Source organism: Nocardia sp. CA-119907, assembly GCF_050955995.1.
Classification (GTDB): domain Bacteria; phylum Actinomycetota; class Actinomycetes; order Mycobacteriales; family Mycobacteriaceae; genus Nocardia.
Genome location: NZ_CP192091.1, coordinates 9,526,937 through 9,583,095, shown reverse-complemented (window position 1 = coordinate 9,583,095; position 56,159 = coordinate 9,526,937). Strand labels below are relative to the sequence as shown.

General features: G+C 66.1%; 52 protein-coding genes (1 of these 52 cut by a window edge). 20 read left to right on the top strand and 32 right to left on the bottom strand.

All coding sequences use genetic code 11. From position 1 onward, the window contains the following. The first annotated feature begins 145 nt into the window (after window positions 1–145). On the top strand, window positions 146–268 hold the full coding sequence (locus ACQP2D_RS43060; protein ID WP_433681620.1) for a hypothetical protein: 123 nt from the start codon (window positions 146–148) through the stop codon (window positions 266–268). A 54-nt stretch (window positions 269–322) separates the two neighbouring features. Here the strand turns inward: ACQP2D_RS43060 and ACQP2D_RS43055 are convergent, their stop codons facing one another. From ACQP2D_RS43055 to ACQP2D_RS43045, 3 genes are read right to left on the bottom strand one after another with little or no spacing between them, the layout of a single operon-like run. After that, window positions 323–1,069, bottom strand: a complete 747-nt coding sequence (locus ACQP2D_RS43055) for a succinate dehydrogenase/fumarate reductase iron-sulfur subunit (protein ID WP_433681619.1) — start codon at window positions 1,067–1,069, stop codon at window positions 323–325. Between the two features lie 5 nt (window positions 1,070–1,074). Next, window positions 1,075–3,015, bottom strand: a complete 1,941-nt coding sequence (locus tag ACQP2D_RS43050) for a fumarate reductase/succinate dehydrogenase flavoprotein subunit (RefSeq protein ID WP_433681618.1) — start codon at window positions 3,013–3,015, stop codon at window positions 1,075–1,077. 30 nt (window positions 3,016–3,045) lie between these two features. After that, window positions 3,046–3,876 (bottom strand): hypothetical protein, encoded by an 831-nt coding sequence (locus ACQP2D_RS43045; RefSeq protein ID WP_433681617.1) that lies wholly within the window; start codon window positions 3,874–3,876, stop codon window positions 3,046–3,048. A 395-nt stretch (window positions 3,877–4,271) separates the two neighbouring features. Between ACQP2D_RS43045 and ACQP2D_RS43040 the strand changes: the two genes are divergently transcribed. Beyond that, the gene (locus ACQP2D_RS43040) at window positions 4,272–5,501 is read left to right on the top strand and encodes an acetyl-CoA C-acyltransferase (RefSeq protein ID WP_433681616.1); all 1,230 of its coding nucleotides are present in this window, start codon (window positions 4,272–4,274) and stop codon (window positions 5,499–5,501) included. Window positions 5,502–5,627: 126 nt separating this feature from the next. On the opposite strand, the gene ACQP2D_RS43035 is transcribed toward ACQP2D_RS43040, so the two are convergent. The 8 genes from ACQP2D_RS43035 to ACQP2D_RS43000 all read right to left on the bottom strand — a co-directional run bounded on the left by ACQP2D_RS43035 (window position 5,628) and on the right by ACQP2D_RS43000 (window position 12,491). Continuing rightward, window positions 5,628–5,915: a hypothetical protein gene (locus tag ACQP2D_RS43035; protein ID WP_433681615.1), complete on the bottom strand. Its 288-nt coding sequence runs from the start codon at window positions 5,913–5,915 to the stop codon at window positions 5,628–5,630. Between the two features lie 230 nt (window positions 5,916–6,145). Beyond that, the gene (locus ACQP2D_RS43030; RefSeq protein WP_433681614.1) at window positions 6,146–7,228 is read right to left on the bottom strand and encodes an alpha/beta fold hydrolase; all 1,083 of its coding nucleotides are present in this window, start codon (window positions 7,226–7,228) and stop codon (window positions 6,146–6,148) included. A gap of 926 nt (window positions 7,229–8,154) precedes the next feature. After that, window positions 8,155–8,958 (bottom strand): ESX secretion-associated protein EspG, encoded by an 804-nt coding sequence (locus tag ACQP2D_RS43025; protein WP_433681613.1) that lies wholly within the window; start codon window positions 8,956–8,958, stop codon window positions 8,155–8,157. Window positions 8,959–8,962: 4 nt separating this feature from the next. Then, on the bottom strand, window positions 8,963–10,261 hold the full coding sequence (locus ACQP2D_RS43020) for a hypothetical protein (RefSeq protein ID WP_433681612.1): 1,299 nt from the start codon (window positions 10,259–10,261) through the stop codon (window positions 8,963–8,965). Continuing rightward, the gene (locus ACQP2D_RS43015) at window positions 10,258–10,635 is read right to left on the bottom strand and encodes a hypothetical protein (protein WP_433681611.1); all 378 of its coding nucleotides are present in this window, start codon (window positions 10,633–10,635) and stop codon (window positions 10,258–10,260) included. Before ACQP2D_RS43015 ends, ACQP2D_RS43020 begins: the two co-directional genes overlap by 4 nt. A 10-nt stretch (window positions 10,636–10,645) precedes the next feature. Then, the gene (locus ACQP2D_RS43010) at window positions 10,646–11,236 is read right to left on the bottom strand and encodes a DUF3558 domain-containing protein (RefSeq protein WP_433681610.1); all 591 of its coding nucleotides are present in this window, start codon (window positions 11,234–11,236) and stop codon (window positions 10,646–10,648) included. Window positions 11,237–11,394: 158 nt separating this feature from the next. Continuing rightward, window positions 11,395–11,613, bottom strand: a complete 219-nt coding sequence (locus ACQP2D_RS43005; RefSeq protein WP_433681609.1) for a DUF397 domain-containing protein — start codon at window positions 11,611–11,613, stop codon at window positions 11,395–11,397. Further along, window positions 11,610–12,491 carry a helix-turn-helix domain-containing protein gene (locus ACQP2D_RS43000; RefSeq protein WP_433681608.1) on the bottom strand — a complete coding sequence of 294 codons (882 nt, stop codon included), beginning with the start codon at window positions 12,489–12,491 and terminating at the stop codon, window positions 11,610–11,612. Before ACQP2D_RS43000 ends, ACQP2D_RS43005 begins: the two co-directional genes overlap by 4 nt. 323 nt (window positions 12,492–12,814) lie before the next feature. Between ACQP2D_RS43000 and ACQP2D_RS42995 the strand changes: the two genes are divergently transcribed. Then, a complete protein-coding gene (locus ACQP2D_RS42995; protein ID WP_433681607.1) occupies window positions 12,815–13,291 on the top strand; it encodes a DUF4254 domain-containing protein in 477 nt (158 codons plus the stop codon). Between the two features lie 137 nt (window positions 13,292–13,428). On the opposite strand, the gene ACQP2D_RS42990 is transcribed toward ACQP2D_RS42995, so the two are convergent. After that, on the bottom strand, window positions 13,429–14,157 hold the full coding sequence (locus ACQP2D_RS42990; protein WP_433681606.1) for a HEAT repeat domain-containing protein: 729 nt from the start codon (window positions 14,155–14,157) through the stop codon (window positions 13,429–13,431). A gap of 32 nt (window positions 14,158–14,189) precedes the next feature. Next, a complete protein-coding gene (locus ACQP2D_RS42985) occupies window positions 14,190–14,438 on the bottom strand; it encodes a WXG100 family type VII secretion target (RefSeq protein ID WP_433681605.1) in 249 nt (82 codons plus the stop codon). A gap of 951 nt (window positions 14,439–15,389) precedes the next feature. On the opposite strand from ACQP2D_RS42985, the gene ACQP2D_RS42980 reads away from it, so the two are divergent. Beyond that, window positions 15,390–15,824: an ester cyclase gene (locus ACQP2D_RS42980; RefSeq protein ID WP_433681604.1), complete on the top strand. Its 435-nt coding sequence runs from the start codon at window positions 15,390–15,392 to the stop codon at window positions 15,822–15,824. Between the two features lie 167 nt (window positions 15,825–15,991). On the opposite strand, the gene ACQP2D_RS42975 is transcribed toward ACQP2D_RS42980, so the two are convergent. Beyond that, the gene (locus ACQP2D_RS42975) at window positions 15,992–17,947 is read right to left on the bottom strand and encodes an acyl-CoA dehydrogenase family protein (RefSeq protein WP_433681603.1); all 1,956 of its coding nucleotides are present in this window, start codon (window positions 17,945–17,947) and stop codon (window positions 15,992–15,994) included. A 292-nt stretch (window positions 17,948–18,239) separates the two neighbouring features. On the opposite strand from ACQP2D_RS42975, the gene ACQP2D_RS42970 reads away from it, so the two are divergent. From ACQP2D_RS42970 to ACQP2D_RS42955, 4 genes are all read left to right on the top strand, one after another. Then, window positions 18,240–19,568 carry a protein kinase domain-containing protein gene (locus ACQP2D_RS42970; protein ID WP_433681602.1) on the top strand — a complete coding sequence of 443 codons (1,329 nt, stop codon included), beginning with the start codon at window positions 18,240–18,242 and terminating at the stop codon, window positions 19,566–19,568. Further along, on the top strand, window positions 19,565–20,701 hold the full coding sequence (locus ACQP2D_RS42965; protein WP_433681601.1) for a BTAD domain-containing putative transcriptional regulator: 1,137 nt from the start codon (window positions 19,565–19,567) through the stop codon (window positions 20,699–20,701). Before ACQP2D_RS42970 ends, ACQP2D_RS42965 begins: the two co-directional genes overlap by 4 nt. 91 nt (window positions 20,702–20,792) lie before the next feature. Beyond that, entirely contained in the window at window positions 20,793–21,218 is a 426-nt protein-coding gene (locus tag ACQP2D_RS42960) for a peptidoglycan-binding domain-containing protein (RefSeq protein ID WP_433681600.1), read from the top strand. A gap of 244 nt (window positions 21,219–21,462) precedes the next feature. Further along, complete coding sequence (locus tag ACQP2D_RS42955) at window positions 21,463–21,900, top strand: peptidoglycan-binding domain-containing protein (RefSeq protein WP_433681599.1); 438 nt, start codon at window positions 21,463–21,465, stop codon at window positions 21,898–21,900. Between the two features lie 9 nt (window positions 21,901–21,909). Here the strand turns inward: ACQP2D_RS42955 and ACQP2D_RS42950 are convergent, their stop codons facing one another. Then, window positions 21,910–23,091 carry an AAA family ATPase gene (locus ACQP2D_RS42950; RefSeq protein WP_433681598.1) on the bottom strand — a complete coding sequence of 394 codons (1,182 nt, stop codon included), beginning with the start codon at window positions 23,089–23,091 and terminating at the stop codon, window positions 21,910–21,912. Window positions 23,092–23,295: 204 nt separating this feature from the next. Here ACQP2D_RS42950 and ACQP2D_RS42945 point away from each other — a divergent pair, with 204 nt between their 5' ends. The 3 genes from ACQP2D_RS42945 (at window position 23,296) to ACQP2D_RS42935 (ending at window position 25,038) form a co-directional block, all read left to right on the top strand. Further along, complete coding sequence (locus ACQP2D_RS42945) at window positions 23,296–23,565, top strand: hypothetical protein (RefSeq protein WP_433681597.1); 270 nt, start codon at window positions 23,296–23,298, stop codon at window positions 23,563–23,565. 457 nt (window positions 23,566–24,022) lie between these two features. Further along, the gene (locus ACQP2D_RS42940) at window positions 24,023–24,628 is read left to right on the top strand and encodes a C40 family peptidase (RefSeq protein WP_433681596.1); all 606 of its coding nucleotides are present in this window, start codon (window positions 24,023–24,025) and stop codon (window positions 24,626–24,628) included. Between the two features lie 2 nt (window positions 24,629–24,630). Then, window positions 24,631–25,038: an RNA-binding S4 domain-containing protein gene (locus ACQP2D_RS42935; protein ID WP_433681595.1), complete on the top strand. Its 408-nt coding sequence runs from the start codon at window positions 24,631–24,633 to the stop codon at window positions 25,036–25,038. Window positions 25,039–25,128: 90 nt separating this feature from the next. On the opposite strand, the gene ACQP2D_RS42930 is transcribed toward ACQP2D_RS42935, so the two are convergent. The 5 genes from ACQP2D_RS42930 to ACQP2D_RS42910 form a co-directional block, all read right to left on the bottom strand. Next, entirely contained in the window at window positions 25,129–26,265 is a 1,137-nt protein-coding gene (locus tag ACQP2D_RS42930; RefSeq protein ID WP_433681594.1) for a cation:proton antiporter, read from the bottom strand. Further along, window positions 26,262–26,654: a hypothetical protein gene (locus ACQP2D_RS42925; RefSeq protein ID WP_433681593.1), complete on the bottom strand. Its 393-nt coding sequence runs from the start codon at window positions 26,652–26,654 to the stop codon at window positions 26,262–26,264. Before ACQP2D_RS42925 ends, ACQP2D_RS42930 begins: the two co-directional genes overlap by 4 nt. A gap of 30 nt (window positions 26,655–26,684) precedes the next feature. Beyond that, entirely contained in the window at window positions 26,685–28,409 is a 1,725-nt protein-coding gene (locus ACQP2D_RS42920) for a fatty acyl-AMP ligase (RefSeq protein WP_433681592.1), read from the bottom strand. A 136-nt stretch (window positions 28,410–28,545) separates the two neighbouring features. After that, the gene (locus ACQP2D_RS42915) at window positions 28,546–34,605 is read right to left on the bottom strand and encodes an SDR family NAD(P)-dependent oxidoreductase (protein ID WP_433681591.1); all 6,060 of its coding nucleotides are present in this window, start codon (window positions 34,603–34,605) and stop codon (window positions 28,546–28,548) included. Then, complete coding sequence (locus ACQP2D_RS42910; protein WP_433681590.1) at window positions 34,602–34,871, bottom strand: acyl carrier protein; 270 nt, start codon at window positions 34,869–34,871, stop codon at window positions 34,602–34,604. Before ACQP2D_RS42910 ends, ACQP2D_RS42915 begins: the two co-directional genes overlap by 4 nt. Window positions 34,872–35,061: 190 nt before the next feature. Here ACQP2D_RS42910 and ACQP2D_RS42905 point away from each other — a divergent pair, with 190 nt between their 5' ends. Then, window positions 35,062–36,015: an MBL fold metallo-hydrolase gene (locus ACQP2D_RS42905; RefSeq protein WP_433681589.1), complete on the top strand. Its 954-nt coding sequence runs from the start codon at window positions 35,062–35,064 to the stop codon at window positions 36,013–36,015. A 48-nt stretch (window positions 36,016–36,063) separates the two neighbouring features. On the opposite strand, the gene ACQP2D_RS42900 is transcribed toward ACQP2D_RS42905, so the two are convergent. After that, a complete protein-coding gene (locus ACQP2D_RS42900) occupies window positions 36,064–37,038 on the bottom strand; it encodes an NAD(P)H-dependent flavin oxidoreductase (RefSeq protein WP_433681588.1) in 975 nt (324 codons plus the stop codon). A 338-nt stretch (window positions 37,039–37,376) separates the two neighbouring features. Here ACQP2D_RS42900 and fadD5 point away from each other — a divergent pair, with 338 nt between their 5' ends. Next, complete coding sequence (gene fadD5 / locus ACQP2D_RS42895; protein ID WP_433681587.1) at window positions 37,377–38,948, top strand: fatty-acid--CoA ligase FadD5; 1,572 nt, start codon at window positions 37,377–37,379, stop codon at window positions 38,946–38,948. A gap of 47 nt (window positions 38,949–38,995) precedes the next feature. Continuing rightward, complete coding sequence (locus ACQP2D_RS42890) at window positions 38,996–39,601, top strand: cysteine hydrolase (protein WP_433681586.1); 606 nt, start codon at window positions 38,996–38,998, stop codon at window positions 39,599–39,601. Between the two features lie 75 nt (window positions 39,602–39,676). Here the strand turns inward: ACQP2D_RS42890 and ACQP2D_RS42885 are convergent, their stop codons facing one another. Next, entirely contained in the window at window positions 39,677–40,321 is a 645-nt protein-coding gene (locus ACQP2D_RS42885; protein WP_433681585.1) for a TetR/AcrR family transcriptional regulator, read from the bottom strand. 104 nt (window positions 40,322–40,425) lie between these two features. On the opposite strand from ACQP2D_RS42885, the gene ACQP2D_RS42880 reads away from it, so the two are divergent. Continuing rightward, window positions 40,426–41,136 carry a methyltransferase domain-containing protein gene (locus ACQP2D_RS42880; protein ID WP_433681584.1) on the top strand — a complete coding sequence of 237 codons (711 nt, stop codon included), beginning with the start codon at window positions 40,426–40,428 and terminating at the stop codon, window positions 41,134–41,136. Here the strand turns inward: ACQP2D_RS42880 and ACQP2D_RS42875 are convergent. Next, the gene (locus ACQP2D_RS42875; RefSeq protein WP_433681583.1) at window positions 41,133–43,505 is read right to left on the bottom strand and encodes a flippase-like domain-containing protein; all 2,373 of its coding nucleotides are present in this window, start codon (window positions 43,503–43,505) and stop codon (window positions 41,133–41,135) included. The two genes, ACQP2D_RS42880 and ACQP2D_RS42875, sit on opposite strands and share 4 nt — an antisense overlap. Window positions 43,506–43,706: 201 nt before the next feature. On the opposite strand from ACQP2D_RS42875, the gene ACQP2D_RS42870 reads away from it, so the two are divergent. Next, window positions 43,707–44,555, top strand: coding sequence for an SDR family NAD(P)-dependent oxidoreductase (locus tag ACQP2D_RS42870; protein ID WP_433681582.1), 849 nt, complete (start codon window positions 43,707–43,709; stop codon window positions 44,553–44,555). An 11-nt stretch (window positions 44,556–44,566) separates the two neighbouring features. On the opposite strand, the gene ACQP2D_RS42865 is transcribed toward ACQP2D_RS42870, so the two are convergent. Together ACQP2D_RS42865 and ACQP2D_RS42860 are read right to left on the bottom strand one after the other, a co-directional pair. Further along, window positions 44,567–45,343 carry an SDR family NAD(P)-dependent oxidoreductase gene (locus ACQP2D_RS42865; protein ID WP_433681581.1) on the bottom strand — a complete coding sequence of 259 codons (777 nt, stop codon included), beginning with the start codon at window positions 45,341–45,343 and terminating at the stop codon, window positions 44,567–44,569. Then, window positions 45,327–46,106: a 2OG-Fe(II) oxygenase family protein gene (locus tag ACQP2D_RS42860; protein ID WP_433681580.1), complete on the bottom strand. Its 780-nt coding sequence runs from the start codon at window positions 46,104–46,106 to the stop codon at window positions 45,327–45,329. Before ACQP2D_RS42860 ends, ACQP2D_RS42865 begins: the two co-directional genes overlap by 17 nt. Window positions 46,107–46,225: 119 nt before the next feature. Here ACQP2D_RS42860 and ACQP2D_RS42855 point away from each other — a divergent pair, with 119 nt between their 5' ends. Beyond that, window positions 46,226–46,825, top strand: coding sequence for a GDSL-type esterase/lipase family protein (locus tag ACQP2D_RS42855; RefSeq protein ID WP_433681579.1), 600 nt, complete (start codon window positions 46,226–46,228; stop codon window positions 46,823–46,825). A 129-nt stretch (window positions 46,826–46,954) separates the two neighbouring features. Here ACQP2D_RS42855 and ACQP2D_RS42850 read toward each other — a convergent pair whose 3' ends face one another. Continuing rightward, window positions 46,955–48,439, bottom strand: coding sequence for an ABC1 kinase family protein (locus ACQP2D_RS42850; protein ID WP_433681578.1), 1,485 nt, complete (start codon window positions 48,437–48,439; stop codon window positions 46,955–46,957). A gap of 109 nt (window positions 48,440–48,548) precedes the next feature. Between ACQP2D_RS42850 and ACQP2D_RS42845 the strand changes: the two genes are divergently transcribed. Further along, window positions 48,549–49,328: a GntR family transcriptional regulator gene (locus ACQP2D_RS42845; RefSeq protein WP_433681577.1), complete on the top strand. Its 780-nt coding sequence runs from the start codon at window positions 48,549–48,551 to the stop codon at window positions 49,326–49,328. Between the two features lie 393 nt (window positions 49,329–49,721). After that, entirely contained in the window at window positions 49,722–50,672 is a 951-nt protein-coding gene (locus ACQP2D_RS42840) for an oxidoreductase (RefSeq protein WP_433681576.1), read from the top strand. A 230-nt stretch (window positions 50,673–50,902) separates the two neighbouring features. On the opposite strand, the gene ACQP2D_RS42835 is transcribed toward ACQP2D_RS42840, so the two are convergent. The 4 genes from ACQP2D_RS42835 to ACQP2D_RS42820 all read right to left on the bottom strand — a co-directional run bounded on the left by ACQP2D_RS42835 (window position 50,903) and on the right by ACQP2D_RS42820 (window position 54,975). Next, window positions 50,903–52,027 carry an NAD(P)H-dependent flavin oxidoreductase gene (locus ACQP2D_RS42835; RefSeq protein ID WP_433681575.1) on the bottom strand — a complete coding sequence of 375 codons (1,125 nt, stop codon included), beginning with the start codon at window positions 52,025–52,027 and terminating at the stop codon, window positions 50,903–50,905. Between the two features lie 204 nt (window positions 52,028–52,231). Continuing rightward, on the bottom strand, window positions 52,232–53,587 hold the full coding sequence (locus tag ACQP2D_RS42830) for a WS/DGAT/MGAT family O-acyltransferase (RefSeq protein WP_433681574.1): 1,356 nt from the start codon (window positions 53,585–53,587) through the stop codon (window positions 52,232–52,234). Window positions 53,588–53,729: 142 nt separating this feature from the next. Then, window positions 53,730–54,374: a class I SAM-dependent DNA methyltransferase gene (locus ACQP2D_RS42825; protein ID WP_433681573.1), complete on the bottom strand. Its 645-nt coding sequence runs from the start codon at window positions 54,372–54,374 to the stop codon at window positions 53,730–53,732. 7 nt (window positions 54,375–54,381) lie between these two features. Continuing rightward, on the bottom strand, window positions 54,382–54,975 hold the full coding sequence (locus tag ACQP2D_RS42820) for a hypothetical protein (RefSeq protein WP_433681572.1): 594 nt from the start codon (window positions 54,973–54,975) through the stop codon (window positions 54,382–54,384). 54 nt (window positions 54,976–55,029) lie between these two features. Here ACQP2D_RS42820 and ACQP2D_RS42815 point away from each other — a divergent pair, with 54 nt between their 5' ends. Next, a complete protein-coding gene (locus ACQP2D_RS42815; protein WP_433681571.1) occupies window positions 55,030–55,524 on the top strand; it encodes a MarR family winged helix-turn-helix transcriptional regulator in 495 nt (164 codons plus the stop codon). 9 nt (window positions 55,525–55,533) lie between these two features. Here the strand turns inward: ACQP2D_RS42815 and ACQP2D_RS42810 are convergent, their stop codons facing one another. Together ACQP2D_RS42810 and ACQP2D_RS42805 are read right to left on the bottom strand one after the other, a co-directional pair. Next, entirely contained in the window at window positions 55,534–55,920 is a 387-nt protein-coding gene (locus ACQP2D_RS42810) for an EamA family transporter (protein ID WP_433685946.1), read from the bottom strand. Between the two features lie 81 nt (window positions 55,921–56,001). Next, window positions 56,002–56,159, bottom strand: partial view of a DMT family transporter gene (locus ACQP2D_RS42805; RefSeq protein WP_433681570.1) — the final stretch only. It continues 274 nt past the right edge of the window; only the last 158 of its 432 coding nucleotides appear in the window; its start codon lies off the right edge, out of view — the gene reads right to left on this strand; it ends in the stop codon at window positions 56,002–56,004.

The window sequence follows — 56,159 nt, the reverse complement described above, 5'->3', positions numbered from 1 at the left end:
ATCACGAAACAGTGCAGATTCGACAACGAAAGTGCGTTTGCCGACGGTAATTACGGGTAGACAACAACTTGTGGACCGTGGGCTCAAGAGTTCCCATCCCCGGTACAGGAAGTTGCGACCGGGCGATTGGGTGGAATGGCTGATCGTGGCACTGCTTTTCGCGGTGTCGGCGGTGGGTGTCTTCGTCCTCACCGGCTCATTCCTGTCATCGCTGTTCGTCGGCGTGCTGGTGTGGGTGGTCGCCGTCGGAGTCGTCGCGTTGCTATAAAGGGTGCGCCGACCGGCCGGGCATCAGATCCCGGCCGGTGGCCGAAAGGGCGGGTCAGCGCCGGAAGAGCTTGTTGCCCAACCAGACCAGCGGATCGTACTTGCTGTCCGCCACCCGTTCCTTCATCGGAATCAGGGCGTTATCGGTGATCTTGATGTGTTCCGGGCAGACCTCGGTGCAGCATTTGGTGATATTGCAGAGTCCGAGTCCCTGCTCGTCCTGCGCCAGATTGCGGCGGTCGGCCACATCGAGCGGATGCATCTCCAACTCGGCGATCCGCATCAGGAAGCGCGGACCGGCGAAGGCCTCCTTGTTCTCCTCGTGGTCGCGGACCACGTGACAGGTGTTCTGGCACAGGAAGCATTCGATGCACTTGCGGAACTCCTGGGAGCGCTCCACATCGACCTGCTGCATCCGGTAATCGCCGGGTTTGAGATCGTCCGGCGGCGTGAAAGAGGGGATCTCCCTTGCCTTCTGGTAGTTGAACGACACGTCGGTCACCAGATCCCGGATCACCGGGAAGGTGCGCATCGGCGTGACGGTGATCAGCTCATCCGGCTGGAACGTCGACATCCGGGTCATGCACAGCAGCCGCGGCCGACCGTTCACCTCGGCCGAACACGAACCGCATTTGCCCGCTTTGCAATTCCACCGCACCGCGAGATCGGGCGCCTGGGTGGCCTGCAGCCGGTGGATGATGTCGAGCACCACCTCACCCTCGTTCACCTCGACGGTGAAGTCGTGCAGTTCACCGCCGTCGATATCGCCGCGCCACACGCGGAATTCGGCGTCATAACCCATTTTCCCTACGCCTCGCCTTCCGTGGCTGAAATCGAACTTGCCGGATGGAAGGCGAGTTCGGCTGGGTTGTAATACTTTTCGAGCTCACCGAGATCGAAGAGCGAGAGCAGATCGGCCCGCATCGGGATCTGGTCCTCGGTAACGACCCGAACGCCCGGTACCGGTCCGTCCGCGTCGGCGGGATCGACCGAGCACACCAGCAGCTTGTTGCGCCAGGCCGCATCCATGGCCGGGAAGTCGTCGCGGGTGTGTCCGCCCCGGCTCTCGGTCCGCAAAAGCGCTGCCTGTGCGACACATTCACTGATCAGCAGCATATTGCGCAGGTCGAGGGCGAGATGCCAGCCCGGGTTGAACTGCCGATGCCCCTCCACCGTCACACTGTCGAAGCGTTTGCGCAGGTCGGCGAGGCGCGTGATGGCCTCCTGCAATTCGTGTTCCTTGCGGATGATGCCGACCAGATCGTTCATGGCCTGCTGCAGATCGGTGTGCAGGGTGTACGGGTTCTCCCCCGTCCCTTCGGCAGGCGGATCGAACGGCGCCACCGCACCTTTCGCGGCCGCGGCGATATCGGTGTCGGATACCGTTGGCCGCTCGGACAGCTCCTCGACGTAGGTCGCCGCGCCGAGCCCGGCCCGCCGACCGAAGACCAGCAGGTCCGACAGTGAATTGCCGCCGAGCCGGTTCGAGCCGTGCATGCCACCGGAACACTCACCCGCGGCGAACAATCCGGGCACCGTGGCCGCGCCGGTATCCGGATCGACTTCGATACCGCCCATTACGTAGTGGCACGTCGGGCCGACTTCCATCGGCTCCTTCGTAATATCCACATCCGCGAGCTCTTTGAACTGATGGTGCATCGAGGGCAGTCGCCGCCGGATCTCCTCGGCGGGCAGCCGCGAGGCGATATCCAGATACACCCCACCGTGTTCGGTGCCGCGTCCCGCCTTCACCTCGGAGTTGATGGCGCGGGCGACTTCATCGCGGGGCAGCAGATCCGGGGTGCGGCGCGCGGAGTCGTTATCGCGCAACCACTGATCGGCCTCTTCCTCGGTTTCGGCATACTGCCCCTTGAAGACCGGCGGAATGTACTCGAACATGAAGCGCTTGCCCTCGGTGTTCTTCAGCACCCCACCGTCACCGCGTACACCCTCGGTGACGAGGATGCCTTTTACACTGGGCGGCCAGACCATGCCGGTCGGATGGAACTGCAGGAATTCCATATTGATCAGCGTCGCACCGGCCCGCAGCGCCAGCGCGTGTCCGTCGCCGGTGTACTCCCACGAGTTGGAAGTGACCTTGTAGGACTTGCCGATACCACCGGTCGCCAGTACCACCGCGGGCGTTTCGAACAGGACGAACCGCCCGGACTCGCGCCAATAGCCGAACGCGCCCGAGATCCGGTCGCCGTCCTTGAGCAATTCGGTAATGGTGCACTCGGCGAAAACCTTGATGCGCGACTCGTAGTCGCCGGTCTCCGCGAAATCCTCCTGCTGCAGCGAGACGATCTTCTGCTGCATGGTCCGGATGATCTCGAGTCCGGTGCGGTCGCCGACGTGCGCCAGCCGCGGGTAGGTGTGGCCACCGAAGTTGCGCTGGCTGATCCGACCGTCGGCGGTCCGATCGAACAGCGCCCCATAGGTTTCCAGCTCCCACACCCGGTCGGGTGCCTCCTGAGCATGCAATTCGGCCATGCGCCAGTTGTTGAGGAACTTGCCACCGCGCATGGTGTCCTTGAAATGGGTTTGCCAGTTGTCCTTTTCATTGGCATTACCCATCGAGGCGGCGCAACCGCCCTCGGCCATCACGGTGTGCGCCTTGCCGAACAATGACTTGCACACCACCGCGACGGACAGACCGTGTTCGCGTGCTTCGATCACCGCGCGCAGTCCGGCGCCACCGGCACCGATGACGACGACGTCGTATTTGTGCCGTTCCACTTCTGGCATGGCCGCGAAACTCCTGGTTTGTGAGGGCGGTTAGTTGATGAACCGCAGATCCGAAATCGTGTCGCTGGCAACCAACATCACGTAGAAGTCGGTCAGCACCAGCGTGCCGAGGGTGGTCCAGGCCAGCGCCATATGGCGGGTGTTGAGCTTGGAGACCTGGGTCCAGAACCAGTACCGCACCGGATGCGCGGAGAAGTGCTTGAGCTTGCCGCCCATGATGTGCCTGCAGGAATGGCAGGACAGGGTGTAGGCCCAGAGCAGAATCACGTTGCCGAGCAGCACGACATTGCCGAGGCCGAAGCCGAACCCGCCGGTCTTGCCGTGGAACGCGTAGATCGCGTCCCAGGTGTTGACCAGTGAAACCAGTACGGCCACATAGAAGAAATAGCGGTGCGCGTTCTGGATGATCAGCGGCAGCTTGGTCTCGCCGGTGTACTTGGCGTGCGGTTCGGCGACCGCGCAGGCGGGCGGGGAGAACCACACCGCGCGGTAATAGGCCTTGCGGTAGTAGTAGCAGGTCAGCCGGAATCCGAGCAGGAACGGCAGCACCAGGAAGCCCAGTGGCAGGATTGCGGGGATATGGCCGAACCAGGCGCCGAAGTGGCGCGCGCCCTCGACGCAGTCGGTGCTCACGCACGGTGAGTAGAACGGCGTCAGGTAGTGGTAGTCGTCTACCCAATATGCCGTTCGCACATACGATCTGATCGTCGCGTAGAGGACGAAGGCGGCCAGTCCTACGGCCGTCGTTAGCGGTGGGATCCACCATCGGTCGGTGCGCAGTGTGCGCGCGGAGATGGCGGCCCTGGTCTTGCTGAAGACGCCGGTTCCCGTTTCCGGGGTGGCGGTCGGTGCGGCACTCACAGGTGGATGCCTCGCTGATCTGCTGTGCGGACGGTCCCCGTGACCTCCGCAATCGAATGTGATGCTGAGCACCATACGACACCCTCGCTATCGCGCAGCGGTGTCCCGCCAAACATGACCCGCCCTCAGGTCCGTGATTTCCGCCACATTCGATCCAGGTTTACCGACCGCGGGCGGCAGCGAACGGACCGCGAAGCCCCCGAACTCTCCTAAAACAGAACATGATTCGAGCGGGCCCGCCCGCAAGGAAACCGGCGGTCGATTTTTCGACCGTACGAACGTCACGCGGCGGCAACAAACGTGTGGTCATCTTTTCTGGAAATCACCCGCTGACGTGCGCTGATGCCATCCCGCCGCAGGCGGATACAGCTTTGCCGGGGGAAGGAGTAACCCAGATGAGGAGAGCCGCGATCGTGGCGCCGGTCCGGACCCCGAGCGGGATCGAGGGTGGCGCACTGTCCGGAATGCCGCCGGAATGGCTGGCCTCGACCGTCCTGTCGGCGGTGATCGCACGCGCGGGCATCGATCCGCTGCGCATCGAGGATGTCGCGATGGCCAGTGTCGACAACCGAGCCAGTGCCCCTGAGTTGAGCAGGCTGGCCGCGCGGGTTGCCGGACTGCCGTTCGCGGTGCCCGGATTCCTGACCGACCGTCGCTGTGGCAGTGGTCTGCAGGCGGTGATCACCGCGGCGATGATGGTGCAGACCGGTGCGGCCGATGTGGTGGTCGCCGGTGGGGTCGAATGTTCGGCCGCCAGCGATTGCTCGGCGACCCGCCATGGCGATCCCTACCAGACCGGCGATCTGGCGAATGCCGAAGAGTTGGCCCGCTATTACGGCATCAGCCGGGAAGCGGCCGACGAGTTCGCCGTCGCGAGCCATCGCAAAGCCGCCCGCGCCTGGCGGCAGGGCACCTTCTCCGCCGAGGTGATCCCGGTCGGTGTCGTCGACGAACCCGGGGAGTGGAACGAGTTCGATACCGCGGTGCGCCATCGGATCATGCGCGACGAAGGTGTGCGCGAGGACGTCTCCACCCGTACGTTGGCAACGCTGCGCCCGCTGATTGGCAGCGGTGTGGTCACCGCGGGCAATATGAGTTCACATCGGCACGGTGCGTCGGCCTGCCTGGTCGTGGCCGAGGACCGGCTCGACGAACTCGGCCTGACGCCGATGGCCTATTTGGTCGGCTGGGCCGCGGCCGGATGTGATTCGGACACTGCGACTCTCGGCGCCGCCCCGGCCGTCGCCAAACTGCTCGGCCGCACCGGATTCACCCTCGACGATCTCGATCTGATCGAGGTCAATGAGGGCTTCGCGGTGGAAGTGCTTGCGCTGGTACGGGAATGGGAGCTGGATCCGCGGGAGCGGCTCAACGTCAACGGTTCGACGATCGCGCTCGGCCATCCGGTCGGCGCCACCGGCCTGCGGATCATGACCACGATGCTGCACGAATTGGCTCGCACCAATGGCAATTACGGTCTGGAGGCGATCGCACTAGGCCACGACCATGGCATCGCGGCTCTCTTCGAATCGGCGGGCGCCGCCCCGATCCCCGAGACTCCCCGCGGCGCCCGCTTTCACGGCGTCCGCCCGTCCCGCAGGCCGGGTCGTCACCGCGCCTCGTGAGTCGGATCCCGGGGCCGCTACGCAGGTGAGCTGTTCACCGCACACGTGCGATTGCGCGTGTGCGGTGACGAAAGCGTATGCGCCAGCTTCCGTGCCGCGGTACGGACGGCACGCCGAACCCGGGAGCTACTTCGTGCGCGGGCGGGAGTGGAAGCCGAGGCCCTCGTCCTGCGCACCCATCCACGCCGCCTCGTCGGATTTGCTGTCCGGGACGTAGATGGTCTCCTGCGGGCGACGGGTGAGCTGCTGCGGCGGCGACTGCTCGAGCTCATCGGCGTCGATGACGAGCCGCTCGAGGTCGTTTTCCAGTCGTCGCACCGAATTGGCGTCGCCGTAGTGAGTGCGCAGTGCGCCGATGGATTGCCGGAGCTGCCCGACCGCGTAGCGGAGTTCAGCTATTTCGCTGCGTGTCATCGATACCTCCTGTGTTCCTTGGCGGGCAGACGAACTCGGTGGGTAGCGGATGCTTCCATGGTCTGCCTGGGAGCGCGCCGCACCAAGTCGTGTGACTCACCACACAACGTGATCTACAACACAGTACGTGAGGAATCGCGATCTGGCTCGTCGGACCTACTTTTCGGATGTTTGCCCAAATATTGCCGAAGGGTCCGGCAAGGCATCCGTGCGCTCCGACGAACGCGGACTCAGCTGGCGGTGGCGTACTCGGGGCCCTGACCGTGCATGGCGGTGATGACCCGGTCGACCAGGCCGACAATGTAGGAGGCCACCTCTTCGGCGCGTTCCAGGTGCACGCTGTGCCCCGCGCCTTCGAGCCGCACCAGCTGCGAGCCCGCCAGTTGCGAGGCGAGAACCACCGAATGTGTGAACGGCACGACGATGTCGGCCGAACCGGCCAGCACGAGCGCCGGAATGTCGCCGAGGCGCTGCAGCGCCGCGCTCTCGTCGAAGGTGATCAGCGAGGCGAGGAAGCTCGACATGGTCAGCAGCGGGGTGTCGTTCATCATCGCCGCGGCGACCGCGACCATGCGAGGGTTCGTTCGCTTGGTACCCGTATTCGCCGCGCGGGCGATCGGCTCGAAGATCCGGCGGGACAGCCGCTTGGACGCCTGCATGAACCGCGGCGCGCGCAGCACCGCGATCTGCAGCGAGTTCACCGCGCGCCGATTCAGGAAGCGAGCGAGCCCGATCTCGGTGATGCCGTTGGCCGCGCCCGCGATCAGGCCGAGGCCGACCACCCGGGTGCCGATCGCCGCCGGGAACAGCCGGGCATAGGCCAGGGTCACCATCGCGCCCATCGAATGTCCGACCAGCACGATCGGGCCGGTCGGCACGACCGCGCGCAGCACGGCGTCGAGGTCGTGGCCGAGCTGCTCGATGGTGTAGGTCGAGTGATGGGCGACGCCCGATTCACCGTGCCCACGGTGGTCGTAGAAAACCATCCGGGCGCCTTGTTGCCTGTACTCACCGGCCCCGTCGACTGCCATCCCGCTGTATATACCCGCCTCGTCGGTTCCGCCGGATGGCATCCCGCTGTATATACCCGCCCCGTCGGTTCCGCCGACTGCCGTCCCCCACTGTCGCAGCAGTTGATCGCGCAGGTACGACCAGGATTCGGTGCGTAGGCAGTGACCGTGCACGAAGACAATGGTCAGGAGTGCGTCGTCGGCGCCGAACGTGCGGACCGCGATCGGGGTGCCGTCGTCGGCCGACACTGTAATGCGATGGCCGTCGTAGTCGGCGGCCCGGCGGGCGAGGGTCGTGGACATGAAGGTTCTCCTGTGGGATACCCGTTCGGAGCGCTCTTGCCCGGATGTCGAGTTGGATTCCCGCGCCGTTCACGCCGCATACCGTCCGTTATGTACGCGTTGTCCAACTGACGCTGGTGATCGACATCGCCGGGCGTACAGGCCCGTCGATCGGTGAATCTAAGGACCTGTAGGTCAGACGCTAGATTTCGGCAGACAACTATGATCGACCGCTACGTCGGCCTTCTATCGGCCAATCGATCAAATTTCCTAGAGTCCGCTAGAGATTGTTATCGGAAGGTTATCGGAGCCCAGTATCGAAAGTCTATCGTTATCTAGAAATTCTCAGAGATTGTCCGATATTTCCCGATCACGTACTTTCCGAGGTCGCAACGACCGCACGGATCCGGCCCCGCCACCTGCGCAATGTTGCTCGACCACGACATCGACAGACGCTGCACCGGTCTCCGTACGGAGCCGACGCGAGCCGTCACCGACCGCCTACCGCTCGTTATGCGGATGTGACCACGTGGGCCACGCCACCGCTTCCGTGATGCCTCTTCACGCGTTCCGACCGCCGGTAATCGAACCCCCCGGACGGCCATGTGATGGGTCATTCCGCCTCTATAAGCGACCAGATGGTGCTGTCGTGGTGCGATGGTCGGGCTTGCTGTCCTGCACGGACTCCCCGGGTCCGGCTGTCTCGGATACGGCTGTGGTCCACGGTTCTACCGGGGCAGTGCTGGGCATGCTTGCCGTACGCTCTTCCGTCCCTGCGTAGGCAGCCCTGCGACTTCCAGTCTGGGGACTGGCTCCGATTGTGTGGTCGGGCTTTGCTTGTCGAGGCGAGGCGAGGCGAGGCGAGGCGGATGGTGGCGGGGTTGTCTCGAGCCGCCATTCGACTCGGCTCGAGTGCTGCCAGTCGACCGGGTGGGGTGCGGGAGGGGTCAGCGGCGGGAGCGGAGGTATTCGTCGTGGGCGCGGTCTTCGTGGTGGTAGCGCTGGGTGAGGGTGAGTAGGCGGTGGATTTCGGCGGCCATGGATTGGGGGTCCATGGGGGCGGCGATGATCGGGTCGCCGGTTTTGACGTAGTAGCGGCCGTCGGGGTAGTCCATCCACCAGAAGCCGCGGCCGGGCGTGGGGCGCGCGTCGAGGGCTGGGCCCGCGTAGATGGTGATCTCACCCAGGCCGGAACGGGTGCGCTGGAAAATGCGGTCCAGTTGTTCGAGGGGGCCGTAGTCGTGCGCGCGGCGGATATGGCGGTCGCGGTCGGCGGCGATCTCCTCGCGTCGGAACTCCAGTCGCGGTTGCGTGCCGGGACCACGCGGCGGCAAGGCGGCCACGGCGTGGGTGCAGACCTGCTGTGCGGTGCAGTAGGTAATGACCACGTCGCCGCCGGTGTCGGCGGTGACGCCGGGCAATTGGGTCAGCGCGGCCCCCATGTGGTCACGGACCGCGCCGTGGAATCGGTAGGCCTGGGAAAGGTAGGGGCCGCCGAAACCCTTGGACTCCACGCGGGCGTCCGGCTCGAGCAGCACCTCGATGGCGTGTTCGAGTTCCGGTGAATACTTGTCGAGCAGGGCGGTGAGCGCGGCTTCGCGGTGGCGTTCCAGCTCCTCGAATTCGGTGATTTCGGTGCGATAGTGCAGCGGGTAGGGCAGCCGGTCGCGACCATATGCTGCCCAGAGCATTTCGAACTCCAGCCCAGTGAGTCTGTGCTTACCCACCCCGCCGGCTTCGCCGGCTGTCATCCCCCTAGTACTGCTGTGCACCGTCGTGGTCACCGCCGATCACCGGCGGCACGGTCTTGGGTAGCGAATCCAGTCCGGTGGCTTCCTCGCCGTGCTCGGCGGTGATGAGGTAATCGGGAACGCCCTTCTTGCGATCCTCATCGCTGCCCTTGCCCTGACCGGCGCCACCCATACCCGACATTCCGGATGTTCCGGCACGGCCGGATGCCGTGGTGCTCTGGCGCGCGGCCGAGGCGGCGGCCGTGGTGCCGGTGGTGGGTGTGCCAGCGACGCTGCGGCCCGGGCTGCCCGAGGTGGTGCCGCCCGGACTGCCCGAGCCGATGCGGCCAGTCGAGGGGCTGCCGATTCCGGGCGTCGCGGAGTGCGGGGTGCCCGTGATCGGGCCGCTGGTTCCGGCCGTGGTCGGTGTCGTGGTAGTGGATTGCGTTGTCGGCGTGGCGCTTTGCGAATTCGTACTCGTGGGCGTGGTGGCATCCGACGTCACCGCCGACGGCTCGGTGCCCGTTTGCGTACCCGTACCGGATCCCGAGCCCTCGCCGGTCTCGCCGCCATTGCCGTTACCGGAACCGCCACCCGAATCCGAACCCGAACCCGAACCGCCCGATGACCCACTGGGATTCGGCCCTGGTGCGACCGGGCCGGCGGGGCCGTCCGTGATCGTCGGCGCTGTGGGCATATACGGGACGCCGACGTCGGTCTGCCCCGCCACCTGGCCGTATACCGTCCGCAGGATTCTGCGGCCCTCCTGCTCGGCCTCGGTTTGGGTGTATTCGCCGGCCTTCATGACGCCCTCCTTGGGCAGCGTCTTGCCGGTGATCTCCGGGCGTTCGGTGAGGCCGGGCATGAGTGCCTGGGTCTGCTCGAGGCCGGTCTTCATCTCTGCGAGCTTCAGGCTGGTCACCGTTGCCGCCGTGGCGAGTGGAACGGACTTTTCGTAGTAGTTGTTCACTGCGGTTGTCGCGGCCTGTGCCGCGGCACCGGTCCATCCGGAGTGGCCGTTCTGGCCGGTGATGGTTCGTGCGAATTCGCGATTGAACAACTCGAACGAACCACTGAGTTCCAGACCGATATTCGCCCACATCGTGACCGCGTCATCGACCAGTTTCGGCTTCATCGCGGAGACTGCGGTCTGCATTTCTTGGAGGGTGAGGTGGTCGTAGCTGTCCGGGGTGGTGACGTGCGGCGGCTGCGTTTCGCCTTCGTAATTCTTGTAACCGGATTCGGTCTTGTAGATCCAGTCGCGGTCTCGGTTCCACTGTTCCTGCGCCTCGATGATGCGGCGCTGGTAGTCCTCGTAAGTCATTCCGGGGTCACCTGCGTGAACTGGGCGGCGCGGTCTTGGTCTTGGGCGACGAAGTTCGCGATCGCTTTTGCGACAACCTCTTTCGCGGTCTCGACGGCATCGATGTGCTGCATGATCACGGTGTCGAGTGAGCGACCGGTTCCGGAGGCGGTCTCGGAGAACTTCTTCTCCAGGATCTTGCCGGAGTTGAATGTGCCGAAGCCTGTTTGGCGGTCGATGAACTTGATGTTTTCCAGTATGGAGTTCAGTCTGTCGATATGGTCGTCGCAGACCTTGTCCAAGTCCTTCCCAACCTCCGGGTCCAGCGATAGCTCACCGGCATTGGCTTGGTCGAGTAGCCGTGTCCATTCGGCTGGATCGATGCCGTTGATCATTCCCCCTCCATCAGCGTTCAGGTAGATACTGCGCCAAGGCTTCGCTGAGATGACGCACCTGAGCACACGGCTCACCCGCACTGGCTCCAGTCTTGCCGTATCGGTTCAACACGCTGAAATCGACAATCCCGTGCGGCACCTCAACACTGAGCCAGCATCCCAGGTCATGTGAACTACCAACGTTGCGATACTGAAGCGCTCGACGGGAGCCAACTGTTGTGGACGTGTAGTCCGTGTAGTCGGTACGCTGCTTGCTCTCCTCCAGAGTATGGTCCGACGATAAGACCCCAAGGGTGTACGCCTTTGGTTCGGACTGCCAGCTGCACACCTTCCAGCCGGTGGCGTCGACGCCCGCGACCTTATTTTCCTTGGTGGAAGTGTTCAACCCGAGCGCAGAGATCGCGGAATCAGGGATGGTGCATGGATCCCAGATCGCGGCTTCGGGGTCGGCCGATGTCGTCGCAGCGGCGGTTGTCTTCGAGGCGCTTGTGGTGGCGGCGGTCGGCTTGCCCTCCGTCGAATCGCCGTTGCACCCGGCGAGCAGCAGCACCGCGCCAAGGGCCATGGCCGCAGCGGGCAGCAGCTTCGCTTTACCAGTCATTGGCGAACCCCTTCACTACCACCTAGTGCCAAGGGGCTATGCGCATCCCCCGCTGTCCCGCACCTTACCGGCGGATGCTTGCGACCAGCAATGAGAGGACAGGTCGAACAAGATCGAGACCTCCCGCATCGGACAAGCGGGAGGTCTCGAATCGTCGCCTACGACCTGCGAAATTCCCCATCAGCGACGGCGGCAGCGAACGCGTCCCACGCGTCGCCGCCGAACACCAGTGCTGGGCCATCTGGGTTCTTCGAGTCCCGGACTCCGATGAGGTCACTGGACAGGAAGGCGACCTCGACGCAATCCTTTGCAGCTGAGCTGCGGGTGCTCTTGAACCAACGAGCCCTGGAGAGGTCGATGTCATGCTTATCGATCACGCGGCATACTCCCTTGCGATCTGCCGAAGCAGACTCCTGCTCGCCGTCTCATCCAGCGCACCGCGCCGGATGGCTTCATGAGCCACATGGTAGCGCCTGACGTCTGCCGCCTGTTCCAGATACAAGTCACCAGTGAGGTTTTCGAGATAGACGACCGACGGCTCGATCGGCTCTCTTTGCCGGTCGACACCGAAATCGACGATGGTGAACAGTCCTATCGGGTCACCCATGGGGATACCAGCCGAGAACGGCAGCACCTGAAGTGTGATGTTCGGCAGTGTTGACATGTCGGCGAGGTGCCGCAGCTGTGCTGCCATGACCTTGCGACTTCCAACCACCCTGCGCAGCGCGCACTCCAGAAGTACGGCATTCATTTCAGTTGGCTGACGTTTGCGGGTGAGTATCCGCCGTCGTCGCTGTTTCAGCTCCACCCGGCGATCGATCTCTGCACTCGAAGCGTCGGGGAAGCCCAAGCGCAGCAATTCACGCGTGTAATCGGGCGCTTGCAATAACCCCAGCACCACATCCGGCGCATACGAAGTCAACCTGCGCGCTCCCGCCTCCAATCCCACGTAAACATTGAAATCCTCCGGAATCAACTTCCCGTACTCATGCCACCAGCACTTCCCCGACGCCTCCTGCGCCAGCCCGAGCAGCCCGGCGGTGACGACATCGTCGGCGCTGTACACACTGCACAGCTCTCGAATGTCAAGCAGCCGTATCTTGTGCGTCTGTCCCGTCTCCAATCGCTGTAGCGTCGTCGTGCCGCGTTCGATCAGCCGCGCGGCCTCCGGCATGGTCATTCCGGCCTGCAAGCGCAGGTCTCGGAGGTGCCGTCCCAGCTGCCGTCGCGGCACTGTGCTTCCTGTTTCCGACATGGCCCCCTGCCCTTCGGTCTCGGATCTGAAGAGATTCGTCCGTGGATGGTTGTGGTCCACGCGAACGGATTTCGTCCTCGCACTTCGGTGCGAATCGCTGAAAAGCCCCATGAAGACGCTGACTCCTCCGCCTGTCGCGTGCTCTGCTGTTGCCGCGCCCGGCCGGGGAAGCCGTAGGAAACTGAGAAACCTATTGGACCACAACGGATCGCCGCTATCCGGAAATTCGTCCGGGCGCACCGGAATTCACCGATATGAACCGAGGCATCCATGAACCACACAGCAGCCGAAACGATTCGGCGCTGCGCGCACCGAGGACGGTCGTGCTGATCGAACCGCTACCGACCAAAGGGGAGATGCTGCGCGCCTGCCGCGGCGTCGAACACACCACGCACCCACTGCTGCGTGCGGCCTATGAACTCACCTGCCTGCACGAACGCCGCCGCACCCACCCATCGCCCACCGCCCACAACGGACTCGCGCCACAATGCGCGTCCGACCACGGCTGCCAGAACACCGAAATCGACACCCGCAGAACACATTTGGTCCGCGAAATCAATCACTGGATCCACGCCGACCTACCCCCCGCCCACGGCTCCGCCGCGGTACACACCGAAACCCTCGGCACCGTAATCGACCGCCTAGCCGCCTACACCGCCGCCGCCTACATCGCCCTCACCAGCCCCTCCGACCACGCGCTCGGCAACGCCTGGGAGCGTCTGGCCGAACTGGCAATCGGTTACGAAGACCTGACAACCGACCTAACCACCGGCCGCCGCCGCCTCCCCGGCGGCCCCTGAAACCGCACCCCGTTGCGGACGGAGAGCTCAACCGGCCGCACCAAATCCAGGCTCGCGCAGAGGTTCTGATTGTCGACTCAGGTGTGTCGTGCGGAGTGTCGGTATGTGACCGTGTTGAAGGTGTGCGTGAGCTCCCGTTATGTCGGCAGGTTGTCGCGGATTTTCCTGACGTGCCGTGAGTACAGGGGCCAGCGCATCGCGATCACGTCGAGGATTGTCCCGATGCGTGCGGAGTCCTCCAACAACGTCGGTGGTACGGGCGGGCGCAACAGATATTCGATGTCGTTGAGTAAGCGGGACGAATCCTCCTCATCCAGATGAGCCGCCTCGCGGGTAATCTCCGCTAGCTGTGATTGATCGCCCATCCGATATGCGGCGATTCGAACTTGCGGTCCGATCTCTTCATCCTGGCCGAATTCCTCAGCTAGAGTGGACATTTCGGCACGGGTGAGCTCACCTGTACGGCCCAGAGAGTCGATCGCGTACCGCCGCACGGCCCCATACTCATCAAGATCCCGCACGCATTCGACCAACTCCGCGGTACCGTGGCCCGGGTAGTTCCCCAACGCCTCGGCAATGGAAGCGCGCACTATCCACGACGGGTCGGCGCGCAGCAGGTCCACAAGGACGTCGACCGCGGGACCGTACCGAACGAGGCCAAGCGACTCCGCCGCTTCGTTGCGAACCATCTCGTCGTAATCCGACAGCATGCGTAACAACACCGGCCCGACAACCGAAACCTGCGCCATCCCCAGAAATCCAATCGCACGCGCTGCTTCACTACGCACAGCGACATCGCGCGACTCGACGAGCGGCAGGATGTCCTCGACGGCTCGACCGTCGCCGCGCTTGATCAATTCGATCATCGCACGGACCTGCTCCCCAGGATTTCCCGATGTCAGCGCCGAATTGAGCGGGGAACCTGCGCCGTCCACTTGTACTCACATCCTTCCCGTGCTCCCGAGATCCACTGCTGATGGGCCTCCGAATATGCCTGTGCGGCAATGCCTTCCCACCCCGTGCCGCGCAGGGTAGCGATCCGCGTGTCGATCTCATCGAGGTGATCGGCGATATAGGCGGCCAACCCGGACAGCCGGGCAATGATCTGCTCGAGTTCGTCCAAGTCGACGCTGAACGGATTGGTCACAGGGCTGGCAGGTCGAGGCTGGAGCCCGACACGGCACCCGCATTAGCGGGAGCGGCGCAGCGCGAGCGGCGCGCCGAGGTCTACTGGGATGGGCCTGGGGCGGAGTCCCGCGGTCCCTCCGACTACGCCATCGCCGACGCCTGGGGAGCGCCTAGCCGAACTAGCCATCGCACTACGAAGACCTGACCACCGACCTCACCACCGGCCGCCGCCTCCCCGGCAGCCCTGACCCGGCCCGAGGCCACGTCGAATCCGGACGCGACGAACGATCCCCGACCCAATCGTTGCCCCCGTAAGCCTTCCCGATGCGGCGGTTTGCGGCTCCACAGTGAGCGGGTGTCGATCACGCGTTCGCAAGGCCGAGGGCTCGCGCAGAGCTTCCGATTTTCAACTCGGCGTGTCTTGCGGAGGGTCGTTGTGTGACCGTGTCGAAAGTGTGCGTGAGCGGCGCTGCCGCCCACTATGTGGGAACTGGCGTGTGGTGGCGAAAGCGCAGATTAACTACAGATTAGCCGTTATTTCTGGGTGTTGCCTGGTTCGTGTGCGAATCCCCGCCGACACCATCCATGGCATTTTCGTCCGAGGGTCCTCATGGTCGGCCTCGAAGCGACTTGTCGAGCTATAAACCTGCAGTTAGGCGTCGTGCGGGCTGGGGATAGGGCTGTAGCAGTCTCTGTTGCCCCCTTACCTCGCGTACGAAAGAGGCGCACAATGATTGCGATACACCGGCTTCAGGGCTTGTGATCGGCAGGTAGCTGAATGTCTGCTGATGGCATTCGGGTGGGCATCTGCCGTGAAGACAGCGTCCACATACTGGGGCGCGGCGGCTGGATCCACTGATGGGAGCGCGGCCGCGCTCCGCAGCACACTCAGCGCCGGGCACCGCGAATGCTGCCGGTAGCGACTACGACCGCACCGCGCAGTTCGGCGCCATCAATCGATAGGAGAGCCATGTCAGAACAGAACAAGGCCGCGGCTAAGCGCGTCTTCGACGCATGGAATGCGCGAGATCTCGATGTGTTCGACGAAGTGATCGCGGCCGACTTCATCGACCACGATCCACAGAACCCGTTCGCCGATGTCCATGGCCCGGACGGCTTCAAACGGCTCGCGCGGATGTATCTCGCCGCGTTCTCGGATCAACGGTTCTTGGTCAACGAACAGATCGCCGAAGGCGACTTCGTCACTACCCGATGGACGGCAACAGGCACCAACGACGGCGAGATGATGGGCATGTCCGCGACCGGCAAACCAGTGGTCGTTCAGGGGATCACAATCAGTCGGTTCCAGGACGGCAAGGCAGTCGAATCCTGGGTGTGTTGGGACACGCTCGGGATGATGCAGCAACTCGGCGTCGTCCCATCGGCGCACTCCGCAACCACCTGACTCGCAACGTGGATGCGCACCGTGTCCTTGTTGAGGAACACGGGCGGGATATGCGCACACGGTTTCGGTCCGGAGTTTCGGAGGGACCGACCTTGGAGTGAGCGATCATGCGCATGCTACGAGCCGTCACCCCTGCCACGGGGGTGACGGCTCGTACCGATTCCGGCCTAGGTCCCCACGTGACTGCGGGTCGACGGCAGGAACGGTCGCAGCAGGTTCGTCTCTGTCGACGGACCCATCTGCCATTCCGCGATCCACGGTCCGGTGCCCTCGCTCGGATCGAAGACGCCGTCCTCCAGCCACTGGTAGCGGCCGTCGAGGACGCCGCGGGTGAGGGTGCGATCGTCGTCGTCGGTGTTATCCCACAGCGCGTCGAACAGCTTCTTCACCCGAATCCGGGACTGCCTGCTGAAGGTGTCGGCGAGCTCTTCGGCGGCCTTGGCCTCCGGCGCGCCCGCGGTCCGCGCTGCCTGCGCCCGCACGCAGGCGGCCGAGATCGCGAACAGTTCGGCGGCGATATCGACAATGCGACCGAGGAAGTTCTGCCGGTACTCCAGACCCGCCTGCCAGCGCGCCATCGCATACATCAACGACCTGGCCTGTTTGCGGGAGCTGCGCTCGACGAAGCGCAGATGCCTGGCCAGCGGTCCGAATTCGGCGTAGCTCGCCGGTACCGTGCCCGCACCGACCGCCAACTGCGGGAACCACTTGGCATAGAACCCACCCGCGCCGACCGCGGCCTTGGCCTTGTCCTTCAACTCGGCGTTCCGGTCGACCAGCGCACCGGCGGCGGCCATGTGGGCATCGGCCATCTCCCTGGCTACCAGCAAGCGCATGATCTCGCTGGAGCCCTCGAAGATGCGGTTGATCCGCAGATCCCGGACCAACTGCTCGGCCCCGACGGCGCGCTCGCCGCGGGCCCGCAGCGAGGCCGCCGTCTCATAGCCGCGTCCGCCGCGGATCTGTACCAGTTCGTCGGCGATCTGGCAGCTCATCTCACTGGCCCAGAGCTTGGCCAGCGCCGCCTCGATGCGGATATCGTTGCGGCCCTCGTCGCACATGGTGGCCGACAGGTCGAGTGCCGCCTCGAGTGCATAGGTGGTGGCGGCGATGAAGGAGACCTTCTCCCCGACCGCGGCGTGCTCGCCGACCGGACGACCCCACTGCACCCGCTGCGTGCACCACTGCCTGGCGATCTTGAGCGACCACTTCGAGGCCGCCGTGCACAGCGCCGGTATGGCGAGTCGTCCGGCGTTCAACGTGGTCAGCGCGATTTTCAGGCCGTCGCCCTCGCGGCCGACGAGATTGCGCTTGGGGACCCGGACGTTGTGCAGGCGGGTCACGCCGTTCTCGATACCGCGCAGGCCCATGAACGAATTGCGGCGCTCCACGGTGATGCCGGGCGAATCGGCCTCGACGATGAAGGCCGAGATGCCGCCGCGGTGCCCCTCGCTCTTGGGTATCCGAGCCATCACCACCAGCAGTTCGGCGACCACGCCATTGGTGGTCCACAGCTTCACGCCATTGATCTCGTAGGCCTCGCCGTCCTCGGTCGGGGTGGCGATGCTGGCCATCCGGGCCGGGTCGGAGCCGACATCGGGCTCGGTGAGCAGGAACGCGCTGACCGCGCCCGCGGCGCAGCGGGGCAGGAATTCGGCCTTCTGCTCCGGGGTCCCCGCCAGCTTCAGCGGTTCGGGCACGCCGATCGACTGGTGCGCCGACAGCAATACGCCGAGGCTGGGGTGCGCGGAGCCGACGAGCATCAGCGCTCGGTTATAGCCGACCTGCGACAGCCCTTGGCCGCCGTACTCCGTCGGGATCTTCAGGCCGAAGCAGCCGAGTTCGGCCAGGCCCTTGACGTACTCATCCGGAATCTTGGATTCCGCCTCGATGACGCTGCCGTCCAGTGATTCGCAGAACGGCCGCAGCCGGGCCAGATAGGCCTCGGTGCGTGCCGCGTCCTCGGCGCTCGGCTCGGGGTACGGGTGGATCAGATCGAGCCGGAACCGGCCGAGAAACATCTCCTTGGCGAACGATGGTTTGGCCCAACTGGTTTCGCGGGATTCCTCGACCAGTGCGCGGGCCTGTTCTTCGGTGGCGTCGACTTTTGCGGTAGTCGCCATGATGTCCTCCTCGGACGTGATCAGGATCACATAAGAGTGTAGGAGGGTTTGTTACCGGCCGGTAGATGTTGAGGGAGAGCGTTATCTATCAATCTCTAATGATCTTGATAGAGAGGCAAATGGGCCGCTAACGCTGGCCGTGCGCCCGACGGGCAGGTTGTCTTGACACCGGGCTCGGAATGTGGGGTAGTTGCTGAAATGCGCCCGGGCGACGGCGACGACGTGGCGCGTATTCCCTTGGAGGGCAGGGATGTTATTACGGCCTGGGCAGGTATTCGCGGGGTATTCGATTGTGCGGCCCCTCGGATCCGGCGGCATGGGCGCGGTCTATCTGGCCGAGGATCCGGCGCTGCCGCGACAGGTGGCGCTGAAGGTGCTCGCCGAAAACCTCGGCGCGAATCATCGTTACCGGAGCATCTTCCGGCGTGAGGCCGATCTGGTGTGCCGCCTGGACCATCCCAATGTCGTCTCGGTCTACAACCGGGGTGAGGAGGGCGAGGTCCTGTGGATGGCGATGCAGTACGTGGACGGCACCGACGCGGGTGAACTCATGCGCAAGGAACCGGCCGGATTGGAGCCGAACCGGGCGGCCCGCATAGTCTGCGAGGCCGCCAAGGGTCTGCATCACGCGCATGAGCAGGATCTGCTGCACCGCGATGTCAAACCGTCGAACATCCTGGTCGCCGATGGTGCCGAGGGTGAGCGCGTGCTGGTCGCGGATTTCGGGTTGGCGCGCACCATCGAGGAGGCCGCCACCGTCACCGAAACCGGTTGGCGCGCATGTACTCCCGCCTTCGCGGCACCGGAGGTGCTGGCCGGGCGTGCGGTGGATCGCCGGGCGGATATCTATTCGCTGGGTGCGACCCTGTTGGCGCTGCTCACCGGATCGAATCCGAACGGCCACGCCCCGGCGCCCGAGGGGACCCGAACCGTACGGGACAATCCGCAGCTCACCCGGGTCCGGCCGGATATCCCACCGGCGCTGGACGAGGTGATCGCCCGCGCCATGGCGGCGGATCCGCGGCGGCGCTATCAGACCTGTGCGGAGTTCGCGCGCGCGGTGGAGCTGGCGCTGAGCGATACCGAGCGGTGGCCGCGCCGGTGGGGTTTGTTCGGTCTGGTTCGTGCTCCGCGCGGCCGTATCGCCGTACTCGGTGCGATCGCCGCCGCACTGGTGGTCGTGGTGACGACCGCTGTCTGGCTGATTCCCCATCCATCCGATGGCGCGGCACCGATGACTGTGCCGAAGGCGAGCAGTGTGCCGACGGGGATGCTGCGGTGCTATTGGCGGGTGCGAGTCCCGATCGGCACCGACTTCTATATCGAATTGCCCAGCGCGGCAGCCGATCACGACGATCCCCGCTGTGCGCTCAACGAGGGCGATCGTGGCGATTCGGTGACGGCCCTGCGGCAGGCACTGAACATGTGCCACGGCATCCAGCTGGACGAGACGACCATGTACGACGCCCCGATGAAGCGCGCCATTCGGCATCTGCAGGTCGACCGCAGTGCCTCGCCCGACGGCATCTACGGCCCGGAGACGCGGGCGAAAGCCATACAGTGGCCGGTATTCCGGGTCGCCGACGGTGCCTTCGACGGCCGCTGCGCCCCGGCACCATGACCACCAGCGCCGCGACGCCGCCCGCCGTGGATGTGCGCGTCCTCGGTCCGGTCCGCTGGTATGTCTCGGGCCGACCGCTTGCCGTCGGCGGACCGCTGACCAGGGCAATGCTCGCGGTGCTCGTCGTCAACCGGCGCAATGTGATCTCGCCGACGCGGTTGGCGAACACCATTTGGGACGGTGATCCACCGCCCAGCTTTCGCGCGAACCTGCACAATCGCGTCGCCGAACTGCGGGCCGCACTGCAAGGCGCCGAGGTGGCGGCGACCGCGATGCTGCAGACCGACAGTTCCGGCAACTACTGTTTGGACATTCGGGACGAGGACTGCGATCTCGGTCGCTTCGAGCGGGCCAGAACCGTGGCGATGGCCGCATTCGACATCGGTGACCATGAGCGCGCGGCCGAGCACTTCCTGCAAGCGCTCGGGGAATGGAGCGGTGCGGCGCTGGATGGTTTGCCGATGTCCACCTTCGTCGAGGCGTTCTCCGCGCATATGGACGAGGAGCGCCAGCGCACGCTCGAGGCGCGCCTGGATCTGGAGATCGCCGCTGGCCGGGCCGCCGAGGTCATCGGGGAACTGCGCGCGCTGACCGCGCGACATCCACTGCGCGAAACCCTTTGGGTACAGCTGATCACCGCGCTGTACGAATCGGGGCGCGACGGCGATGCGCTCGAGGCGTGCCGGGCCGTGCGCAGACTATTGCGCGATCAGGGCATGGATCCCAGTGACCGGTTGACCGGGCTGGAGCAGCGCATCCTGCGGCACGAGCCGCTGCCGAGCCCGCGGCGAATCCGTTTGCGGCTCACGGTGGATTCCGATGGATCGACGCTGCTGGAGACGCTGGGCCACATCTTGCTGTACGTCGAGGACGGCAGGCGGTTCGAGGTGACCAGGGCGGGTATGACGATCGGCCGCAGCGCGGATAACGACATCCGGCTGGCGGATGCCAAGACCAGCCGTCGTCACGCCAAGGTCGTCGTGGACGGCGAGGTGGTCCTGATCGAGGATCGTGATTCGGCCAATGGCGTGTACGTCAACGATCGGCGCGTTCGGGGGCGAGCCCCGCTGGTGCACGGTGACCGCATCCGGATCGGCTCGGTGACCCTCGAGGTGCGGCGTCCGCTGGCTTGATTCGGGCGTGAGCGTTTCCTTGGCGGATCATTGCCGCCGGTTCCTAGTTTCTGGTGTGTCGGGGATCACACTGCAACTGACTAGGAACATCATGAACATCACCACAGCACAACGCTCTTCCGGCCACCATCGGTTTCGCCGCCTGGTTGCCGCGGGCGTCATCGGCCTTGCCGTGCTCGGCGGTACCGTCGCGACGGAGATACCAGCGAACGCGACCACCTACGCCTCATCCATGAACGAATGTCTGGTCTTCCGGCCGGATCTATACATCGGCGTCAAGAACCAGGCGCAGTGCGTCGCGGCGCTGCAGTCGTTCCTGCGGTTCCACTACGGAAACGGCGCTGTCCACGTCGACGGCAGATTCGGCCCGGAGACCGAGGGGGCGGTAGTGAAATACCAGGAGTCGGTCAGCATCAGGCCGGACGGCTATGTCGGGGCGGACACCTGGCGTCACATCGCCATCAGCTGCTCGCAGCGCGGCGACTGTGACTACAAGTGGCCCAATCCGTTGCCTTGACCGAACGTTCGGCTACCCGCTGCGCAGATAGCGACCGAAGTGCGGCGCCGTGAACCCGCTGGTGCCGCTTTCGGCCGGGATCGGCCCGACGGCGTGGTCGGGCCGAATACCTGGCACACGCGCCTTTGTTGGTGCCAATGCTGCGCCGTGAGTTCTCCGTTGGTCCGTTATTGGTCGCGCTTCCTACCTTGGCGCCACCAGCCTCACCAGCAGCGGTGAAGCTTCACCCACCACGAGGAACATCATGTACGCAGCACAGCTTTCCGGGGTTCGGCGGATTCGCCGGGCGATTGCCGCGGCGGCCATCGGGGTCGCCGCGGTGGCCGGGAGCGCCGCCATCGCGGCACCCGCGCATGCCGAGGTCCAGTACCCCGCGTCGATCAACCAGTGTCTGGCGGCCAAACCGACATTGAAGGAGGGGGTGCGCAACCAGGGCCCGTGCGTCGCAGCGGTTCAGGCCTTCCTCACGTTCAGCTATGGCAACGGCCAGGTCGATGTCGACGGTAAGTTCGGCCCGAAGACCAAGGCCGCGGTGCGGAACTTCCAGCGGGCCGTTGGCATTTACGACGACGGAGTGATCGGTCCCGCCACTTGGCGGTCGCTGCAGAATGCCTGCACAGCACAGGGGAAGTCGCCGGAGGGCAACTGCGACTACCGGTATCCGCTTCCCCTGCCGTTCTGAGTGTTTCGGCTACACGCTGCGCAGATAGCGACCGAAGTGCGGCACCGTGAACCCGATGGTGCCGCGCTCGGCCGAATAGATCAGGCCCTTCTTGATCAACCCGTCGCGGGCCGGTGACAGCGAGGCGGGTTTGCGGCCGAGTTCATTGGCCACCGCGGCGGTCGGCACGGGACCGTCATCGCCAGCCAAGTCGGCCATGGCGCGCATATATTCGCGTTCGGCGGGGGTGGCGCGTTCATATCGGGAACCGAAGAATCCGACGGCGAGCTCCTCTTCGGCGCTGGGTGCCGCCACCGCGACATCCTCGGCCGTGATCGGGCTCTCCGGCGCCTGATCCCAGGCGGCCTTGCCGTAGGCCTGTACGAAGTACGGATACCCATCGGCCCGCTGGTACAGGGCATCCAGGGCGGCCTCGGTGAATTTCACCTCCTCGCGCTCGGCGGGTGCGATGAGGGCGAGGTCGGCGGATTCGCGGTCCAGCCGATCGATGCGGTGGTAGCTGAACAGACGCTCGGAATAGCTCTTCGAGGCCGAGAGCACCGCGGGCAGGTGCGGCAGTCCGGCACCGACCACGATCAAAGGTGCGGCGTCCTGGCTCAATTCGTGACAGGCGCCGCAGATCGCGGAGATATCGGTCGGACCCAGATCCTGCATCTCATCGATGAAGATCGCGATGCCGACGCCGATATCGCTGGCCAGTCCGGCCGCCTCCTTCAACAGTTCGATCAGATCGATCTCGATATCGCCGGAGTCGGCGCGACCGGTCACCGCCGGGACATCGATACCGGGCTGCCAGCGCTCCCGCATGCCCTTATCCGCGGTGGAGCGCAGCGCGAAAGCCTTGAGTATGCCGAGGAAGTCGTCGACGCGCTCCTGATTGCGGTGCGCCATGGCGATGGCACGCACGGCCATATGCAGTGCCGAGGACAGCGGACGGCGCAGTTCCTGATCCGGTCGCGCCTCGATTTTGCCGGTGCCCCAACCGCGGGAGATGGCGGCGGAACGAAGTTGGTTCAGCAGCACGGTCTTTCCGACACCGCGCAGTCCGGTGAGCATTACGCTGCGCTCGGGCCTGCCGCGGGCGATCCGCTCCAGGACGATGTCGAAGGCCTTGAGTTGCTTATCGCGCCCGGCCAATTCGGGTGGGCGCTGTCCGGCTCCGGGAGCATACGGATTCCGCACGGGGTCCATGCCCAGACACCGTAGCGCGTCTCGTCAGCCGAATCTGGCCGTATATACGGCGTGTCCTAGATATTGCTAGCAACCTGTCGCAGTGTTGAATGGACTTGCAAGCAGTCGCTCACAACGCAGTCATTGCACTATCGCTATCACCACGAAAATCTCTACGCTGGTTGCGGTTCGGTGAACCGTCCAGCGCAGATGGAACGGAGGGGCATGTCCGAGGAATCCACTCCCGCGACCACCGCCGAGGTGGTCGAGTCGTGGAACGTGCCCGCCGGGGCCCCCGTGGCCGGACGCATCCGCTCCAACATCCTGGTCGCGATCGAGCGTGGCTATGACGATCCGCAACTCGTCGCCGATCTCGCGGTCGGGCCGCTGGTGATGGCGCTGGGCCAGCTCGAGGTCGGCTTGGCCGATGCGCGGCGCCGCATCGATGAACTCGAGCGTGCGCTGGCGCAGCGGGGCGGCGGGGCCGACGAGTAGTCGGCGGCGAATCCCATGGGCGTGGTATCGGATCCGGTCGGCACTCCCGATTCGATAACTCGTGCTGCGCCGCCGATACCGAGTTGTGACCATTCGGAAGTTTTCCCATTGCGGCCGCTCGTCCTGGGGTTTTTCGATCATCCGAGAACAACCTGCGCTGTGCGCTGGACAACACCGCGTCCGGGTCGTAATCTCTTCGTGACTTAGTGGAGTCTGTCGGTTCGTCAGAGAAGCGGCGCCACTGAGTCACCGCCAAAACGGCTGTCGGGACCAATGATCCCGGCTGTCGTACCGGGACCCAGAGATTCAACTGGGAGTTGGGACCGATCTGCCGGTCCGAACTCAACAGCTGACCCGGTCGGCGGAAGAGCAGAAAGATCGGAGATACGGCTCGGTGGGTAAACACAGCTTGCAGCGGGAATCGCGGCTCCCGAATTCAGTCAAGGGTGCGCTCGTCATGGGCGCTGTGGCCGCATCCACCGGTGCGATGCCCGCGATCCCCGCGATGGCAGCCACCATCAATGTCCCCGGTATCGGTGATTTCGACGTCCCGGTTCCGCAGGAATTCGAACAGCAGGCCCAGGATCTGGGGCAGCAGCTCACACAGGCGCTCGCCTCGATGCCCGCCGCGCCCGCGCCGCAGACCACCCCGGAGGCCGGCGTGCCGAACGTCCCCGGCTTCTTCACCCCGGGTGTGCCACAGATGTTCCACCACAACACCGCCAGTGATATCGCGCTGGACGCCGCCAAGTCCAAGGTCGGCGCCATGTACTCCTGGGGTGCCTCGGGCCCGTACAACTTCGACTGCTCGGGCCTGGTCCAGTGGGCCTACAAGCAGGCCGGAATCGAACTGCCGCGCACCAGCTTCGAACAGTCGCACGTCGGTGCGCCGGTCGCGTTCGAGAACCTGCAGCCCGGCGATATCGTCGTGACCAACGGCGGCGGCCACGTCGGCCTGTACGCGGGCGACGGCAAGCTGCTCAACGCGGTCCAGTCCGGCGAGCCGGTGTCCTACACCCCGCTGCGCCCCGACATGGTTGTGACGGCACGCCGTATGGTCTAAGGGTGGCACCCGCCCAACCGGCTACCAAGAACACCGCCCCGACACAAGCCCGTGTGGACTCGTGGACGTGGGCGGTGCGTCTTTTCAAGACCAGGTCCGCCGCTGCGGAGGCCTGTCGCGGTGGACATGTCCGGGTGAACGGCGTTGCGGCCAAACCGGCCCAGCATGTTCGCCCGGGTGATGAGGTGCGGATTCGCGCCGGCGGTATCGAGCGCATCGTCATTGTGGAGCGCATCGTCGTCAAGCGCGTCGGCCCGCCGATCGCCGCACAGTGCTTGATCGATCGCAGTCCGCCGCCGCCGTCCCGGGAGATTCTGGCGACCATGCCGCGCCGCGATCGTGGGTCGGGTCGACCGACCAAACGGGAGCGCCGCGAGACCGACCGTCTGCTGGGCCGCACCGAGGACTGAGCCTCATCCGAATTTTCATGGCGCCCTGATCAAGAGGCTGTTGTCCAGGGCTCGAAATCGGTTGTCGCCTGGACGAGCCGATATCCGACCCTACTTTGCGCGGGTGCTCGCGGCCGCGATTCGGCTGGCCGCCAGTGCCGCCGCCGCAATGGTGCACAGTGCGCCGAGCATCATGGCCGATGCCTCGCCCGGCACCAGCACGTGCAGCTGCGAGCCGACCGTGACGGCGGCGACCGGGACGCCGACCTGCGCCGCGGCCAGCGTGCCGAAGGCGATCGGCTGTCCTGCCACGCGGGTCGTGAGGTGCACCAGTACCGCACCGCCGCCGAGTACGAGACCGAGCGCGATGAGCCGGGGGTGGTCGCCGAATTCGCGCAGATTGAGCCGGGCGCCCAGCCAGACGAAGAACAGCGGACCGAGGAAGCCGTCATTGATGGCGAAGAGCTGGCGGGCGACCCGGCGCGGCTCGCCGATCCCGGCGACAGCCAATCCGGCGGCGAATCCGGCGAGCATGATCGACACGTGGGTTCGGGTTGCCAACGCGCACAGGGCGAACAGCACCGCCAGGCTGACCCGCAGCTCCAATGCGAACGCGCGATCCTCGGACAACCGATGCACCCGCCGCCGCGTACCCGACAGTTCCAGGTGGCGCAGCACCAGGAACAGTACGGTGGCGGCCACCGCGACCGCGATGGCGCCGAGTGCCGCGCGACCCGCGTTGCCGGGATCGATCACCAGCGGCAGCGCCACCACGCAGGCGGTATCGGCGATCGCGACCTGGGCGGTCAGGGCCAGCACGGGCTTCCCCCGCAGGCCGAGCGAATCGGTAATGGGCAGCACCAGCGCCGCCGATGAGGACGCCATCAGCACCGCGTAGACCGCGCCGTGTCCGGTATCGAACCAGCGGGCAATGCCGAAACCGGCTGCGGTGGCGAGCAATCCGACCAGCACCGCCCGGATCGTGCCGCTGCCGAGTGCGGAACGGACGGCCGGATCACGCACCGGAACATGGGTGCCCGCCACGAACATGACCAGCGCGAAACCCATATCGGCGAGAAAGGTGAACAGCGGGTCGGTGGCGTGCAGAATGCCGAATCCGGTGCTGCCGAAGACGATGCCAGCGGACAGTTCGCCGAGGATCACCGGTATATGCCAGGCCTGCCGCAGCGCGAGCAGCGGGCCGCACAGTCCGAGCGTGATGACCAGGGCGAGGGTGGAGAAGGTCATCGCGGCATGGCGGCGATCTTCGCCGGAATGGCGATATTCTCATCGGCCCAGTGGACCGCGCAGACACGGTGATAGCCGTCGGCGATCACCAGGGGGACCTCGGTGCGGAGGTCGCCGCGGACCAACAGAATCGGTGAGAGCGATTTGCGGTTGTTGATCTTGATGAGATCGCGACGGACATACGGATTTTCGGGCGCGAGCAGCTCTAGTCCGGCCGCCCGCAGGATGTCCTTGGCCTTCTTGTGCACGATCGGGGCGGCGCGCAGATCCGTGACCACCGCATCGACGACATCCGGTTCGGCGAGCAGTTCCAGATAGTCGGCGGCTGCCGGATAGTCGTGCTCATCGGGCTGGTCTTTCCATGTCACGGGGAGGATTTCGGTCGCCATGGCGCTCATCATCGCGCTCGGTGTGCCCGATCAGGGGGACATCGGCGGGGTGTCTCCGCGGTGCTCGGGCCGGGTCAGGTGGCCGGCGCCGTAGAGCGCCCGGCATTCGCCGCGGCGCAGTTTGCCGCTGGAGGTCTTGGGGATCCGGCCCGGTTGCACCAGGACGATGTCGCCGGGTGTCACCTCGTGCGCGGTCGCGATGGCATTGCGGATCCGGCGGGCCAGTGCGGCCACCTCCAGTGATCCGGCCGCGGGATCGCTGAGTTCGGCGACCACCACCAGATCCTCGCGGCGACCGTCATCGTGCCCGAACGCGGTCACATGCCCGGCCCGCACCTCGGGCGCACAGTCGGTCACGGTGGTCTCGATATCGGCCGGATAGTGGTTGCGGCCGTCGATGACGATCAGATCCTTGAGTCGGCCCGCGATATAGAGTTGGCCCTCGTACCAGAAGCCCAGATCGCCGGTGCGCAGCCAGGATTCGCGGCCACCGGATAGCGTGGCACCGAAACTCGCCGCGGTCGCGTCCGGATTGTGGTAGTACCCGGCGCAGACATTGGGGCCGCGAACCCAGATCTCGCCGACCGTGCCCGTCGCCACCTCGATGCGCTCGCTCGGCTCGACCACCGCGACCTGTTGGCCAGCGGGAATGCCGCAGCCCACGAGCGGGACACCGGTGCGCGCGGTGCGCGCGATGCCCTGCGCCAGGGCCACCCGATCGAAGCGGTGCGAGACGGGCTCATCGAGCGCACCGCAGATGGTGACCGGAAGCGTGGCCTCGGCCAGACCGAATCCCGGAGTGTGGGCGTGATGCCGGAAGCCATGGGCGGCGAAGGTTTCGGTGAAGGCGGTCAGCACATCGGCGCGGATCGGTTCCGCGCCGTTGATCAGTGCGTCGAGACCGGATAGGTCCAGGTCAGCGCGTTCGGCGGCGGTGGTCGCCGAGACCGCGAGGGCCAGGCCGAAATTCGGGCCGCCGGTGGTACCGGCGCGGTAGTCGCTGAGCGCGCGCAGCCAGCGGATGGGGCGCTTGACGAATTCGGCTGGCGCCATTGTCACGCCGGGTACGCCCGCGTAGAGCGGTAGCGAAAGGGCCAGCACCAGACCCATATCGTGGAAGAACGGCAGCCAGGAGACGATCGGTTTGGTGCGTACCGCGGGCACCGCCGTCCACAATTGGTCCAGTGCCGCGGCGAGATTCGCGTGCGTCACCTCGACTCCGGCCGGGGCCTTGGTCGATCCGGAGGTGTACTGCAGGTAGGCCGGATCCGCTCGGATGGCATCGACAATCGGGTCGGCCGATGCGGTGACATCCGGCTCGACCTCCAGGACTCGGCCCAGTGCCGGGCCGAAGATATCGCCAGTAGTGGTGTCGGTCGCCGAGATCAGGCCGAGTGCCGGGCGGGCATCGGCGAGTACCCCGTCGAGCCGGGACCGATTTCGGCCCGAGCTGGGTGGAAACAGCGGTACGGCAATGCGATTGCAGTAGAGACAAGCGAGAAAGGCGAGGACATAGTCGATTCCGTGGGCACACAGGATTGCCACTCGGTCGCCGGGATCGCTGGTTGTCCTGAGGCTCTGAGCCAGTGCACCCGCCGCGGCGTGCAGTTGTCGGTAGGTCAGCGTGACCGGCTCGCAGTGCTGTCCGTGATAGCGCAACTCGGTATAGGCGGCGCTGTCGGGTTTTGTCCCTGCCCATTCGGCGATTCGGGCGGCGAGTGCGTTGCGGGGTGCGGTGGTGTGTGGCGAAGTCATGGCAGTTCAGCGGATTTCGCGGTGATGCGCTCGGCCGGCACGGCGCTGAGCGCGGTGATGGTGGGTGTTGGAACGGTTCGGTTTCGGCCGGTTCGGGCGGCGAGTGCGTTGCGGGGTGCGGTGGTGTGTGGCGAAGTCATGGCAGTTCAGCGGATTTCGCGGCGATGCGTTCGCCCAGCATGATACTGAGCGCGGTGATGGTGGGGTGTTGGAACAGTTCGGCGGTGGAGATCCGGATATCGAGCCGCGATTCGAGGTGGCGGCGCATCTGGATGCCGAGCAGGGAACTCAGGCCCAATTCGTTGAAATCTGCTTCGGGGTCGAGATGTTCGGCCGTCAGGTCGAGAGTGGCGGCCAGCACGGTGCGGATGGTCGTGATGAGCGGTTCGGCCGGATGTTGCGGGGGTGCTGGATTCGGCTGTGCCGGGGTTGTCGGCCGATCGGTCAGCAGGTTGCGCAGTCGGGTGGCGACCGGACCCGGATCCGTGGTCGGTGTGTAATCGACTGCGAGCAGGTACTGCTGGTTGTAATACATTGTCTGAGCGAACAATTCGGTGCCGCGCGGAATATCGAACGCCGAGATCCCGGCGCGGCGCAAATGTGCCGCGCCACCCGCGGCTTCGGCGAGTCCCGAATCCCAGATTCCCCATCCGATGCTCAGCACGCGTCGGCCGGGATATGCGCGGGCGAGTGCGTCCATCGCCGCATTGGCGCTGGCATACGCGGCCTGACCCGGCGCGCCGAATGCGCCGGTGGCCGAGGAGAACAGCAGTACGAAGTCGGTCGGATCGCTGGCGGTGAGTTCGATGAGGTTGCCAGCGGCGATCGCTTTCGGCGCGAACATGCGGGCGAGCTGACCGGCGGTGACGGCCTCGAAGGTGGCATCCTCGAGCGCTCCCGCGGCGTGGATGACGCCACGGATGGTGGATCCGCATTCCCGGACATCATCGAGGGCGTTGGCGAGATCGCTCCGGTCGGCGGCGTCGCAGCGCACCACGACGATTCGGTCCTCGAGTCCGTCCAAGAGCGCGGGCACCGGGCGGGGCGCGCGGGTGAGTACCACCACATCGTGGGCACCGGCATCGAGCAGCCAGCGCACCACGACCGAGCCGAGCGCACCCAGGCCACCGGTGACCACGTAGGTCCCGTTGGGGTCGATGGATATCGGGGTGGCCGACCCGGGGCGGGCGGGTACGAAACGGCGTGTGGCGATAGCACCATCGGTGATGCGGAGTTCATCGGGAAGCGCAGGCGCGGTGGACGGTGCCGTGGCCGCGTGGACGATGAGGTCGCACAGGCTGGGCACTGCGCTCTCCGCCGCATCGGTCCATATCAGCCGCACCTCGCGACCCGATTCGAGCTGCATCGAGCGAACCAGACCGGCTACGGCCATGGGCAGGGTGCCCGGTGGTGTCGACCCGAGCTGGCGGTCAGCCGACGATGTTGTGCGGTGGGCGGAGCCGTCGCGGGGGAGCACGATCGTCACAGATGCGGTGGCGTCTTCGGATCGGACGCGTTGCAGCAGATCGAGCACCCGCGCGGTGGTGGTCACGATGGTGTTCGCGTGTCCGTCACGGTCGAACTCGTGGGTCGCGCCGAAGCCGGCGGGCCAGACAACGATCACCGCGGTGCGGGCGGCGCCGGTGCGGGCGGCGAGGACGGCGGAGACGATCGGACCGGCGGCATCCGGTTCGCGGGCGATCCGTTCGGTGGGCACGGTGCGGTCGAGTGCCCTGGCCAGCCGGACCGCGAGCGGGGATTCGCCGATCACCAGGGCGCGCTGCGGGTCAGGGTGGCGCTGGATTCGGTCACCGTTGCCATCGGAGGAATGGTGAATCTCGAACGGCGTCCACGTTTCGTGGCGGAGTGGGCCGACGTGGGTAGTCGATTCGGGCCGCGGGGGCAAGGTCGCGAAACGGATCTGCACACCCGACAGTGCGAGCACCGGGACCCCGTGCTGATCGGTGCCGATAATGTCACCGGTCAGTCCATGGGCCGATCGATCGCGCACGAAGGCGTGGGCTTCCAGCAGCACCAGCTCCGGTTCGGCGGAAAGCCAGGCGGATTCGATGCCGATCGGCAATGGAACGGCATCGTCGGGCAGGTGATCGTGGCCTGCGGCGGCCAGCAGGTGCAGACAGCCGTCCAGGATCGCCGATCGGTGGGGTGATGCGGCATCGTGCGGGGCTGCGGCGGCGAACGAGCCCACCGCACAATCGGGCCCGGTCTCGATTTCGCGCAGCGTACGGAAGCCGGGACCGTATTCGAGATGATGCGCGCGCAATGAATCGTAGAAAGCGGCGGGCGCGAGCGTTCGCATCCTTCTGCGCGCGGCCCGATTTGCGTCGACCACCCGCATCCATGCGACGATATCCCCGGGTGTGGGGTCACCGGCCAGCCGTGCCGAAGCCAGCGTCCCGGCGCCTGTGACCTCCGCCTGTAGCTTTCCACCACCGGTTTTCCGGTAGGCGACCGCCGACAGCGCCGCCAGATCGCTCCGCTCGCGCACCACGAAATCAGTGATCGCGGTCGATATGTGCTCCGCCCGAGCCAGCTCGAGCAACCTGCGCAGCCAGAAGACCGCCGGGACCGTCGGTACGCCCCGCACCACGTGATCGTCGAGATCATCGGCGGGGAACTCGGATTCGGCGAGGACGACGTCGGATGCGCTCGCATCAAAATCTCGTCTGCCCGTGATATGGACACCAGCGGTGCCCGAGTCGCCGACGGTGCGCCGGCCGGTATCCGTAGCGGTGCCGTGCCTGACGGCGGGACCCGCAGTGGTGCTGCCGTTGACGCCGACGGTGGAAGTGGTGCGCTTGTCGAGACGCTGGTCAGTGGTGTCGTCGTTGACAGCACCCGAAGCTATGTCGTCGTTGACACCGTGGCCGCTGGCGATGCCGGTGTTGCCACCGGGGTCGTTAGCGGTGCGGTGAAGGGCAGCGAGGCCGAATGTCGTGTCGCTGTTGATACCGCGGCCGCTGGCGGCGCCGCTGTCGCTATCGGAGTTGCTAAAGGTGCGGTGGTCGGTATCGAGGCGGAATGTCGTGCTGCTGTTGGTATCGCGGCCGTATGTCGTGCCGGTGTTGCCACCGGGGTCTGTAGCGGTGTGGTGGTCGGTATCGGGGCGGAATGTTGCGCCGCCGTTGATACCGCGGCCGCTGGCGGTGTCGCTGTTGCTACTGGAGTCGATAACGGTGCGGTGGTGGGCAGCCGGGCCGAATGTCGTGTCGCTGTTGGTATCGCGGCCGTATGTCGTGCCGGTGTTGCCACCAGGGTCTGTAGCGGTGCTGTAGTCGGGACCGGCGCCAGAAGTGGTGCGGTCGTCGATATGGCCGCTGGAGGTAGTGCCGCCGTCGATATCGCGACTGGAGGTAGTGCCGCCGTCGATATCGCGGTTGGAGGTCGTGCGGTCGTTGATGCCGGGGGTGTTAGCGGTGCTGTGGTTGGTACCGGTGCGGGTAGAGGTGCCGCCTCTTACACCGGGACGAGTCGCGGTGCCCTGGTATCCGGCAATCCCGGCATCGAGTGTGGTGACCAGCGGGAACTGGCGTTTGACCCACTGCCTCGGTGTTGGCGCCGCCGTGAATGGTCCGTTCGCGGCCCAGTTCACCTGTCGGCCTTCGAGGTAGAGCTGGGCGAGGCAGGTCAGGAAGGTTGCGGCCTCGTCGTCGCGGTTGGTGACCGCATGGGCCGCGTCGGCGAAATCGGGGTATTCCCGAATCGCGGGTATCAGCACGGGATGTGGGCCGATCTCCAGTACCGATGTGAAACCGTCCTGAGCGGCTTGTTCCAGTGCCACGGCCAGTTCAACGGTCCCCGAGGCATTTTCGGCCCAGTAATCGGCATCCATCGCGGCCGTGGTGATGGTTTCACCTCGACGGGCCGTGGAGTAGACCGGCACGGATGGCACCCGCGCGGTGATTTCGCCGAGCGCGTCGACGAATTCCGGAAGTAGTGCGCCGACCTGTGGACTGTGTGCGGCGAAGTCGACGGCGATCCGCTGCGCGAACATCTTTCGCCGCCCGGCCCGCCGTATCAGCGCGTCGATATAGCGCGGCGCACCGGAGATCACCACCGAACGCGGGCCGTTGATCGCCGCGATCCCCACCGTCGCGTGCAGCGGTTCCACCAGCCGCGCCGCCTCATCCGGTGTCGCCTCCAGCAGCGCCATGGCGCCGTGTCCATCGAGCCGCGCCAGAATCCGGCTGCGCTGCACCGCGACTCGGGCCGCGTCCGCGAGCGATAGCGCACCGCTCACCGCCGCACCCGCGACCTCACCGAGACTGTGCCCGACCACCGCATCCGCCTCGACGCCCCATGCGGCGAGCAGTTCGGCCAGTGCCACCTGAAATGCGAAGATCGCCGGTTGGACGAGTTCCGTGGCGCTGGGGCCAGTGTTCGCGGCCGCACCGCCGAGCGCGAATCCATTGCGCGGCGTCCACACCCGTGCTCCGCCCGCCGCGACGATCGCGTCCGCGGCGGCGGTCACGGCCTCGGCGAATACCGGATAGCGAGCCGCCAGTGCCCGCCCCATCCTGGTGTGCTGACCGCCCTGCCCGGAGAACAGGAACAGAATCCGGCCCCGTCGCCGCACCGAACTCGTGCCGATCACTCCCGCACCGGAGTCGCCGTCCGCGAGTGCGCGCAACTGCGTCACCGCGTCGCTGCGATCGTGGGCCAGAATCGCGGCGCGAGCGAGTTCGGGTATCAATCGGGATGTGGCAGAGGTGAATTGCCGAAGCGTGTCGGTACCGCTGCGCCCCGTCTCGACAGCACCGGCATCCGGGTCCGCGCCAGGGCTCGCGTCGGCGCCGTCGAGCAACTCGGCCCACTGCTGCGCCCGCGCCCGCAGTTCCGCGACATCGCGGCCGGTCACCGGAATCAACACGGGCGTTTCATATTCCCGATGCCGCTCGGATTCGATCCCGCGCAACACCACATGCGCGTTCGTCCCGCCGAATCCGAATGAGCTGACCCCGGCGTACCGCGCACCCACCGGCGTCGCGGTCCAGTCGATCGGCTCGGTCGGCACCCGCAGACCGTGCTCGGCGAGCCGCAATAGCGGATTCTCGGTGTGGAAGTTGATGGTCGGAGCGATCACACCGTGCCGGATGGACAGCGCCGCCTTGACCATTCCGGTGACACCGGCCGCCGCCTCCAGATGGCCGATATTGGATTTGATCGAGCCGATCCAGGTCGGGGCGGTGTCGTCCCCGGCCACGGCCGCGAGCGCGCCGACCTCCACCGCATCACCCAAAGGCGTTCCGGTGCCGTGGCATTCGAAGTATCCGCTATCGCGCGGTTCGAGTCCCGCCCTGGCCCATGCGGCCCGAATGGTGTCCTGCTGGGCGCGACCATTCGGCGCGTACAGACCATTGGATCGCCCGTCCGACCCAACCGCCGCGCCGAGGATTTCCGCATACACCCGGTGCCCGTCCCGCAACGCATCGGCGGTGCGCCGCAGCACCACCACGGTGCAACCGTCACTGCGGGCATATCCGTCCGCCGATGCATCGAATGGCTTACTGCGCCCGTCCGGCGCGAGGAATCCGCTGTCGGCCAGGTACTCGGAGGTGTGCGGCAGCAGCGTCAGCTGCACCCCGCCGACGATCGCGAAGGGTACCGCGTCATCGGCCAGCAGACGCATCGCGAGATCCACCGCCGCCAGTGAAGACGAGCATGCGCTGTCCACCACCAGACTCGGTCCGTGCAGGTCGAGGACATAGGAGAGCCGGTTGGCGATAATGCTGAGCGCCGATCCGGTCACGGCGTACGGCGCATCATGCCCGCCCCGGCCGAGCACCGCGATGCCGTGATCGTAGGCGCAGGCGCCGAATACCACCGCGGCCCCGGAACCCCTGGTGCGGTAGCCGATTCCGGCATCGTCGATGGCCTCGACCGCGACCTCGAGCGCCAGCCGCTGCTGCGGATCCATCAGCGCGGCCTCTCGGCCGGAGATGGCGAACCAGTCGTTATCGAACGCGTCGATATCCGGGAGGTATCCGGCACGGCGAGTGCCCAGCCGACCGGGCGGTGGTGCGCCGGTGGCATCCAGGCCCGCCAGCAGCATGCGCCAGAATTCGGTCACCCCGGCCGCGCCGGGCACCCGGCAGCCGATTCCCACGATCGATACCGGTGGATAGGGCTGGACGGAAGCGGGCTGGCCTTTCTGATCTGTGGGCGGGGTAGTCATCGCATCGCGAGATGCTCGACAAGCTGCTCGATGTCCGGATGGTCGTATAGGGCGGTGAGCGGAACCTCGACTCCCATGGCATCTTCCAGATGCGCCGTCAGCCTGGCCAGTTGGAGCGAGCTGAGGCCGAGATCGCTGAATGGCGCACTGGTGGACACCGCGGCGGCGTCGACATCCAGTAGGTCGGCGATGGCGTCGACGGCAGCGGTCAACAGCGCCGTGCGCCGCGGGACAACAGTGTGCCCGTGCGGAAGACCAAGCCCCATCCGTCCTCCTACCCCTTGCCCCGAGGGCTGGTGCCCCCGCGCCGTACCCACTGCGATTATGCCGTAGAAATCGACGTGAGCAAGGCCTCTGCGACGACCATGACAGGCGGCTGAATCGTCCGCATTTGTCCGGAATAGCCCTGGCTGCCCGGTTCTTTCGCCAACCGGCGTGATCGCTTACGGTGACACCGTGCCCGAATCAGGAACCGAGCGGACGCCGACCCTGCCCACCGTGCTGCGCTGCTGCGCGGCACTGGCGGCCACCCCGGGACGGTTGCTGCGCCCACGTCGTCCCGATGCCGCGCTGCTGGCCGGACTCGATCCGGTGCCGCTGCCGCAGACGAAGGCGACCGTCGGACTCACCGTGCTGATGCAGGCCCGGATGGCCGCGCCGACCACGATCGTCGCCGAGGGTGTGCGCAGCCTGCGCGAACTGCCCATGACCATGGCCGCGTATCTGGTCGAGCATCCGAAGGCGCGATTCCTGGTCGACCCCGCCCTGTGCTCGGATGTGCACGCTCGCGTCGTGCCGGAGCTGCCGTTTCCGATTCCGCTGCTGGTGGCCCCGGACAAGCCGGTGCTCGGCCTCTCCGACGCCCTCGCCGCCCGCGATATCGCCGTCGACGCCATCGATTTCGTGCTCCCGACCCACCTGCACTGGGATCACATCTCCGGTCTGCTGGAACTGCCGGATTCGGTGACCATTCGACTGCCCGCCGTCGAACGCGCATGGGCGCTCGACGGCCCGCATGCGCCGGTGGGCGTGGCCCCGGGACCGCTGCGCGGGCGCACCTTCGACACCTTCGAACTCGACGGTCCGCCGGTGCTCACCTTCCCGCGCAGCCTCGACCTTTTCGGCGACGGTTCGGTGCTGCTCGTCGACCTCACCGGACATACGCCGGGCAGCATCGGCGTACTGCTCGCGGTGGACGACGGCACCCGGGTACTGCTCGCGGGCGATGCGGTGTGGCACCGGATGCAGGTGGAGCTGATCCGCGAGAAGGCCCCCATGCCCGGCCAGCTGTTCGACGCCGACCGGGATGCGGCGTTCACCACTATCCACCGGCTGCACGCCCTACCCGACGGTATCGAGATCGTCGCGGCCCATGACTACGCGGCGGTCGAAGCGCTGGCGGCACGTTAGCCGATGGTCGCGGTCACCCCTCGATGGACTGCGACGGCTGAATAGCCGCTAGGCGACGACCGTTTCGGCGAGTCGGGCGGTGATCAGTTCCGCCGCTTCGGAAACCATCCGGTCGATGAGTTCCGCGCAGGTCGGAATGTCGTGGATCAAGCCCTGGGCCAGTCCCGCGGACCAGATGCCCGCGTCGAGATCGCCCTCGTCGAAGACGCGGCGTCCGCGCGCGCCCGCGACCAGATCTCGGACATCGTCGAAAGTGCCACCGGCCTTCTCGATTTCGACGACCTTGCGGCTGATCTCGTTATCCGCGACGCGCGCGGTATTACGCATGGTCCGGAAGATCAGCTGGGTGTCGAGTTCGGAATTGGCGACGATCTGCTCCTTGACCTTCTGATCGATCGCCGACTCCTGGGTGCACAGGAAGCGGGTGCCCATATTGACGCCATCGGCACCGAGGGCGAGTGCGGCAACCAGACCGCGGGCATCGGCGATGCCGCCGGAGGCGATCATCGGAATATCGAGGACCCGCGCGGCGGCCGGAATCAGGATCAGGCCGGGAATATCGTCCTCACCCGGATGTCCCGCGCATTCGAAGCCGTCGATGCTCACGCCGTCCACGCCGATCTTCTGCGCCTTCAACGCATGCCGCACGCTGGTGCACTTGTGCAGCACCTTGATTCCGGCCTCCCGGTAGTACGGCAGGAAGGGCTCCGGATTGCTGCCCGCGGTTTCGACGATCTTGATGCCGCTGTCGATGATCGCCTGCACGTACTCGGCGTACGGCGGCGGGTTGATCGACGGCAGGATCGTGACATTGACGCCGAACGGCTTATCGGTCAGCTCCCTGGTGCGCGCGATTTCCTTGCGCAGGTCATCAGGGGTGGGCTGGGTCAGCGCGGTGAGGAAGCCGAGGCCGCCCGCATTGGCAACGGCCGCGACGAGTCCGGCCCGGCCGACATGCATCATGCCGCCCTGCACGATCGGGTGTTCGACGCCGAACATCTCGGTGAACCTGGTACGAAGCACTGCGCTTCTCCTCTGCGTCGCGGGGCGCGCCAGTCCGCCCTTACGCAGTGATGGTGACACGAGAATCGTCCGTTGTTCAACTCGTAAGTAAGCCAGGATTCGCATTGTCATGCGGGGTGGACGCCCTCTGGTTGCAAGGAGGATTGCTGCAATAGTCGACATAATCCCAGCTTGAGTGGGATTTTTGCCCACAAACCTTGCGCTGAGAGAATTAACAGCGATTCCTATCTTGTTCTCTTGCTCTGGCAATAAGTTAGTTGCTATTCTGCTGTCAGTTCAGTCCGTCGACCCGTCGGATACACCGGCGCGCGCTCGGCGGTCCGAGAGGAGTTCGTGGCATGACCACCGGTGCACAGGCGCTCGACGAGCCGCTGCGGTCGCGGCGCAACCACTGGAACAACCAGATCGCGTCGCATGCGCAGATGCGCCCGGACGCGGTCGCGGTGCGGTTCCGTGGTGTGGACACCACCTGGCAGCAGCTGCACGAGCGTTCGCTGAAGTTCGCCGACGCACTCGCCCGGCGCGGCATCGGCTTCGGCGATCGGGTGCTGATCCTGGCGCTGAACTATCCCGAATACCTCGAGGCCGTCTTCGGTATCAACGCACTCGGCGCCATCGCGGTCCCGGTGAACTTCCGGCTCACCCCACCCGAGGTCGCGTATATCGTCAGCGACTCCGGCGCCAAGGCGATCGTCACCGACACCATGCTGCAGCCGCTGGCCACAGCCGTTCAGGGCCAGGCGCCGGAACTGGGAACCTGCATCGTGATCGGCGGCCGGAGCACCGAGGGCGTATTCGGCTACGACGATGTGCTGGCCGAGGGCGGCACACCGCATACGCCGCTCGATATCCCCGAGGACACCCCCGCACTGATCATGTACACCTCGGGCACCACCGGCAGCCCGAAGGGTGCGGTGCTCTCGCACGCGAATATGAATGCCCAGGCGCTGACCTGTATTCGGGCCATGGATCTGGGACCCGATGCGATCGGCTTCTGCACCTCGCCGCTGTTCCACATCGCCGGACTCGGCAGCCTCGCACCGTATTTCCTGCTCGGCGCCAAGACCGTCCTGCATCCGCTCGGCGCGTTCGATCCCACCGAATTCCTCGACGCGGTCGAGCGCGAGCAGGCGACCGCCGCGTTCTGTGTGCCCGCGCAGTGGCAGCTGATCTGCGAGGAGCCGACGGTCGAACAGCGCAAGCTGGCGCTGAAGATGCTCAGCTGGGGTGCCGCCCCCGCCTCCGATAGCGTGCTGCGCGCCATGGCCGACTGCTTCCCGGACGCGGTGAATGTCGCGGTGTTCGGCCAGACCGAGATGTCGCCCATCACCTGTGTGCTGGAGGGCAAGGACGCGATCCGCAAGCTCGGCTCGATCGGCAAGCCCATCCCGACCATCCAGGCCCGCGTCGTCGACGATGAGATGAACGATGTCGCCCCCGGTGAGATCGGCGAAATCGTCTATCGCGGACCGACTCTCATGCAGGGCTACTGGAATAAGCCGGAGGCGACCGCCGATGCCTTCGCCGGTGGCTGGTTCCACTCCGGTGACCTGGTCCGCGCGGATGAGGAGGGCTTCCTCTGGGTGGTGGACCGCAAGAAGGACATGATCATCTCCGGCGGCGAGAACATCTACTGCGCCGAGGTGGAGAATGTGCTGTTCGCACATCCGAAGATCCGCGAGGCCGCCGTGGTGGGCCGGGCGCACGAGAAGTGGGGCGAGGTGCCGGTTGCCGTTGTCGCCCTTATCGATCCGGATGCCGAACTCACCCTCGACGAGCTGACACCGTTCCTCAACGAGAATCTGGCGCGCTACAAGCACCCCAAGGATCTGGTGATCGTGCCCGAGCTGCCGCGCAATGCCAGCGGCAAGGTCGTGAAAGTGCAGCTGCGCAAGGACTATTCGTCCTGAATGCGGAAATCGTGGACAGCGGCGACGCGGTGCGTCAAGATCGCCCCATGGCGATACCACGTATTCGCGCCGCCGTCCTCGCCCTGCACTGGCAGGTGAATGTGATTCGGCCCGAGGGATTCTTCGGACCGATGCTGGCCGCGCCGGTCACGGCGAGCGGGGTGGTGCCGCGCGCGATGCGCTTGCACGCGGCGGCGGCCGAACGCGGGCTGCCGGTGGCATTCCTGCGCTTCACGATTCCCGTCGGCGAGGGCGGGCTGGTCCGCAACACCGGATTCATGCGCTCGGTGGCGGCGGCGCAGACCGACTTTCGGCCGGAGTCGCCGGGCACACAGCTCATCCCGGAGATGGCCGAGCAGCCGACCGCGGTCTTCGACAATCAGAAGCTGTCCGGGTTGGCGGGCTGTCCGCTGCCCGAATGGCTCGATGAGCAGGGCATCGACACGCTGTTCCTGACCGGTGTCGCGACCAATCTGGTGGTCGAGCAAACCGCCAGGCACGCAACCGATCTCGGCTTCACCGTGCATCCGGTCTCGGACTGCGTCGCCGCGGCGAACCCCGAAACGCATACCGGATCGCTGGCGAATCTCGAACTGACCACCGCCGGTTGCCGCACCGCCGACCAGGTACTGGATCTGATCGGTTCGCGCTGACCGGACTTCGTGGTAAGCCCCTCGGCCGAGACGGCGATCGGTCTGGTTATCGGCCCGCGCGCCAACTGATGCCGTTCAGCCGAAGGCGGCCTTGCCGTCCGTGGGAAGACGTCCTTCCGTGGATGACGGGTCGGCCGGTCGCCGGACCCGGCGTTCGAGCCCGGGGCCGACCAAATCCGTCAGCCGCTGGTAGGTCTCGGCGGCGGGCAGCGGTGGATCGGCGTCCGCGATCGAGCCGAGTAGTCCGACGACACCCCAGGACAGGAAGGTCATCGTCACGGCGAATTCGTCGTCGTCCATATCCAGTCGACCCGAGAGCTGTTCGGTGAGAATCTCTTCCACCATGCGCCGCGTCGAGCGCAACAGCACACCGGTCGCCCTTCGCCCCAACAGCGCCCGATAGACCTCGGGATTCGCCGAGGCCAGGCGGAACAGCGTGTACAGCGGTGCGAGCGGTGTCGAACCGTGCGGGACCTGCGGGTCGTGCGCCGCCGATCCGGCATCCGCGACCGCTGCGCGCAGGTACTCGGTACTGCTCACCAGCAGCAGATCGTCCTTGTCACGGAAGTGCGCGTAGAACGTGGAGCGTCCGACATCGGCGCGATTCAGAATGTCCTGCAGGGTGATCCGGTCGTAGCCGCATTCGATCATCAGCTCGATCAAGGCCCGATGGAGCAGACTCTTGGTGCGCCGAACCCGGCGATCGGTGCTGCCGGTCATCTCGTCCTCACGTTCCCGTACAGATGGTGCGAATCCGTCCCGAACAGAACATATCTCGCTTTTTGCTTCTGGTCGTTCCGGGTATCGAGTCCGATTATGAACACATGACCGGAAATAGACAACAGTCCACTGCCGCACCTACTGACCCGAACTCCGAGATCGGCGCCCTGATCACCAAACCGCGTGGCTATCTCGTGGTTAAATCGGCCTTCCTGTTCGGCCGAGTCGGCGCACTGGACGCTCGACTTGTCGAGCTGACCGATGCCGCCGCGGGCGAGCAGGCCGTAGATATCGGTTGCGGCCCGGGCCAACTCGTCCGAGCGCTCGCCCAGCGAGTCGGTCCGTCCGGTCGCGTGCTCGGCATCGACCCGTCGGCGGAGATGATCGACTATGCGACCGCCCGCACCGCGGCCCTGCCCAATTGTCGGTTCGAGGTGGGTACCGCGCAGTCGCTGAATCTGCCCGACGCCTCGGTCGATGTGGTGACCTCGACCTTCGTCATGCATCACATTCCGGAGGCCAAACGTGCCGCGGCCCTGGCGCAGATGTTCCGCGTACTCCGTCCCGGCGGCAGACTGCTGCTCGCCGATACCCATCCAACCGGACTGGTGCTGCCCACGGTGGTCCGGCTCATGTCCCGATTCGCGGCACGGCGCACCGACGACCCGCATGCGGCCGGACACCAGGCGGATCCGCTATCGGCCATCGATATCCGCCGCTACCGAGAAGCGTTGCGGGAAGTGGGATTCGGGACGGTCGACTTCACCGCGATCGCGCCGATGACCGGCGTGCTGGTGGCGACCAAGAACGCCTAGATCATGTCCTTCGCGGTCAACCAGCGCATGGTGAACCAGCCGCAGAACACCGGCAGCCAGCAGGTGAGCACACGGTAGAGCAGCACCGACGGCACGGCGATGGTCGCGGGCAGACCGAAGGCGGCAAGACCACCGATCAGCGCGGCCTCGACGGCGCCGACGCCACCGGGTGTCGGCGCGGCCGCGGCCAGGGTGCCGCCGATCATGGTGACGATGGTGACGGTGATGAACGACGCGCCACCACCGAACGCTTCGACACTGGCCCACAGCGCGAGCGCCAGGCCGAGCGTGATCGCACCGCAGCCGAGCACGATAACCAGGAAGCGCTTGGGATCCCGGACGAGTTCGCCGAGTTCGCCGAGTACTTCCTGCAACTGTGGGCGCACCGAATCGTTCAGCCAGCGACGCAGTTTCGGCACGAACATGAAGGCGCCGATGATGCCGACACCCACACCGGCCGCTAGATACAGCACCGTGGCGTCGGGGACGAAATGCGAAAGGTCCGCCGAGGTGCCCGCCGCCACGCTGAACAGGATCAAAAGGCCGATGTGGGTGATCACCTGTACGGACTGCTGCAATGCGACGGCTGCGGTGGCCCGCACCGCGCCGAGTCCGGCCTTCTGCAGGAAGCGCACGCTCAAGGCCAGCCCGCCGACCCCGGCCGGGGTCGTTGTCGCGGCAAAGGTATTGGCGATCTGCATGATCACCAGATCGCGGAAGCTGACCAGGCGCGTGGCACAGGCCCACAGTGCCGCCGCCGCACCGACATACGTCAGCGCCGAGACCGCCAAGCCGAGCAGCGCCCACCACCAGTTGGCGGTGCGCAGCTGGGAGAAGAAGGTCGGCACCGCGCTGATGAACGGATAGGCGACGTAGACCAGTCCGATCAGCAGCACCAGCTGGATGATCTGGTTGCGGCTGAACCGGGTGATCCGCTCGGCCTCGATCTTGTCCTGCCCGGTCTGCCTGCGCACCTCGTCGTGGGCCGCGGAGACCACCTCGCCCCAGTCCGGAATCGACTTCTTGATCCCGGCGGGCATGGCCGACTTGGTGAGTCGGCTCGCCGCGGTCAGCACCGTCGGTTCGCCGAGGGTTTCGATGGCGGTGCGCACCGCGGCTTCCTTGCCGAAGACCGCCGTGGTCGACACCAGCAACTGGGCGACGTCGGACTGCCGTTGCTTATCCGAGGCGCCGAACTCCGCGCTGGCGAAGCCGCCGAACAGGGTGGCGCCGTTCTCGATTCGGATCTCCACCGGCCGCAGGTCACCGTGCGAGATCTGGCCGCGGTGCAGTGCCGTCAGCGATTTCCACACCTCGGTGAGCACCTCGTCGGAGTGCTCGTCGAGCGGCGTACCCCGGGGCATGGTGTGCGCGTACAGCATCCAGCCGCGTTCCAGCGCCGCGACGGCGACCTGCTCCGTGGCGGCCAGACCCAGTTCGCCGACCGCGATGGCCATCAGCGCGCGATGTTCGACGGCGCGATGCATGGAACCGTGCAACGCCGCCGTTTCGCTGGTGCGGAAGGTCAGCCAGCGCCACAGCTGGCGCAGCGCGCCGAAGCTGCGCTGGTTCTTGCCGTACATCTCGACGGTCAATTCGCGCTCGGGACCGTCGACGGCGGCGGCGAGCACCAGCGGACCGCGCCCGGCCGGATGGACCACGGTGAACGCGGTAACGGTATGTCCGCGTCCGGCCAGCACCCGCACCGCCGCGTCCAGCGGCACCTCCAGCGCCGGTGTGCCGACCACCAGCACGATGACCGCGCCGACCAGCCAGCCGACCGCGAGTCCGAACATGGCCCGCGCCGGCACCACCGTGCTGACCACCAGATGGATCGGTGCGAAGGCCAGCAGCAGGAACCACAGCCAGCGCCGCGGCCGGGTCGGCAGCCAGGGACTGGAGACGGTCAGCACCGCCGCCAGCATCGCGATCCAGCGCGGATCGTCGAGGAACTGCGATAGGAAGGTATCGAGCCGGTCCGGCACGTGCAGATGCCATTGCGGCGCGGACAATCCCGTGCCGGTGATCGAGAGCAGCAGTCCGGCGACCAATCCGGCCGCGGCATAGCCCGCGAGCAGCTTCCACTGTCTGCCGATGATCAGCTCGATGAGAATCGCGAACGGCAGCGCCAGAATCGCCGTGCCGTAGACCAGATACACCAGATTGGACTGGTCCGGATTGAGGAAGCCGACGATCTTCGAGACCGACTTCTCCAGCTCCAGCCATTCCGGCCGGGTGATCAGCGAGGCGGCCACCACGACGCCGACCCACAGGGCCGCGAGCACCACGCGGACGATGTCACTGGTCCGCCGCCTCAGCGGTTGTAGCAGGCTCCCCGTGACCGGGATGTCCCGCCCATCGACTCGCATCTCGTGGGTCCTTCGCCTCTCCGCGTCTGTGGCCGGTCGTCGGGGTGTCGATAAACGTACCGTTGCGGGCCGACGGGGTCTGCGGGGACGATACACACCGCGCCGTTTTCGCCGGCCTACCGGCCAGTAGACGGCCTTGCCGAATGCCGCCGATCCGATGAGGATCGGGGACGGACCAGGCAATGGCGTTGGAGGTAGCACATGGCAGCACAAGATCTATCCGACAAGACGGTGGTGGTGACCGGCGCCAGCTCGGGCATCGGCGCGGAGGCGGCGGCAAAGCTGGTGGCGCGCGGGGCGACGGTCGCGGTGGTCGGGCGCTCGCCGGAGCGCACCGCCGAGGTGGCGGCGCGGGTCGGTGCGGAATCGTTCATCGCCGATTTCGCCCGCTTCGACGAGGTGCGCAAGCTCGCCGATCAACTCCTCGACCGCTATCCGCGCATCGATGTGCTGGCCAATAACGCGGGCGGTGCCTGGGCGAAACGCACCGTCACCGATGACGGCAATGAGCTGACCTTCCAGGTCAACCACCTCTCGCCGTTCCTGCTGACCAGCCTGCTGCTGGAGCGGTTGGTGCAGTCACGGGCCCGGGTCGTCAATACCGCGAGCACGACCTACCGGATGGCGAAGCTGGATCTCGATACCGTCAACGCCTCGACCGGTTCGTTCAACCAGTTGGCCGCCTACAGCACCTCCAAGCTCGCGAATATCGTCTTCACCAGGGAGCTGGCCCGCCGCACCGAGGGCACCGGGCTGGTCACCGCCGCCTTCCATCCCGGCGTGGTCGCCACCCACGTCTACGACAATGCCCCGCTCGGGCTCGGCGCGTTCATTCGCTCCCCGCTGTCGCGGCCCTTCTTCATCCGGCCCGAGAAGGGCGCGGATCCGCTGGTGCACTTGGCGACAACGCAGGACGACATCGACGGCAAATACTTCCATCGGTTCAAGGTGGAGCAGCCGCGCAACAGGCAGGCGGTGGATCCGGATCTCGCACAGCGTCTTTGGGTGATGTCCGAGGAGATCACCGGCGTGACGAGTTCGGCGACGTAGGTCAGGGTGGGTCAGCGGGTGTCCGCACCGAGTGCGTTACGCCCGCCGGCCGCATCCTCGGCTTCGGCGCCGACGCTGAAGACCTCGCCCGTCATATCGCCGCGGTCGAGTTCGACGATCGCCCGCACGACCTGCTCGGTGGGCACTGCCGCGGGGAAGCTGTTGGGCGCGATCGCATTCGCCCGCACCCCGAACTCCTCGAATTCGGCCGCGATATGCCGGGTCAGCTGGTTGAGCGCGGCCTTGGACGCCGCGTAGAGCGCCTGTCCACCGGGGTACACCCGCGAGCCCGCAATGCTGGAGACATTCACGATATTGCGATTACGTGCCCGATTCTCATCCAGGGCATGCACCCAGCAGCGCTGTGCCAGTCGGGCCGACAACCGCAGCGGCACACCGACATTGACCGCGAAATGCGGTTCGAATTCGTCGAGTGTCGCGTCGCCGTCGACGATGCCGAGCGGTTGAAAGCGGCTGTACGCGGCATTGTTGACCAGCAGATCGACGTGACCGAACCGGGCGAGCGCGAGATCGACGACGCGCTCGATTTCGCCCTGCGTGGTCAGATCCGCCTTGATCACGAAGATTCGCGAGCCGTTCTCCGGCACCGGCAGTTCCGGTGCCAAGGGGTCGACGAACCATTCCAGCTGCGACGGTGCGGCGGGGGTGCGGTTGCGGCACACCGCGATGATGTCGTAATCGGTGTACAGACCGCGGCAGAAGACGTCGCCGAGTCCGCCACCGGCTCCGGTCAGCAGACAAACCCGGCGTTCAGTGCCACTGCGCAATGCTGTCTCCTCCCCAGCGCCGCACCACATCTTCCTTGGGCCGGTGCAGCCACATCACCACGCTATTGCGTGCCGCGGTATTGCCGCCGGCGAAGGTATGCCACGAACGCGGTGTGCATTCGAACAGCAGCAGCGAATTGTCCATCGGCGGAATGGTCAGTGCGGGAACCGGATTCGGACCGAGCTGGTCGTACAGTGCGGTCTCGCCGCCGTCGCCGGGTCGCCAGTCCGGATTGCCGAAATAGAACAGCACCGCCACCGCGCGCACCGTCTCCCGTGCGAAGACCTCCGGCGATCGCGCGCCGGTCTTCAGGTCCACCTCCGGATCCACCGTCGTGACCCGGTCCGGACCGGGCGCCGGACCCTTGAACCAGGCCGGGCTCAGATCATTGTGCGGCCAGCCCGGCGGGCTGCCCGGTGGATGGTGGTGCACCGATCCCTCGACGTCACCGGTCGTCGTGACCCCGGCGACGCGGGCGATCAGATCGTGCCATTCCCGGGACAGGAACAGCGCCAACGGCCCGTCCCGCAGTCCGGCGAGCTGGGCCCCGACCGCACCGTAATCGGCGGCCACCGCTCCGAATGCCGCCGGCCGCTCCCGGCGCACCCGCGCCAACTCCTCGGCCAGCCGTTGGTAGAACTCCGGCACGAACACATCCCTGGCATAGATATGCGGAAACGGCTCCACCCGGCGAACCCAGTGCCGATGCGCGAACAGCTCGGCGAACCACTGCGGCACCGCGGACTCAGCTACCCCGGTCACGTCAAATCCCTCCCGAACGACCATCGCGATCCTAACGGGTACCGCCGCCATCCATGCCTCGACTGTGCGATGGCCGGACCCGGTCCCGGGCGGTGGCGAGCGATTGCGAAGATCGCCGGGTGTGGAACGACCTTCGCGTGTGCTTCATCGGTGATTCCTTCGTCGCGGGTGTCGGCGACCCGCGGTGCCTCGGTTGGGTGGGCCGCCTCGCGGCCGAGACCTATGCGACCGGTCAGCCGCTCACCGCGTACAACCTCGGTGCGCGTATGCAGACCTCGACCGAGATCCTGGGCCGCTGGCAGGCCGAATGCACGCCCCGCTGCCCCGACGGATCCGATGCGCGCCTGGTCGTCTCGTTCGGTGTCAACGACACCACGCTGATAGCTGGACAACCGCGCGTGACACCCGAACGGTCGGCGGCCAACCTGACCGAACTGCTCGCGCAGGCGGCCGAACGCGGGCTCCCGGTCCTGGTCGTCGCGCCGCCGCCCATCGATGACGCCGAGCACAATGCCAGGACCGCCGGGCTCGACGAACGCTTCGCCGCCGTCTGCGCGGCTGCCGCGGTCCCCTACGTGCGCGCCCATCAGCCATTGCGCGACAGCGCGGTATGGATGCGTGAGGTGCGTGCGGGTGATGGCGCGCATCCGGGCGCGGCCGGCTACGACGAGCTGGCCGCACTCATCCGCCCGCACTGGCGAGAGTGGTTGGCGCGCTGACCGGTACTTACGAGGACCCGTGGCTCGTCGTCCGGGTGATCATCTACCCGAAGCGGCGGGGAACTGTCTGAGACGATATGTCTCCGCTGTAGGGCAGCGCGCCCGGGCAGGTCAGGGCGTCGTTATGGATCAGCCGACCGACATCCGACGTGCGGCCTGCTCGGCTCGCTTGCGCCGCGCCACCGCCAGGTCGACCGGTACCGCGTCCTCCTCGCCGGGCCGGGTGACCAACTCGTGCAGCGTCGGATGCCAGCGGCCGACCTCGTCGCGGAACGGGCCCTCGGTCTCCAACTGGCCGATCGCGCCGACCAGCGTGAGCATCGAGCGCGCGAACGGTGTGTAGTGCGCGGGCATGGTCGCCTGCCGCAACGCGTTGGACAGCCTCGGGTTCGTCACGCGCAATACCTGTTTGCGCAGCCAGCGCGTGGTGAACCGGTAGGTCGGGTGTTGGAAGGGTTCGATGCACGGCACAACGATGTTGAACAGGTCCTCGGCATCGAGTGTGCGGCCGGGTTCGCAGAAGCCGTGCCGTCGGGCCGCGGCCTCCAAATCCGTTGGCCCACCGTTGAACAGCGCGTCGCAATAGTCGAACGCCCACTCCTCGAAACCTTCCGTGGGCCACGGCGCACACGCGCCGAAGTCGACGACGCCGAGTCGACCGTCCGGCAGCACCCGGAAATTGCCCGGATGCGGATCACCGTAGAGCAGACCGCTGCGGATCCAGCTGGAGGCCATGAACCGGACCAGCTGCATGCCCACCCGATCACGTTCGGCGCGCGTACCGGCGGTGATAATGCGCGGCAGTGGTGTGCCGTCGAGCCATTCGGTGATGAGCACGTCGCCGCGCTGTTCGATCACGCGCGGAATATAGAAATCCGGATCGTCGGCATAGGCCGCCGCGAAGGCCCGCTGATGGTCGGCCTCGGCGGCATAGTCGAGTTCGTCGAGCACACAGGCGCAGATCGCCTCGGTCACCCCCTTCACGTCGGCACCGGGCACGAAAACCGTTGCCAGCGTGGAGATGCGGCGCAGCTGGTCCAGATCGTTCGCGACCGCCTGCCTACCACCGGGATACATCACCTTCACCGCGACGGGTGTGCCGTCGCGCCATACCGCGCGGTGCACCTGCCCCAGCGATGCCGCGGCCGCGCGCCGATCGTCGAATTCCCGGAAGTGCCAACGCCAGTTCTCCCCCATGCTGGCGGCCATCGCCGCGTGCACCGAGCGCGGCAGCATCGCGGGCGCGGAATCCTGCAATTGGCTCAGCGCGATCTTGTACGGTTCGGCGAGCTCCCGCGGCAGTGCGAGTTCGTAAATGGCGAGCAGCTGACCGAGTTTCGTCGCGCAGCCCTTCAGCTCGCCGAGGACCTCGAAAATGTGCTGGGCGGTGCGCATTTGAATGTCGCGATCGACCTCACCGGCCGATCTGCCCATCGCGCGCTTGCCGACGCCCGCGGCCCGCCGACCCGCGAAGGCGACCGGAATCGCGGCCAGTTTGGCATTGCGGACTGCGGTGCGAACTGGGGGTTTGCCATTGGGGTTCGCCGCGAAAAGGCGTGCGCGTCTAGTAGTCGAACTCTCGGTCGGCCGACCGCTGCCACGCTGAATTGTCATGACTCACCTCACACCGCACGCTGACCAGTGTTACACAGGTGCAGTCTCGCACAGGAGGGCTTAGACTGTCTGGGACGTATTCGGAACCGAGTCGAAAGGTGGCATCTCGATGGGATCCCAGACGGTAGTCGCCGACGTTGCCGATGAGCTGGCACGCCGGGTTGCCGCGGGGGAGTATCAGCCAGGGGATTTGATGCCGTCGGTTCGGCAGGTCGCGGAGGAGTTCGATATGAACCGCGCGACCGCACAGCTGACCCTCGGTCGGCTGGAATCGTATGGATTCGTCGAGGCGCGACGCGGCAAGGGGTTCACCATCCGCGATGTCCGTGAGGCGGGCGGCATCGATGTGTATCGGCACCTCTTCCGTTTCTCGATTCCGATGCCGGATGTGGCCATCGAGATGTTCCGCGACATCGTCGAGGTGGAGCGCGGCATCGTCATGGAGGCGCTGCTCGCCTACACCGGCAGCGACCAGGAGATCGACCCGGCCGAACTCAAGGCCGAGATCGATGAACTGGAAACGCTTGCCCGACAGGATGTTCCCGACTTCCGCCGGATTCTGGCCATCGAGGTCGGACTGGTCCGCCGCCTGCTCACCGCACTCGGGCTGAGCATGCAGCGCGCGATTGTGAACTCCATCGGGGAGATGGTGCTCGACGTACCCGAGGCCGTCGAGGCCTTCTTCGCGGGCGCTGCCGACCTTCATGTATTGGTATGGCGTGCGTTGGTCGCGGTATGGGACTCCGGTTCCGGCCCGTCCGATGCGCAGCTCGCGCTGTTCGAGGACCTGTTCGGGCTGTACCACGAGAAGGTGATCGCCCGCTTCGAGGAGCTGCTCGATATCGCCGACGACGGCCACGAGGATGCGGAGCACGCGGCGACGGCCTGATCGGCTCGACTTCTTCGATTCCACTGTCTGAGCCATTGCTGGCCCAACGCTGCTCAACGCCGCCCGAGGGGTGTGGTGCTGCGGCAGCACAGCAGCTTGACGCCGATCGCCCATCTGTCTGAGACATATTAGGGTCAAGGCCGCGTGCTCGAATGGGCGCGGACTAGGAAACACGATGGCAGGCAGCAGGCGTCAGGGCTCGGCGAAGCTCGCCACTGGGCATCGTGGCGGGCCGGGGCATCGCGAGTTCGGCGTCCGCCGGCGAGAGCATTGCACCGAATCCGGCGATCCGTCGGCTGCCGCGGCAAGCATCGGCGAGGTGCACCGCGTGCGACGATGAGGCGGCCTAGGCTGCCAACCGATTCCCTTTCCGCGAGTGACCGGGAGTGCCCTGTGACATCCATACCGATTCTGCCGCGCCGCTGGACCATTGCCGATATCGCGGATCAGTCCGGAAAGACCGTGGTGGTCACCGGCGCGAACAGCGGTCTCGGCCTGCGCACCGCCGAGGCATTGGCGGCCAGGGGCGCACATGTGCTGCTGGCCTGCCGCAACCAGGAGAAGGCGACTGCCGCGCTGGACGCCGTCACCGCGGTGGCCGCCGGGCCGAAACCCGAAGTGCTGCCGCTGGATCTGGCCGATCTGGCTTCGGTCCGACAGGCCGCGGCAACGGTGGTGGACACCATCGGCCGGGTCGATCTGCTGATCAACAATGCGGGCGTGATGGCGGTGCCGCGCTCGCGCACCGCCGACGGGTTCGATGCCCAATTCGGCACCAACCACCTCGGGCACTTCGCCTTCACCGGTGCCATCCTGCCCGCGCTCCTGCGTGCCGAGCGGCCGCGGGTGGTGACCGTATCCTCGGTGGCCGCGTGGGGTGGCGCGATCAACTGGCTCGATCCCAATTGGGAGCGGCTCTACCTGCGCTGGCCCGCCTACTGCCAGTCCAAACTGGCCAATCTGCTCTTCACCGCCGAACTCGATCGCCGGGCTCGCGCGGCCGGGACCGCCCTGCACGCCGTTGCCGCGCATCCGGGTCTTTCGGCGACTCATCTGTACGACCGCAACGGTGAGAAGGGTGTCGGCGGCCTCTTGGCGGCGATCCCGCAGACGATCCTGTTCGCGATCGCCCAGTCCGACCGAATGGGCGCGCTGCCGCAGCTGTATGCCGCGACGGTGCCGGATCTGCGCGGAAACTCTTATGTCGGACCGGGATTCGAGCTGGCGGGTTATCCACGGCGGGCTCCGCGCAATCCACTGGCCCACAGCCGCTGGACCGCGCGCAGGCTGTGGCAGCTCAGTGAGCAGCTCACCGGCGTGCGATACGAGTTCTCGGCGATGTGATCGCCCGTCGCCAGCAGCTCGGTCGGGAGGCGGACGCCGTGCGACCTCTGATGTCACCTCGGCGCCGGTCGGATTCGGCCCCGGGTGCCTGCCGCAGCGGTGGCGGAATCCGCAGGATCGGATGCGACAACAGGGGCGGCGTTATGAGCTGAATCGAAGCCCACCGCATTTCGGCGATGGTGGCACGTCGCCCCGGCATGCGCGCCAGGGCGACGGCACCGATCCGACTCCTAGAGCTCGCTGTTGAGCTTGTTCAGGCGGTCACACGCCTCCACGTACTCGTTGATCAGCCGCGCGATCACATCCGCGGAGCGCTCCACCTTGTTCATCATGCCGACGACCTGGCCGACCGGATTGAAATTCACGTCCTTGGCCGCTTCCGGGTAGCGGTGTCCGCGCTTGACGCCGTCCAGGGCAACCATCATCTGCAGCGGCATGGGCAGTGGGTCCGGGTTCTCCGGCGACTCCCAGGCCTCGGTCCAGTCGTTCTTGAGCATGCGACACGGCTTGCCGGTCCAGGACCGTGACCGCACGGTGTCGTGGCTGGAGGCATCGATATAGGTCTGCATCTGTGCGGGCGGCACATTGGCCTCCTCGACGGTCAGCCACAGCGAGCCGGTCCACGCGCCCGCCGCACCCATCGCCATGGCCGCGGCGACCTGGCGGCCATTGCCGATACCACCGGCGGCGAGCGCTGGCATATCGCCGATCGCGTCGATCACCTGCGGCCAGAGCACCAGCGAGGAGATCTCACCGCAGTGGCCGCCGCCCTCGGTGCCCTGCATGACCACGAAGTCCAGCCCGGCCCGCTTGTGGTTGAGCGCGTGCTTGACCGACCCGCAGAGCGCGCCGATGAGGCGGCCGGAATCCTGGATCTGCTCGATCACGTCATCCGGCGGGGTGCCCAGGGCATTGGCGACCAGCTTGGCCTTGGGGTGGCGCAGGATCACCCCGATCTGCGGTGCGACGGTCGTCGCGGTCCAGCCGAGCAGCTGGTTGTGGTGCTCTTCTTCGGGCAGGTGCGGCACATTGTGCTCATTGAGGAGCTTCTCGGCGAAATCTCGGTGGCCCTGCGGAACCAGTTCCGCCAGTTTGGTTTCCAGCTGTTCCGGGGTCAGATCGTCGATGCCCTTGCCCTCGTACTTGGACGGAATGACGAGGTCGACACCGTAGACGCCGTGCACATGCTCATCGAGCCACGCGAGTTCGACCTCCAGTTGTTCGGCCGTGAAGCCGACCGCACCGAGCACGCCGAGACCACCGGCATTGCTGACCGCGGCCGCCACATCGCGGCAGTGGGTGAAGGCGAAGATGGGGAATTCGATCCCCAGCCGGTCGCAGATTTCGGTACGCATGGCGTGCTGGTCTCCCTACTCGCCCCACGGCCGGAGCGACCGGCCGAGGAGTGCTGGAACGGGTTACATATTTGGTCGCTGGTCCGCGCCGCCGATTCGACCGCCTACCGCAGATATCGCCATGACGCGAGGACGGCTTTGTCGGCAGGCGCGGACGCCTGAATTCGAATGTAACACGTTCTAGTTTCTTTAGGGATAGCTGTTTCAGACGGCGGCCTGTTCCAGGTCGGCGAGCGAGTTCTCGAGGTGGTCCAACAGGCTGTGCAGTCGCGGTACGGTGCGGCGGCAGCCGACGAGTCCGAAGTCCAGATTGTCGCCATTGGTGGTGAGGGTGATGTTCACGGCCTGTCCGTCGAACGGGATCGACATCGGGTAGGAGGCGTCGAGGCGGGCGCCGTTCCAGTACCGGGGTTCCTTGGGGCCGGGAACATTGGAGATGACGACATTGAACGGCGGATTGGCCAGCGACACCATGCCGGGCAGCAACGTCAGGGCCAGCGGGCTGAGCATGAGTCCGGACAGTGCCATGGTCTGTATCGGCGAGAGCGAGTTGTAGACCTCTTTGCTGCGGCGCATGGATTCGCTCACCACGCGCAGTCGTTCGATCGGATCGGCGATATCGGTGCCGAGGTTGCACAGGATGGCGCCGACCTTTACGCCGCTGTCCTCGGCGGCATCGTCATCGGCCCGCAGCGACACCGGGACCATGGCGATCAAGGGCTTGTCAGGCAACGCATTCTGTTCGATCAGGTATTCGCGCAGGGCTCCGGCCGACATCGTGAGCACCACATCATTGATGGTTGTGCCGGTGGCCTTCTTGACCTGTTTGACGCGTTCCAGCGGCCAGGACCGCACCGCGCAGCGCCGAGCGCCGCCGATCGGCACATTGAACATCGAGCGCGGCGCATCGAACGGCATGGTCAGCTGTTGCCGCAGCAATGCGGCGCGGGCCACCCGTAGCGCGGCCGGCGCGGAATTGGCCGCCGACAGGAGGTTTCGCGCGATCCCGCCGAACAGGGACCCGGATGGTTCGGGTAGGCGCCGCGAACGAGGCAGATTCCACGGGACGCGCATGTCGCTCGCCGCTGGATCGTCGGTGAGTGTGCGCTGTAGCACTCGCTGCGCGGCGACGCCGTCGATGAGCGCGTGGTGCATCTTCGAGTAGACGGCGAAGCGGCCGTCGCTCAGCCCCTCCACCAGGTGGATCTCCCACAGCGGGCGGTGCCGGTCGAGCAGGGCGCTGTGCAGCTCGGAGGCCAGCTCGAGCAATTGGTCGAAGCGGCCCGGACTCGGCAGCGCCGACCGGCGCAGATGATAGGCGAGTTCGACATCCTCGGCCTGCGTCCACGCCAATTGCGGTGTGCCGAGCCAACTTGCCGGTCGTTTGCGGAAGGTGGGATGGAATTCGTTGTCCGCCAACAACTTCTCATGAATTGTCCGGGCGTAATCGGGGCCGGTGTCTTCCGGTGCCTCGAACAATTGCAGTGAACCGACGTGCATCGGGTGCTCGCGGGATTCGGCCAGCAGAAATACGGCATCTATCGGAGAAATGAGCTCCATTGGTGAGTCGCCCCCTGACGACGGTGTGGTGTGGAGGTCTTGAACAAGAGGTATCGACCACGATGTCGGAAGGGCTCGCGCAGCCATGTCCCCTGCGCGGTGCCTCAACCTTACTGAAAGGTCCGGATCGGCGTTCGCCGAATCAGTGATCCTTGACCAGCAGCAGGTAGCCCTGGCGGCCCCGCTCGCCAGGATCCGGTTCCCGTACCATTCGGGCGGTCGCCGTGAAACCGGCCTGGTCGGCCAGTACAGCGAGCCGATCCGGCGACCACCGGTAGGCACGAATCACCTTGTGGTCGAACGGTTCCACATCCTGGACAGCGGCGGCCTGGAAGGCGAGCAGCGCGTGTCCTCCGTTTTCGAGTACCCGATGGAACTCCGTCAACACCGCGGGAATCCGCTCGGGTGGCAGATGGATGAGCGAGTACCACGCGAGGACGCCCGCGAGGGTGTCGTCGCCGAGGTCGAGGTGCTCGAGCGAACCCGTACCGAAGGTCAGTTCCGGATGTCGCGCCCGCGCCAGTGCGATCAGCCGCGGTGACAGGTCGATGCCGAAGATATCCAGACCGAGCCCCGCCAGGTGCGCGGATATCCGGCCCTCGCCGCATCCGAGGTCGGCTACTCGACCGGAACCGTTGGCCCGCACCAGTTCCGCGAAGACGCCGAGCATGGCGCGGTCGAACGGCTGGGATTCGAGGTGCCCGTCGACGTGCTCGGCGTAGCGGTCCGCGAGGTCGTCGTAGGCGGTGCGGGTGTGCGCCACATCGGCATAATCGGTGCTTGCCATCCGGCCATCATTCCACCGCCGGGCGTCGCGAGGGCAGGCGGCGCAGCAGGTGGTCGAGCCGCAGCGTGGTCTCGCAGGTACCGAGTATCGCGGTGCCGCCCGCGACGACAAGAACACCGTAGGAAGACATTTCGCCGAAACCCACCGATGTCCACATCGCCGCCGCGAAGGCGATCAGTACCGCGGTCGCGAGGCGTGCGGTGGATTTCGCCGCGATGCCGAGGAGCAGACCGATGGCGATCAGGGTTTCCAGTGCCGTCGCGACGGCGGCCAGGGTCGGCACGGACCAGTCCAGCGCCCGGGGTACCAAGGTTCGGGTGTAGTCGACGAACGCCGAATAGCTGCCCCAGGAGACACCTTTCGTGCCCGGCGCGCCGAGCAGTCCGAACCGATCCGCGACCGATCCGGCGAACAAGGCGCCCAACAGGATTCGCACCGCCGTGTCGACGGCCACGAATCGGGCCGCGGTCACCGTCAGCACCGCGACGCTCACGAGCACTGCGGCGGTGATCGACCCAATGGATCCGTGCGCGAACAGCAGCCATCCGAGTTCGATCACCAGGGCCAGTACGGAGAGTCCGACGACAGCTGGTCTAGGCATGTGCACCATCCAAAGTAGTAAGGTTCCTGACTAAAGGTACGAAGGAGTCATAGAATGGTCAAGAGCCTGACTAATTCACTGGCCGATCGCCCGCCGCCGCTCGGGAATCTGCTCAGCGCCGCGGCGAGAACGCTTGCGGCCGAACTGGATGCGGGTTTGGCCGCAGCCGGATTCACCGACCTGCGCGCCGCGCACGCTCCGGTATTCCAGGTGATCGATCCCGAGGGCACGCGGCTGATCGACCTCGCGGCTCGGGCGGGCATGACCAAACAGGCGATGGGCGAACTCGTGCGGCACCTGGAATCGCGCGGCTATGTCGAGGTGGCTCCGGACCCGACCGATCGGCGGGCGCGGCTGGTGCGCCTGTCCCCGCTCGGCTCGTCCGTGCTGGAGACCGGATTCGATGTGTTCGCGCGATTCGACGCGCACCTCGACGCGATAATCGGTGCGGCCGAAGTGGTTCGGCTGCGTGATGTGCTGATGAAGATCATCGGTGGTGCGGGTCTGACCTTCAGTGCGGGCGCGACCGAGGTGACGCGCGGCGAATGAGTGTGGGACTCACACCTGACTCGGTGATTGCGGGACCGGCGTCGAATCAGGTTGCTCGGCGGCGCGGGTGCGCGCGGTGCCGAGTATCGAGCCGAGGATGACCAGCGGGAAGCCGATGCCCATGCCGATGGTCAGCGGCTCATCCAGCAGGGTCACTCCGAGCAGGATGGCGACCGCCGGATTGATGTAGGTGATGACCGTGGCGCGGGCCGGGCCGACCTCGCTGATCAGCGCGAAGAAGACCAGGAACGCCGCGGCCGTGCAGATGATGGCGAGGCCGAGCACCGACCACGACGCGTCGGCGGTGAAGTGTGCCGGCCGGCGCCAAGCCGCGAACGGTGCGTAGATCACCGCGGCGAGGATCAGTGATCCGGTGACCACGCCGAGCGGCGGCAGTTCGGCGAGTGCGCGATTGATGATGATCGGGCCGACGGCATATCCGATGGTGGTCAGCCCGATCGCGCCGATGGCAGCGGGCTAGGTCAGGTCGATATCGAAGCCGACCAGCGCCGCCACCCCGGCGAAGCCGACGATCAGTCCGATGGTCCGGCGCGCGTCGAAGCGGTCGTGCCCGAGTTTGGTCACGATGACCACCGCGATCAGCGGTACGGCGGCGATCAGCAGGCCGACCGTGG

Excerpts from the sequence above, each read along its gene's own strand:
- ACQP2D_RS43040 (WP_433681616.1), top strand. The coding sequence starts at position 4,272 with ATGAGGAGAGCCGCGATCGTGGCGCCGGTCCGGACCCCGAGCGGGATC.
- ACQP2D_RS42945 (WP_433681597.1), top strand. The coding sequence starts at position 23,296 with ATGTCCGAGGAATCCACTCCCGCGACCACCGCCGAGGTGGTCGAGTCG.
- ACQP2D_RS43015 (WP_433681611.1), bottom strand. The coding sequence starts at position 10,635 with ATGATCAACGGCATCGATCCAGCCGAATGGACACGGCTACTCGACCAA.
- ACQP2D_RS42925 (WP_433681593.1), bottom strand. The coding sequence starts at position 26,654 with ATGGCGACCGAAATCCTCCCCGTGACATGGAAAGACCAGCCCGATGAG.
- ACQP2D_RS42915 (WP_433681591.1), bottom strand. The coding sequence starts at position 34,605 with ATGACTACCCCGCCCACAGATCAGAAAGGCCAGCCCGCTTCCGTCCAG.
- ACQP2D_RS43030 (WP_433681614.1), bottom strand. The coding sequence starts at position 7,228 with ATGTCCACGACCCTCGCCCGCCGGGCCGCCGACTACGACGGCCATCGC.
- ACQP2D_RS42955 (WP_433681599.1), top strand. The coding sequence starts at position 21,463 with ATGTACGCAGCACAGCTTTCCGGGGTTCGGCGGATTCGCCGGGCGATT.
- ACQP2D_RS43055 (WP_433681619.1), bottom strand. The coding sequence starts at position 1,069 with ATGGGTTATGACGCCGAATTCCGCGTGTGGCGCGGCGATATCGACGGC.
- fadD5 (WP_433681587.1), top strand. The coding sequence starts at position 37,377 with ATGACCACCGGTGCACAGGCGCTCGACGAGCCGCTGCGGTCGCGGCGC.
- ACQP2D_RS42920 (WP_433681592.1), bottom strand. The coding sequence starts at position 28,409 with ATGACTTCGCCACACACCACCGCACCCCGCAACGCACTCGCCGCCCGA.
- ACQP2D_RS42975 (WP_433681603.1), bottom strand. The coding sequence starts at position 17,947 with ATGGCGACTACCGCAAAAGTCGACGCCACCGAAGAACAGGCCCGCGCA.
- ACQP2D_RS43035 (WP_433681615.1), bottom strand. The coding sequence starts at position 5,915 with ATGACACGCAGCGAAATAGCTGAACTCCGCTACGCGGTCGGGCAGCTC.
- ACQP2D_RS42880 (WP_433681584.1), top strand. The coding sequence starts at position 40,426 with ATGACCGGAAATAGACAACAGTCCACTGCCGCACCTACTGACCCGAAC.
- ACQP2D_RS43020 (WP_433681612.1), bottom strand. The coding sequence starts at position 10,261 with ATGACTTACGAGGACTACCAGCGCCGCATCATCGAGGCGCAGGAACAG.
- ACQP2D_RS42890 (WP_433681586.1), top strand. The coding sequence starts at position 38,996 with ATGGCGATACCACGTATTCGCGCCGCCGTCCTCGCCCTGCACTGGCAG.
- ACQP2D_RS43025 (WP_433681613.1), bottom strand. The coding sequence starts at position 8,958 with ATGACAGCCGGCGAAGCCGGCGGGGTGGGTAAGCACAGACTCACTGGG.
- ACQP2D_RS43000 (WP_433681608.1), bottom strand. The coding sequence starts at position 12,491 with ATGTCGGAAACAGGAAGCACAGTGCCGCGACGGCAGCTGGGACGGCAC.
- ACQP2D_RS43050 (WP_433681618.1), bottom strand. The coding sequence starts at position 3,015 with ATGCCAGAAGTGGAACGGCACAAATACGACGTCGTCGTCATCGGTGCC.
- ACQP2D_RS42885 (WP_433681585.1), bottom strand. The coding sequence starts at position 40,321 with ATGACCGGCAGCACCGATCGCCGGGTTCGGCGCACCAAGAGTCTGCTC.
- ACQP2D_RS42910 (WP_433681590.1), bottom strand. The coding sequence starts at position 34,871 with ATGGGGCTTGGTCTTCCGCACGGGCACACTGTTGTCCCGCGGCGCACG.
- ACQP2D_RS42830 (WP_433681574.1), bottom strand. The coding sequence starts at position 53,587 with ATGGAGCTCATTTCTCCGATAGATGCCGTATTTCTGCTGGCCGAATCC.
- ACQP2D_RS42835 (WP_433681575.1), bottom strand. The coding sequence starts at position 52,027 with ATGCGTACCGAAATCTGCGACCGGCTGGGGATCGAATTCCCCATCTTC.
- ACQP2D_RS42820 (WP_433681572.1), bottom strand. The coding sequence starts at position 54,975 with ATGCCTAGACCAGCTGTCGTCGGACTCTCCGTACTGGCCCTGGTGATC.
- ACQP2D_RS43010 (WP_433681610.1), bottom strand. The coding sequence starts at position 11,236 with ATGACTGGTAAAGCGAAGCTGCTGCCCGCTGCGGCCATGGCCCTTGGC.
- ACQP2D_RS42965 (WP_433681601.1), top strand. The coding sequence starts at position 19,565 with ATGACCACCAGCGCCGCGACGCCGCCCGCCGTGGATGTGCGCGTCCTC.
- ACQP2D_RS42980 (WP_433681604.1), top strand. The coding sequence starts at position 15,390 with ATGTCAGAACAGAACAAGGCCGCGGCTAAGCGCGTCTTCGACGCATGG.
- ACQP2D_RS42930 (WP_433681594.1), bottom strand. The coding sequence starts at position 26,265 with ATGACCTTCTCCACCCTCGCCCTGGTCATCACGCTCGGACTGTGCGGC.
- ACQP2D_RS42845 (WP_433681577.1), top strand. The coding sequence starts at position 48,549 with ATGGGATCCCAGACGGTAGTCGCCGACGTTGCCGATGAGCTGGCACGC.
- ACQP2D_RS42950 (WP_433681598.1), bottom strand. The coding sequence starts at position 23,091 with ATGGACCCCGTGCGGAATCCGTATGCTCCCGGAGCCGGACAGCGCCCA.
- ACQP2D_RS42815 (WP_433681571.1), top strand. The coding sequence starts at position 55,030 with ATGGTCAAGAGCCTGACTAATTCACTGGCCGATCGCCCGCCGCCGCTC.
- ACQP2D_RS42850 (WP_433681578.1), bottom strand. The coding sequence starts at position 48,439 with ATGACAATTCAGCGTGGCAGCGGTCGGCCGACCGAGAGTTCGACTACT.
- ACQP2D_RS42960 (WP_433681600.1), top strand. The coding sequence starts at position 20,793 with ATGAACATCACCACAGCACAACGCTCTTCCGGCCACCATCGGTTTCGC.
- ACQP2D_RS42870 (WP_433681582.1), top strand. The coding sequence starts at position 43,707 with ATGGCAGCACAAGATCTATCCGACAAGACGGTGGTGGTGACCGGCGCC.
- ACQP2D_RS42940 (WP_433681596.1), top strand. The coding sequence starts at position 24,023 with ATGGGCGCTGTGGCCGCATCCACCGGTGCGATGCCCGCGATCCCCGCG.
- ACQP2D_RS42875 (WP_433681583.1), bottom strand. The coding sequence starts at position 43,505 with ATGCGAGTCGATGGGCGGGACATCCCGGTCACGGGGAGCCTGCTACAA.
- ACQP2D_RS42825 (WP_433681573.1), bottom strand. The coding sequence starts at position 54,374 with ATGGCAAGCACCGATTATGCCGATGTGGCGCACACCCGCACCGCCTAC.
- ACQP2D_RS42990 (WP_433681606.1), bottom strand. The coding sequence starts at position 14,157 with ATGATCGAATTGATCAAGCGCGGCGACGGTCGAGCCGTCGAGGACATC.